Origin of the sequence: Microcoleus harperi Pol14_C6 (assembly GCF_036701295.1) — a bacterium.
GTDB lineage: Bacteria > Cyanobacteriota > Cyanobacteriia > Cyanobacteriales > Microcoleaceae > Microcoleus.
Genome location: NZ_JAUBQN010000016.1, coordinates 57,672 through 115,342, shown reverse-complemented (window position 1 = coordinate 115,342; position 57,671 = coordinate 57,672). Strand labels below are relative to the sequence as shown.

Genomic DNA, 57,671 nt, shown 5'->3' with positions numbered 1-57,671 from the left:
ATCCCAGCAATAATTTGAACAATTAATAACATCCTCAGCGTCTTCGCGGTTGCTATAACTGTTAATAATTCACAAAATTTAACAGTTCATATTTCACATTTGAGAGTTCAAGGGCTAATGACTACTGATATCGTTTGCGGTTGCATCGGTATTGTTTAAATGTCTAAACAATCAGTTGTTCCGAAAGCATAATTTTAGTCAATAGTCAACAGTTAACAGTCAACAATATCTTGCTCGTGCAAACAGAATATATATGACTAATAACTACTTCCCCAGACCCTGATATTTGCTCAATAAAGCAGCAAAGCGCTTGTAATCCACAGGCTTCCTCACATACTCCGCCGCTCCCAATTCCAAACCCTGGTTTTGGTCGTCCAAAAAAGTTATCATAATCACTGGAATATCAACCAAATCTCGATCGGCTTTCAACGCCGACAGCACCGCCCAGCCGTCCATACTTGGCATCATCACGTCCAGAATAATCGCGTCCGGCAGCAAATTCTTAGCCAACATCAGCCCCCCTTGACCGCTAGCCGACGATCGCACCCGAAATCCCTGTTTAGACAAGCAGCGGGTCATCAAATCCCGCGCGTCCGGATCGTCGTCAATCACTAGGACAGTAGCAGCATTGGGCAGCTCCAGCGCTTGCGATCGCACTGCTTTTTGCTTCGCTTCAGTCGATTCTGCACTCGTTTCTAAATCGTCGTCGGAAGACTTAGGCTGCATTTCTGCGGTTTCTCGATCGTCCTGCGCTTCTTTCGGGCTTGTAACCGCAATCGGCAACCGGATCGTAAAACTAGAACCGCAGCCAAACTCGCTATCAACCGTAATGTCCCCGCCCATCATCTGGCAAAACTTCCGGCTAATTGTCAGCCCCAAACCGGTGCCGCCGTATTTGCGGGTAGTAGAATCGTCGGCTTGAGCGAAAGCTGCGAACAGCCTCGACACCTGATCCTCAGTCATGCCGATGCCGGTATCGGTTACTTGAAAGACGATCGCAGGCTGTTGACACCCAGAAAAAGCTGCCGAGATTTCTTCGGAATTGTCGAGTGGCAAAACCTCCCCTTCTTCTTTCCAAACATTAATCGTAATTTTGCCTCGATCGGTAAACTTAGCAGCATTGGTCACCAAATTCAACAGCGCTTGCCGCAGCTTTGACAAATCGGAGTATATAGTGCCAATATTGCGATCGCAATTGACCATCAAAGTATTGCCATTTTTCCCTAGCTGGGGTTGAACAGTAGTGACAACCTCCTCGATCAAATTCCACACCTCAAAAGTCTCTAAAAAAAGAGTCACCTTTCCTGCTTCAATTTTAGAAATATCCAGGATGTCACTAATAATGGTGAGCAACTGCTTGCCTGCCATATTAATGCTTGCCAAATCCATCACAAACTCTTCTTCGCCGAGTTCCAGAGCCTCTTCTTGCAGCAGCTCGCTGTACCCAATAATCGCATTCAAGGGCGTCCGCAACTCGTGAGTCATATTTGCCAAAAAAGTGCTTTTCGCCCGGTTAGCAGCTTCGGCAGCGTTCTTAGCAACTTCCAATTCGCGCGATCGTTCCTCTAGCTGCCGCTGCCGCACTTCCAAACCGTTGAGCAAACTGCTAATTTGCTGAGCCATCGTATTGAGAGTAGAAGATAGCACCCCGATCGCGTCATTAGAAACCACCGGCGATCGAGCCGCCAAATCACCGCTCGCCATCTGTTCGGCAGTTTCCCGCAGCAAGCCGAGATTCCGAATAATTGCCGACACCGACACAAAAGCCACTATCCCCGCGATCAAACTCAAACCCAAAGCTGCCAGCAGCCAGTGCTGAGTGCGGCTCGCCACAAAGAGAGTTTGCTGCACCAGCACCGCCATTGCGGCTTCAGGAACCCCCGCCGCCGGAGCTGATGCAGCGTCCATTGTCAGCAAATAGTTCTTCATCTCCACAGAACCCATCCACCCAACTCCCACCGCCATCCAAGTTATCAGCACCAAGATCACAAACAGCCCGCTCAAAGACGCCCGAGTTCCCAGAGCAATTCCCCTCGTAGCCAGTGCCGCCGCCCAAGGATAGCCTTTGAGAAAAGGATCTGGCCGAACCGGTGCGCCGGAATTCCAAACTTCCTCAATTTGACCGTCCAACCTCACCTTACCAATGCGTACTGTTTTCCAGGTATGCTGCGTTTGGGCATCTATTTTTACCTTGCCCGATGGCGCTGCAAACTCAATATTTTTAGCAGCAGCCCTGACTTTAACCACATCTGTCGAACCAGCTTTTTCTACTGCTTGCTTCCACAGGTAAACGCCCAAATAAGCCGCTTCGATCGGGTCATCGGTGACTCGATTTTCCCCGTATCGGGCTTTATAAGCATTGACAAATTTACGATTTTCCGGTGTATCGACCGTTTGAAAATAGTTCCACACCACCCAATGTCCGGCAATATTGGACGGCCCGATCGCCCGCACTTCTTCTTCTGCTACGCTGACCGACATCACTGGCAAATCATCGGGTTTCACGCCAGCTTCCCGCAACTTTTGGAAAAAAGCCACATTGCTGTCCCCGTTGAGAGTGTTGAGAATAGCATCTGGTTTCACTGCTAAGATATGTGCGATCGCCTCGCCCACTTCCCTCGATCCCAGCGGCAGATACACTTCCCCCGCTAACTCTCCCCCCTGTGCCGCCAGTTGAGCTTTCACAATCCGATTTGCCGTGCGGGGAAAGAGATAGTCCGAACCCAACAGAAAAATTTTCCGCTTCCCCTGTGCCAGCAAGTAATTCACCCCAGGCACAATCTGTTGGTTTGGGGCAGCACCAATGTAGAAAATATTCGCACACTGTTCTAGCCCTTCATACTGCACCGGATAGAACAGCAACCCTTTGCCCTGGTCGAAAACCGGCTGTACAGCTTTGCGGCTCGCCGAAGTCCAACAGCCAAATACCACCGCCACCTGAGCTTCAAAGAGCAATTGCTTAGCTTTTTGAGCAAAAGTTTGCAAATCGCTAGCTCCATCTTCTATAACCGCTTCCAAGGGGCGTCCGAGCACCCCTCCTGCCGCATTAATTTCCTCAACAGCCAACAGCGTCGCATCTTTAACAGAAATTTCGCTGATGGACATCGTGCCCGTCAGCGAATGCAACACGCCTATTTTGATCGGCTCACGAGTCGAGCCGGCTGCTTCGAGGGGGTTACTGCTCCTTGCTCCCATAGAGTTTTAGATAATTTTTACCGAAAAATGGGGTTTAAAGCCCCGCACTTAAGTGCGGCTTTTATCTAGGACTTTCCTGGATAAAAAGTGCTGAAGTTTGATATAATCATACCATAATAGTAAGAAAAGCAAAGCTAAAAAACGGAACGAGAGACCAATACTGTTCACTTGATGAAGCCATTCGAACAGGCGAGTTCCTTACAAAAAAAGCTGTCCGAGTTTGGATGGACAACGCAGATATTAGTAAGACTATGTTGTACGCACTCTGTAAAGATATTGCCTGCATAGTTCGCTTTCGCGAAAAAGCTCAAGTCAGCCGCCCGTAAACCCAGTGCGGAAGGCGCTTTGGCTTCTATATCTACCTTCTATAGACGCTGTAAAAAAGGTCAGAAAAGGAAGGGTTATCCCTAATTCAAAAACCACTGTCCCTCTGTAGAAGACATCTCCGAAAACAATCAAAGCTTATGTATAGTTAAGTTGTAGGACGTAAATGTAATCATCCTAAATTAGGTAGTGTGTAAAATAAAACCAGACTCTGAGATGTGTAGGGTTGATAATTGTACCAACATATTGAGTGAGCTGTGTTAATTTTTATCTAATGCTTTCACCGCTTTTTCTAATTGTAGTAGTAGCGATCCAATTCGCCACGTTACTCTTCCACAAAAATTTAAAATTACGGACTCATATTTTTGGCAATTTTATCTAAATTTTATTGGAAATATCGAAATCTCTTGACCGTTATAATTCCGATGTTAGACAAAAATCTTGCTACCACCAAACGCTTTGTTTTGTTCTTTATGTTCAGTTGTTAATTCTAATTTTCTGATTCTTTTAATGGGAGTTGTTATTGAATTTTATCCAACGTAAGCTTTATCTCTCTTAAATCTTTGTTGAGGGTCAAACTCGTGCGAGATCTTCCCAGAATAAGGTTATATCCCTTTTACGTTAAGACTTCCCTGCCACAACATCAACTATCTCTCTACCATCTGGCATGAAAATTATTTGACTTTTAAATGTAAGCTGTTGCGGCATTTAAATTGTCTATTAAAAAAAAATAAAACTCTTGTGGGGATTAGGGTTGGGCGTCCCGCGCGCCTCAAATATACAATTTAAATGCACGACAGCTTATGGTTAGTCTTCTTGCCTGAAAATTATTTTTCTTGTTCATCATGAGTTCCAGATATTTCTCTGACTTGTTCGTAGGTATCTACTATTAATTAATATTCTGTGAATATTTCCTTAGCTATTGCACGATCAGCAGCATTTTTTTTACTTGTTCCACCCAGCTAGATGGTAGCAATCGAAGCAGGCGTCCAAACCAATAGTTAAGTGTATCATTAGCTGTAGACTCACTAACTCCAAATGGGATGCCCCGAAGTTGAAGTGTTGTCCTAGTCCTAAGATAGAACAAAGTTAAAAATATTTGTTCGGGAATAGATAATTTGGGTTTTTGACCGACTCCACCAGCAATAATTGTAACTTTTTGGGATTCTAGTAAAGCTTGTTTTTCATGATGTAATGGTTCGGCATTTTGGAGAAATTGTTGTAACTGTTCCTAGGCCTAATCAATTAATCGCTGTGTTTTTTTTATGCTTCTTTTCAAGATAATTAAGGATGTCGCTCATGTTTCTGTGTAAAAAAATGTCTTTTATCTTTTTTTATGGCACAATGTTACTATTGGGGAAATATCTTATGTTCGTGATTGGTAAATCTCTAACTAAATGCGTTTTTTTGATAAAAACAGCGGTATTTTGGGCTACATAGTGGGCAAAATTCTGTTTTATTTTTGAGGGTAAATGATCAAATAATTGTTGTTTCTGTCTCTAAGCTATCCCTACAATTACATTAGATGGATGCAGTATTTTTGTCATTATTTTTTTTAGGTTTAACTTAAATGATCGCTGTCTCCATAAATTTTTAGCATACTAAGTAAGGCAGAACCATTAATTGCTTGAATTGCTGCTACAAACTAATAGCAATCAATATTTCTTTACAATGTTCGGAATCTGGACTTCACAAACGATCGTCAAAAATTGATGGGTTTTGAATCCTGAATGTAAACTTCTGCGTAGATATACCTGTATCGGGGAGAACATTAGCCTCCCCTGCTTCACAAAATCTTTATAATTTTTCCGTAATAATACGGTACTTTTATAAAGATTAGGTAAAGATTGCCCTGGAAGGTAGCCCAAATCACGATTCTGTAAGTTAAACTGAGAGCCAGCCCAAAGCACACTTACGTAATTACCACACAATCCTGAAAAAACGCAATTCTATATATCCTAAATGCGTTGAAGGAATGTCGTAACCAAGGGGTGTTAGTCGGACATATCGACAAACAGTTTTTAAGCCAACTAAATTGCAACTAAACCCATAAAAATTGCTCATAACCGGGTTAGTTGTAATTCAAAAAAATTGTTTCAATTTTTTGACAGGGTAAGTTATGAAAAAAAATTTAGGGGTTACAAATCACATTCTTAAAACCCGAGAAGCCTTGGAAAATTTCCCGGCTATTCAGAAAATTTTCGAGGGAGTCGGTGCAGGATCGACATTAGTGGCGAAATTAAATACAGCCAGTGAAATTTGCGATTTTCAGCTCGGAGATGAAATCACTCAATATCAAACATCAGATAGCAACAATTTGGTTGAAAAAGAACAGAGCGATCGCCATTTTTATTTAGTTTGCGAGGGAAGAGTCAGGCTGCTAGCGGTAGAAGCGTCTCACCAGCAGGAGATTTCGGCGGTTGTACTGGAAGTCGGAGCAATATTTGGGACAGATGACCGATTTATAGACAGCGGACTGCCTTACAGGGCAATTGCAGCCGACACTTGCCAAATCGCTCGAATTGCGGCCACCACAATGCAGCTTATTTTAGAAGAATTCCCGCAACTGCAACAGCATTTGCAGCAAGAATTTCAAGAGCGACAGCGGTTAATATTTTTCAAGACACAAACAGATTTGCGATCGCTCCCTCCCCACCAACAACAGCTTCTGTGGCCGCATTTACTTCCTTACATAGAAGAAAGCCGAATTCCTGCCGGAGTTTCCCTCGCTGAGCATTGCCAAAACTCCAACAATCTTTTTTGGCTTCGCAGCGGTCAAATTCAAGGTCAAGCACCGCCAATTATTGGCAGTAACTGGGAACATTCAGACGTAAAGAACGACTGGATAGCCGTAACAGACCTGCTAATTTACCAGCTTAGCAGCGAACAGTGGGAAATAGCCAAATCCACAATTAGTTCCGAAAGCAATTCCCGCCCTAAAATCCTCCGCAAACCTCCGATTTTAAGCTTAGTAACGGCGCCCCAAGATGCCCAATCAACCTCACAAACCGAGCCATCAAAATTAACCGCAGTTGCTCAGCAAAAACCCGCAGCCGGAATCATCAGCTTTCCCAAACCCAAGCAGCGGCGATGGTTGAGTAGCAAACACCCATTCATTCAACAACAGAGCGCCGCAGATTGTGGAGCTACTTGCTTAGCCATGATTAGCGAATATTGGGGTAAAAAATTTAGCCTAAATTACTTGCGCGAATTGGCAGAAATTGGTCGCAGCGGCGCCTCGCTCAAGAATCTGGCAAAAGCAGCGGAAAGGATGGGATTTCACACTCGTCCCGTGCGAGCTTCTTTAACTCCGCTGCGAAATCAAAATCCCTGGATTGCTCACTGGCAAGGCAATCACTACGTGGCAGTTTACCGCTTTAAAAATCAACAGGTTTTAGTGGCAGATCCGGCGGCTGGCAAGCGGTGGATGAGCATTAAAACTTTTACCGAAAATTGGACTGGGTATGCCCTAATTTTAGACCCGACAGCGGAACTATACCGCAATCACAGTGCCGAACATCAAGGCATTAAAATTAAAGATTTTATGGGCATAGTCTGGCCCTACCGCGCTGCGATCGCCCAAATTCTGCTCCTCTCCTTGTTGCTCCAAATATTTGGTCTAGTTACTCCCCTATTTACCCAAGTAATTCTCGACCAAGTGGTTGTTAGCAAAAGCATAGTAACTCTGCACGTTTTTGCGATCGGACTGCTGCTATTTAGTGTTTGGCGAACGCTGTTGGGTGCAACGAGACAGTATTTGCTGGATTATTTGTCGAACCGCATTGACCTGACTTTAATTAGCGGCTTTATCAGTCACACTCTCAGTTTGCCGATCAAGTTTTTTGAATCTCGTCAGGTGGGCGATATATTGACGCGGGTTCAGGAAAATCAAAAAATTCAGGCATTTTTGACTCGCCAAGCTATTACGGCTTGGTTGGATGCTTTGATGGCTGTAGTTTACATCGGACTGATGGTTTACTATAACTGGCGTCTGGCTTTGTTGGTGCTGGCTTTGATTCCGCCGATCGTGATTTTGACTTTAGTAGCAACTCCGTTTTTGCGAAAAGTGTCGCGGGAGATTTTTACCGAAAGTGCGAAGCAAAATTCATCTTTGGTGGAAATGATTACTGGGGTGGCGACGGTTAAGGCAACTGCTGCTGAGCGAGAAATGCGCTGGCGCTGGGAAGACCAATTAACCTGCATGATTAATGCCAAATTTCGCGGGCAGAAGTTGGCTAATTCTTTGCAGGTGATCGGGGGTGGGATTAATACTTTGGGAAGTACGGCTTTGCTGTGGTACGGGGCAATGCTGGTGATTCAAGACGAGTTGACGATCGGTCAATTTGTGGCTTTTAATATGATGATTGGGAGCGTGATTTCTCCTGTTTTGTCTGTAGTGGGACTTTGGGATGAGTTTCAAGAAGTGCTGGTTTCGATCGAGCGTTTGGATGATGTATTCTCTGCCCAACCGGAAGAAAGCCCTTACAAGCCAATGCTGGTGCTGCCTCGCATTCAGGGAAACGTCAAGTTTGACAATGTTTCTTTTCGTTATGCTCAGGATGAGGAACGCAATACGCTGCAAAATCTTTCCTTTGAGGTGCAAGCTGGAGAAACTGTGGCAATTGTCGGCCGCAGCGGTTCCGGTAAGAGCACTTTGGTGAAGTTGCTGCAAGGTTTCTATTATCCAGAAAAGGGGCGGCTGACAATTGACGGCCACGATATTCGGCACATTTCTTTGCAGTCGCTGCGAGTTCAGTTGGGTGTTGTTCCTCAAGATTGTTTCTTGTTTTCGGGAACGATTTTGGAAAATATTACGCTGTATAAAAACGGAAACGATGCGGCTTCTGCAAGCTTGGAACAGGCGATAGAAGTGGCGAAGCTAGCAGAAGCTCACGCTTTTATTCAAGATATGCCGCTGGGTTATCAAACTCCTGTGGGGGAAAGGGGAACAAGTTTGTCGGGGGGCCAGCGACAGCGAATTGCGATCGCCCGCGCTCTTTTGGGAGATCCCCGGATTTTGGTTTTGGATGAAGCAACTTCTTCGCTGGATACGGAGTCTGAGCGCAGGTTTCAGCAAAATCTCGCCCGCATTAGTCGCGATCGCACTGCGTTTATTATCGCTCATCGGTTGTCTACGGTGCGTAATGCCGATCGAATTTTGGTTCTAGACAAAGGCATTTTAGTCGAACAAGGCAACCACGACGAATTAATGGCTGAACACGGACTTTACTATCACCTCGCTCAGCAACAACTCGATATTTAAGTCATTAGTCATTAGTCATTAGTCATTAGTCATTAGCAACCAACACAAGGCTAAAGAGAATTTTCAGTTACTCCTGACTCCTAACTCCTAACTTCTGACTCCTGACTGACAACTCCTAACAACTGCTAACTGCCAACAGTCATACAGATTAACTTGGAGGAAATACAATGTTTTCACAAGATGAGAAAGAATTAGGCCATCCTCCTAACGAAATAGGTGAAGTCTATGGGGGCGTAGCTTCAAGGCAAGAAAACGAAGCCCGAAAAAAAGACCGCTCTTTAGAATTAGTCGAATCTCAAAATCGCTCTTCTCAAACTAATGACGGTATCAATATTGCCAAGTTACGGCAGGCTGATGCTAAGAATTGGTCTACTTCTTTGCACTCGGTACTCGACCAGCCTCCAGTATCTTTTCCCCAGCGGTTGATATTAGGAGGAATGGTTTTTTCCGTAGCTTTTGGAGCGTGGGCAACTTTGGGAAAAATTGACCAAGTTGGTCATGCTCAGGGCAAATTAGTCCCCAAAGGCGCTGTTTACAAAATTCACCCGACGGAGACGGGAAAAATTATTAACCTCCCTATCAAAGAAGGTCAAAAAATCAAAGCTGGACAATTATTGGCCGAATTAGACCCGTCGAATGCCCAGAGCGAGGTGGAGCGTCTTGAGAAAATTCTGGACGCTGATCGAATTCAATTGGTGCAGCAGATTAGTTCGATCGAGAGAACTCGACTTGAAGCAGAAGCGAGCCAAGCTATTGCTGCTGCAGACCAGCGGGGGGCGGAAGCTGCGATCGCCCGTGCTCGCGCTTCAGCCGCCACCACGCAGTCTCAAATCGAGCAATTGCAAGCAGATTTAGTGTCTCAGCAAGCGCGCCAGCAACAACTCAAACCTCTGGAAAAGAATGTGCAAGACTTGCTCTCGCAACTGAAAACAGATATTAACTCGCAGCAAGGGCGGCGCGATCAGGTGAAACCCTTGCAACGCAAAACTCAAGAATTGCTGGTGCAATTGCAAGCAAAAGTAACTGCTCACAAAGAGCGGATCGCGCGTCTCAAACCTTTGGTAGATGAAGGAGCGCTGTCAAAAGACGTATTGTTTCAAGCAGAGGAAGCTCTGCGAGAAAGTGAAAATGCCGTTATTAGAAGCCAGTTGGGGGAGACAACTCAGGCTGACGATCGCGCCTTTGAAGTCGAGCAAACCGTTCGCGACAGGCAAAGTGCTGCGATCAGGAGTCAACTGTCTGATGCAACTGGGGTTAAGGAAAGGCTGTTTGAAGTCGAGCAAAATTTGCGCGATCGAACAAGCGCCATTTCTAAAGCCCAAGGTGAATTAGCCCAACAACTGGCAGAGGTCGATCGACTGCAAGCCGAAGCCGCCAGCAAACAAGCCGCAGCGCGCCAAACGCAGTTAGAAAAAGAGCAAAAAATTCAGCAGTTGGAAATGGAATTAAATCAAGTCAAATCCAAAATTGCCGAAACCCAAACCCTGCTCGCTCAAGCAAAAAATCAGCTCAAACAAAGATTTCTCTACGCACCCGTCAGCGGAGTCATTTCCGCACTCAACATTCACAACACTGGCGAAGTAGTTCAACCGGGTCAAACTATTGCAGAAATGACTCCGAATCAGGCTCCTCTGGTGCTGGAAGTCAGTTTACCGAACCGAGAAGCGGGATTTGTCAAAACCGGAATGCCGGTGCAAGTCAAATTCGATGCTTTTCCTTATCAAAATTACGGCGTGATTCCGGGAAAAGTTTTATCTATTTCGCCGGATGCCAAAACAGACGAGCGATTGGGTGTTTTTTACCTGGTGGAAGTGAGTATCGATCGAGACTCAGTGAAAGCCAAAAACCAAACCTGGAAACTCAAAGCTGGCCAAACAGCTACTGCGGAAATTGTCATCCGCCAGCGCAGCATAGCCGACATTTTGCTTGACCCTCTCAAGCAGCTACAAAAGGGCGGCATGAGTTTGTAGAACTTAGTTAAGTGGTTGTTGTCCTTTGTCACTCTCTATACACAAAACAGGATAAAATAATGACTTCCCAATTTCACCATTCTGGCAATCATTCTCAAGTTGGAATCAAACCAGAACAATTGGATGAGATAATTTCAGCCATCCTGGCAGGAAAGTATTCTTGGGCTTGTTTTTTACTTTTGCGGTGCACGGGTTACAACCCTCTCGACTATATTCCTTACCGTACTTCCAACCGCTTGCTTAAGGAAAACAGTCAAATCAGCAAGTCGAGTAAATCGGAAACTAAGCCTGCATTGGGCAAAATTGCTGATTTAGATTATGTGGAAGTGGTGAGGGAAAAACGAGCCGGAGTTCGAGGGGGTTATGTAACTGAGGCTTTTAGCGAGTTGCACTCAGATACCAGAGGTTTTGGACTGGAAGTCAAGGAAGGGCAATATCTCTCGATGCCGACGGTTGATGTTCCGCATCAGGGCTTTTTTGGGGCATTAAAGACACGTTGGTTGAATTTCGCGGGCGAGTAAATTAGTTGCTCGAAACAAAACCCGATTGCGGGCGTTGGGTGTACCTGTTTTTTGGTTGACTCACCGCGGGCGATCGGGTTTTTCAGTAGGCACACCACAGTTTTCGCTCCCGCTCTTAACAAAATTTCCTCAAGTTATCTTTACATTCTGATTTTCGATAAATCTGCCAAAATGGCAACACGGCAGGAAAAGTCCTGATTATATTAGGGATATCAAAGGAAACAAGGTTGTTCAGCCGAGACAGAAAAAGCTTCTGCCAAAATGGCAACACAATCATTGTTAACCTTGATAAATTGATTACAGACAAAACAAAGTTGTTACCGAAAAAACTTCCTGCCAAAATGGCAACACAGATACCAAAGGGCAAGCTAAATTAGGTAACAGTAAAACAAAAAAAACTCACTCTTAAAAGGACAAAACAAATGATTATTTCTGACCTGAATTACTTGGAATCTGCTGAAGCAAATGTTGAAGGTGGCTACTATTTTGGCGAAAGCTCAACCACCTATGTTAACGCAAACATCAGTGAATATCTGACCATCAATAAGGTATTCAACTCTAAGACGAACATTAAAGGAAATTTTGCTGGTGCTGAAGCTTCAGCAGGTGCTCTGGGAGCGAACTCAGCTACTCAGGCTATCAGCAGCACCAACACTGTTCAAGGTGTAGGTTCTCAGTCTAATGCTACTTCTCTCTCTGGTAGCAACGGATATTTCTTCCCAGGGTGGTAGTAGTAAAGAAAAGATCGCCTGTATAGTCTTCAACCTATTCTGATAACTAAAATCTGTCAGAATAGGTTGATTTTAGTAAAGTTTTTTTTATTAACATTATGACTCAGAATAAAGTTGTTATCAAACGCCTAGTTTCACCCGATTGCAAAGTTATTGCCGAAGCTAAAAGCGTAGTTTCAAAATCTACTGATGGAGCGACTCAAATTAGTCAAAGTGTTGCTGTAAATATTTCATCTAATCATACTTCCAGCAGTTACACAAAATCTCGTTCTAGTTCGTCTTCAACATCGAGTTGTTTTAGTCGTTATTAAAATGACTAAATCGAGTGGAATTAAAACATCCAAATTTTTGCAGGAAGCGGCGACGATATTATCACAAGTAACAGAGGTGACGATGCGATCGATGGAGGCGATGGAAACGACACTGTGCGGGGAGGAAAAGGTCAGGATTTACTGATTGGCGGCAACGGCGACGATTTTCTTTGCGGCGACTTCGGCACCGATACATTGATTGGAGGTAGCGGCGCTGATACCTTTGCCTTTAGACCCGAAACAGCGAGTGCAGCAGCTAATCCATTGTTAGCAGATCGAGTCGTTGATTTCAATCCCGCTGAAGGCGATCGAATTGGGCTGACTGGGGGACTTTCGGTAACAGACTTGACACTCGTCGCGTTTGATACGGATGGTGACGGTACGGCAGACGGGACTCTGGTCAAGTTTAGTTCAAATAATGGCGATCGAATTTTAGCTGTTGTTTTGGGAACAGTTAACGCAGCAGGTGCAACAACTTTGAGCAATTCTAATTTTATTAGTTTGCCTAATGACATTGTGTAGCCAAGCGTTAACCGTTAACACAAACTACCCCGCAGGAATCGTCGGGGGATGAAGTTAATAAAGTTATATAGGTTGAGAGAGAAACATGAAGGACTTTTACGGACCATTGATTGAACCAAGTGAAATCATCGAACTACTCAGACAAGAGCAGCAAATAAAGACATTTAGTCAAAAGGTTTTGCAGAAAAAAGTTATTGAGAAAGCAGCCCGGGAACGGGGGTTAACTGTGACTCCCGACGAAATTCAAGCTGTGGGCGACCAACTCCGCCGCGAGAAGCGTTTGGAGAAAGCGGCCGATACGATTGCTTGGCTGGTCGATCAGATGATTTCTGTAGAAGATTTAGAGGCAGGGATTCGCGATCGGCTCCTCAGCCAAAAACTAGCCCAACACTTGTTCAGCAAAGAAGTAGAAAAGATTTTTTTTCAAAACAAATTGCAATTCGACAAAATAATTCTTTATCAAATGGTTGTTGCCAACCGCCAGCTTGCTCAGGAACTATTTTATCAAATTCAAGAAGGAGAAATTAGCTTTTTTGATGCTGCTCACCTTTACGATATTGACGAAAATCGTCGGCATATATGCGGTTGCGAAGGCAAGGTTTATCGGTGGGGTTTAAAACCAGACATAGCCGTCGCCGTATTTAGCGCTAAACCCGGAGAAGTGATTCGTCCAATAGAAACAGAGCTAGGATATCACTTGTTCCTGGTGGAAAAGTTTCTCCCGGCGGAATTAACCCCTGAACGGTATCAAGAAATATTGCACAATCTGTTTAACGAATGGTTGGCTAACGAAGTCAACTATTTATTGTACAATTCTAAAGTGTAGAAACTTAATTTCTCGCCTTCAAAAACCCATATATATAATTTTGCCGCAACCACATACAATGCTAAAATTTAGGGTACTTATGGGTGTACCGAGAGACTTAATATCGTTTCCGGCTGCACAAACATTATTCAATCCTTGGGGGGGCGTGGGTGTAAATAGTCTCATGCGTGTGGATTTAAATATTACTCGCTCTCACGCACTCTAATACTTAGGTAAAAAGTGGTTTTACGAGGTACTTATAGCTCAATAAGGTTCATTTAAAAAGGTAATTTATCCCCCTAACCACTCACTAAAATTGAGAACTGAAGAAAGTCTAGGCAATTGCTTCCGGGTTTATTAGTACCCTGGCACCTGGGCGAAGCATAGCCAACAATGAGACGCTGAGCTAACCCAACCTTACTCAATTATAGCGCTCTTAAAATTACTTTTGAAATTTGAGTTTTGCCAACTCCATAGAGGCCAGCTAGCAAAGCAAAATGGAAAAAATATATCGGTTAAAAACGCCTCTCTAATATATTATCCCCACAAGCTATTTTTTTTATTCTCATTTTTACTTCCTCCCATCAATTATCTGCGTCCATCATCGTTCATCTGCATATATCTGCGGTTAAAAACCGACATAATTTTGCCGCCACCAAGCGCGCACAAACTTAATCTCCTCAAACGTATAACGTTCTTCCAAAAAATCATAAATAGCTCTCAGTTTCTCATCACCCATAACTTCAATTGCGTACACTATCGCCTGCTGGCGTTCCGGTTCCACCAACAAATTTATATCAACTTCCCTGCCCATTTCCATCAATTCTATTAGATGCCCAGAAATAGTATTAGGACTCATCCCCCGCGCATTGGCTATTCCTTGAACTGTCAAACCTTGTCGGTATAATTCCCAGGTTTGCATCTGCGAATAAGACGCAACGTTAGCAAGATTGGGAAGATTAGCGGCCTCAGAAGATGCAGCACCACTTGGCAATCCTTGTTCTTGGCAAAAAGTGCGAATTGCTTCCAAGAAAACTTTGCCGTACTTATCTCGCTTGTTGCTGCCAACGCCGTAAACCTCCTCGAATTCTCTGAGATTTTGCGGGCGTTTTTCTGCCATATCTCGCAAGCTTTTATCGGCAAAAACTACGTAAGGTGGCACAAATTGTTCGTCTGCAATTTGTTTGCGTAGCGTCCGCAGTATGGTAAATAAAGCTTCTACTTCTACTGCCAAAGAACGAACTTTCCCCTGTACTTCCCGCTGGGGTTCAATGGCGATTTCAACTGTGCGCTGACGTTTCATAATTTCCCAACTTTTTTCATTGAGCTTCAAAATGGGAAACCCGTCTGTTTTTTCGTCTAAAAAACCTTGATTTAACAGCGAACGACTCAATTTTTTCCATTCCTCAGCACTTCTATCTTTGCCAATTCCGTAAGTAGAAAGTTGGTGGTGCTGGTATTGCAATATTTTTTGATTTTTTGAACCGCGCAGCACGTCGATGATGTGATTCATGCCGAATTTTTCTTGGCATCGGGCGACGCAAGAAAGAAATTTCATTGCCTCAATTGTCCAATCTTCTACTGGTTTTTGGTTGCAACAGTTATCGCACTGGCCGCAGTTGCCGGGGAATGAATCGCCAAAATAACTTAACTGGATTGTGCGACGGCAATCGGTGGATTCTGCATAGTTGATTACTCGCCGCAACTGTTGGCGGGCAATTCGTTGTTCTTGCGGGTCAGGTTTTTGCTCGATGATGTAGTCGATGGTTTTGACATCGCCGTACCCGAAAAATAAGCTGCAATGGGCGGGTTCGTTGTCTCGGCCTGCGCGGCCGGATTCTTGATAGTATCCTTCGAGATTCTTGGGTAAGTCGTAGTGAATTACAAACCGCACGTCTGGTTTGTTGATGCCCATACCGAAGGCTATTGTTGCTACCATTACTTGCACGTCGTCGCGAATGAAGCGGGTTTGATTGGTGGCGCGATCGACATCGCTCATGCCGGCGTGGTAGGGTAAGGCTTGGATGCCGCTTTGTTGCAATTTATAGGCAACTTCGTCAACTTTTTTGCGGCTGAGACAGTAGATAATTCCGGAACCGCCTTTTTTTTGGATGATTTGCAAAACTTCGGCAAAACTGTGTTTGGTTTTGGGGCGAACTTCGTAGTATAAATTGGGGCGGTTGAAGCTGGCGACGTGGATGTAGGGATTTCGCAGAGTTAGCTGCTGGATAATGTCTTGGCGGACGCGCTCGGTAGCGGTGGCGGTTAGTCCCATAATGGGAATATCGGGATATCGATCGCGCACTCGTTGCATTTGCCTGTATTCTGGTCGAAAGTCGTGCCCCCATTCCGAAACGCAGTGGGCTTCGTCGATCGCAAATGCCGAAATTCCTAACTTATTTGCTACTATATCTAAAAATGGTAAAAATCTCTCACCCAGCAAGCGTTCGGGTGCAACATAAAGCAATTTAATCTTACCTTCGAGAATCGCAGTTTCGCGCGATCGGGTTTCCTGAGAGCTCAAAGTGCTGTTGAGAAAAGTCGCCCCAATTCCATTATCCTGCAAAGCTTCCACCTGGTCTTGCATCAGAGCAATTAACGGCGAAACAACCACCGTCAATCCCGGTTTCAACAGTGCCGGTAATTGAAAACACAAAGACTTGCCACCGCCCGTCGGCATGACAATCATCATATCCCGTTTTTGTAAAGCAGCTTCGACAATTTCCTGCTGCCCCGGGCGGAAAGAGTCATAGCCAAAAAAATGTTTGAGTGCTTGTTCCAGGGACAGCGGCACAGAAGATATTGGCGGATTCGACGCTGGCATTTGCAGTAGTTGGTTGTGGGCTTCTCAACTATTCTATGCCTTTTGAGCACAAATACAGTTACAATAATTGAGAATCTCAATTTAAGCAGAAAAACTGATGCCGAAAGCAATTTGGAATGGTGCCGTTTTGGCCGAGAGCGACAAGTGCGAAATTGTAGACAACAACTATTATTTCCCCGCCGATGCCATCAACCGCGAGTATTTCAAGGACAGCAGCACTCACACTACTTGCGGTTGGAAAGGTGTTGCTAGTTACTACAATGTCGAAGTCGGCGGACAAGTTAACAAAGATGCTGCGTGGTACTATCCTACTCCAAAAGATGCTGCTAAAAATATTGCCGGATATATTGCTTTTTGGAAAGGAGTTAAGGTAGAGGCTTAAAGCATTTTATAACTCAAAAAATGGCGCGGCTTGTGGGCGAATTTAGCGCTAAATCCGCCCCTTAAAATTTTAATCTTCCCAAACGGCGACAGCTTCCGAACCCAAACCACGGCGAACAACAATCGGTTCGCTTTCGGTCAAATCGAGAATGGTGGAAACTTGATATCCCGGATCGGAACCATCATCGACTATCACATCTACTAACTTTGAAAAACAGTCAAAAAGTTCAGCTTTGCCAAAGCTTTCTGCTTTAGATGCAGGGACTGGTGCTGCACCTTCATCATCGGTGGTAATGTGAGCGGATGTTGAAATAATTGGATTTCCCAAGGCTTCCACCAGTGTAAAACAAAGTCGCTGATCGGGAACGCGAATTCCCGTGGTTTTGCGTTTCGGGTTCATTACCAACCGTGGCACTAACTTGGTAGCTGGCAGCAGAAATGTATAAGGCCCCGGTATTAACCGCTTTATAATTCTGTATGCTTCATCGCTGACAGCAGCATAGTCGGTGATATTTGACAGAGAGGAACACAAGAACGTTAAAGGCTTATCATTGGAGAGTTGCTTGATCTTCCTGACTCGTTCTACCGCAGACTTGGAGTTGAGATCGCAGCCGATCGCGTAAACTGTATCTGTCGGATAAAGCATCACGGCCCCATCTTTTAGAGCTTTTGTAATCTTCTCGATCCGGTCTCTTTGGGGTGCAACTGGATGCACTTCGTAAATAGTTGCCATGTTAAGATATTGCAGGCTAAGTGGGCGATCAAAATATCGAGTGAAACAATCAATATTGAAAATTAATTGTTAACAATGAATAAAATAGCTTATTTTGACTGTCCAACCGGCATTGCTGGCGATATGTGCATCGGCGCTCTTGTCCACGCTGGCGTTCCTTTAGAATACCTAATCGAAAAACTAAATTTGCTCGGCATTTCGACAGAGTACCAGTTGCGGACGGAATTAGTCCACCGGAATACTCAACAAGCAACTAAATTTTATGTCGATTTAGCTGCGGATTTGTGGTTAAAACCCAAAAATTCCGCTACCGAACTCGATCCCTCGGAAACGGAATCCCCGACTTTCGACGCCCGCCACCACCATCATCACGGGGAAGAACATTCTCACAGTCATGGCAAACCAGATGCTGAAATTACCCACACTCATCACCGCAATTTGCCACAAATTGAGCAAATCATCGTCTCTGCAAAATTGCCTCCGCGCGTGGAAGCTTGGAGTTTGGCCGTATTTGGCAAATTAGCAGAGGCAGAAGGTGCCGTACACGGTATCCCCGCAAGCGAGGTTCACTTTCACGAGGTGGGGGCGACGGATGCAATTATTGATATTGTCGGTACTTGTTTGGGTTTGGATTGGTTGGATATTCAGGAGTTTTACTTTTCGGCGATGCCGACTGGTGCAGGTACGGTGAAGGCGGCCCACGGTAAGTTAGCGGTGCCGACGCCGGCGGTGATGCGGTTGTGGGAAACGCACCGAGTGCCGGTTTACAGCAATGGGATCGATCGCGAATTGTGCACTCCTACGGGAACTGCGATCGCCTGTACTCTAGCCTCTGCTTTCGGCCCGCCACCGCCGATGCAAATTCAGGCGATCGGTTTGGGTGCAGGTTCTCGAATGCTGGCAATTCCTAATATTTTGCGCCTCTGGATTGGGGAGAAGGAAGAAGGAAGAAGGAAGAAGGAAGAAGGAAGAGGGAAGAAGGAAGAGGGAAGAGGGAAGAGGGAAGAAGGAAGAGGGAAGAAGGAAGAGGGAAGAGGGAAGAGGGAAGAAGGAATAGGGGAGAAAGAAATATTTAACCAATTCCCAATGCCCAATTCCATAGAAACTATTACGGTATTGGAAACGCAAATTGATGATTTGAGTCCGCAGGCGATCGGCTATGTTTTTGATGCTTTGTTTGCCGCCGGAGCTCTGGATGTTTTCACTGCCCCAATTGTGATGAAAAAGTCGCGGCTGGGGGTTTTGTTAACGGCGATTTGTCATCCCGAATTTCAGGATGCTTGTGAAGCAGTTATCTTTCGCGAAACTACTACTCTGGGAATTAGGCGATCGACTCAACAGAGGACTATTTTACACCGAGAAATCCAGACAGTTCAAACAGAATACGGCGAAGTCAAGATAAAAGTTGCGAAGTCTGGAGAAACTATTGTTAATGTACACCCAGAATACGAAGATTGCGCGGAAATTGCCCGACTTAAAAATATTAGCTGGCGGGAAGTTCACCGCTTGGCGCTGCAAAGTTGGTACGATCGCACTTAATCAATTACAGTGACTTACAAGAGGAATTTAGTCCCTGACGGGCTGACAAGCCGTCAGACCCCAGAGGCTTGAGGAATATCTAAATCAGAGGAATCAAAACCTCTGATATCATGTCCGGTCGATTACCCTAATACGGTAGGGGCTGGTTCACGAAAAAGATCTGCCAATAATTGACAATCTCAAAAACCAGCCCTTTTAATCGCTTTTTTTTCAAGCTATTCTAGAAACATACTTCATTCCCGATCGCATTATGGTTGCCTTACCAGATCGCCCATCGATGAGTGCAGAAGAATACAGCACTTCCGGATGTTATGAGGTACAATAGAATCGACTAAAAATAATATACCAATGAAAGCATACTCAGTAGATTTGCGCTCCTTTCATAGTAGCAGCCCATATCGAGCAGAAGCTGTCGATCAGAAAAACAGCAGCGATATTTTCCGTCAGTAAAAGCTCTGTTCAAAAACTGGTCAAGCAACAAAAAATCGAGGGAAATTTACAGCCGAAACCCAGGGGAAAACGAGATACAGTCATTTGAATAATTCCACAGCTTCTTTGAGAGAAATAGTGGCAGCACATCCCGATGCAACCTTACTAGAATTGTGTGAGTTATTTGGCCAGAAGACGGGAAATTGGGTGGGTAGAACAGCCATATGTAACGCCTTACAAAAGTTGGGATTAAATCGTAAAAAAAAACAGTGAGAAGTAGCTTTCGCCGGAACAGAAAAAGTCATGAAGTTAAGGTTAGAGTATTGGGAAAAAGTCAAGCATATCGACCAAAAAGATCTAGTTTTTTTAGATGAGACTGGAGTATTACGCTTGTTTAACCAGAACTCATGCACGTTCTCAACGAGGAACGAGAGCCTATGCGGTTAAACCTTTTTACGCCCGGTAAAAAAGTCACAGTAATTGGTGCAATTAGTTTGAAGCGAGTAGTGGCACTCATGACAATGGATAACTCAATGGATGGCAAAGCATTTGAGGTATTTATTGAGCAATGTTTAGTGCCACAATTGTGGTCGCCAGCAGTAGACGTGAATTGATAATTTACCCGCGCATAAAGTAGATTCAATTACATCGATGATTGAATCTGTGCGTGCTTCTATTTTATGTTTGTCCCCATACTCACGCCTATTTTAATCCGATTGAATTATGGTGGTCGCAACTTAAATCTTTATTGCGACAGTTTTCGCCAACCACCACTAAAAGGGTTGATACGATAATTGCTCTGGCTCTTGATTTAATTAACCCGAAACATCTCAAGAACTGGTTTACTAATTGCTGCTACTGTACCTCATAACATCCGGAAGTGCTGTAACACTCGCTTGGGACACATCACCAGCGACGCGGCCGGCTTAATCTTGCGACAGGCTTTTAAGCGAGTAGGCATCGAGGGAGCAAGTTCTCACAGCTTCCGCAGGACTGCCCTTACCCAGATGTCGAATGCTGGCATCCCCTTAAGAATCGTGCAGGAAGTGAGCGGACACAGGAATTTAGAGCAGTTGCAAAGGTATCTGGAAGTCAAGCCGGAACAGGTCAGAGGAGCTGTGGCCAGTCTCTCTATGTTGAGTCATGGCAAAATCGAAATATCTCTATTTCCCGATCTAAAGCCAGAGTCGGAAACTTTGGGGGAATTTTTTTCGGTAGCAACGATAGAGTGGGGTACGAGTGGAGGTGATTGAGCGGACATCAAAGGAATTTGAGATTTTGCCTAAGCGGTGGATTGTCGAGCGTACTTTTGGCTGGCTCAATCAGTTTCGACACTTGAGTAAGGACTATGAACTATACACCCAGACCAGTGAAGCGATGATTTTCGGGTCGCTCATCCGTTTGATGACCCGCAGGCTGTCTGCTTAATCTTTTGTTTACAAATTAGCTCTAATATAATAAGAACGTGAAAATCAGGTACTTACCCTATCTAGCAGCCTTTTTAACAGCGACGCTCGTTTTAGCGATCGCCGAGCTATTCATTCGTTTAGAAAACGAACATTTCCAGCAGGAAAACCGCGTTGCTGTACTAGACCAACTTAGCACGGTGAGAGCTAAGCTTGAAGGTTCTTTAAACCAGCGATTATTTGTAATGCAAGGTTTGGTAGCTTATATTTCAGTAAACAATCCAAATATTAGCCAAGCAGAGTTTGAAAATTTGACTAGAGTTATCGTAGCCAAGCAACCCGGTATTCCTAGCGCTGCATTGTTCAAAAATTCCATTGCAACCCATCTTTATCCTTTAGCAGGTCAAGAAGGTGCTTTAGGATTTGCACCACTGAAAATACCAGAAGAAAAAAAGCCATTTCAAAGAGCAATTGATACTAGAAAGACTGTAGTTTCGGGACCAATTAAATTAATCGAACAGGGTAATATGGCTTTGATTACTCGTACCCCAATTTTTCTGACTCCTGTCGGCAAACCTCCTGAAAGCGGTCGCTATTGGGGAATGGTAAGCATTGGTATTGATTGGAATATTTTATTAAAAGAAGCGGGACTATTAGACTCATCTGCCAAGCTTAAATATGCGATTCGGGGGAAAGATGGATTAGGCGCTGCGGGAGAAGTATTTTTTGGAAGTGCTAAGGTTTTCCAGCGATCGCCTGTTACTTTAGAAGTAACTTTACCTAATGGCTCCTGGCAGTTAGCAGCTATTCCCAAAGATGGCTGGCTTGAGAATTCACCTATTTTTAAATGGTTGTGGATAGCTGCTAGTTTCAGTGCTCTATTAGCTGGAGGTGCAATATTTGTTTTGGTAAGTACGCCAGCAAAACTAAGAGAAAGAGCTTTACAGTTAGAATCTCTTTTGGAAGAACTACGACGTACCCAAACAATGATAATTCAAGCTGAAAAAATGTCGAGTTTGGGTCAGATGGTAGCAGGTGTCGCGCATGAAATTAATAATCCAGTAAACTTTATCCACGGTAATATTAGTTATTCCAGCGAGTATGTAGCTGATTTAATTCGTTTGTTAGATTTGTATCAAAAATACTATCCCAAACCAGCCAAAGAAATTCAACGAGAAGCTGATAATATAGACTTAGAATTTTTAGTTAAAGACTTACCAAAAACTATCAATTCGATGAAAGTTGGAACCGAACGCATCCAGCAGATCGTCCTGTCATTACGTAATTTTTCGCGTTTAGATGAGTCAGATAGCAAAAAAGTAAATCTCCATGAAGGCATTGATAGTACGCTATTAATTTTGCAACATCGCTTAAAAGCTAACTCGCATCACTCGGAAATTAGAATTGTGAAAGAATATGGAGATTTACCAGCTATCGAGTGTTATGCAGGACAATTAAACCAGGCTTTGATGAATTTAATTAACAACGCGATCGATACTTTGGAAGAGAAGCTGTCGTTGCCGAATTCTAAGGATCTATATTTCATTCCGACGATTCAGATTGCTACTAAAATTGAGGGCAAAATGGCCAAAATTCGGATTTCAGACAATGGATCTGGAATGAAAGAAGAAGTCCGACGGAAAATATTCGATCCATTTTATACGACTAAACCAGTAGGCAAAGGTACGGGAATCGGCTTATCAATAACTTACCAAATTATAGTAGAGAGACACGGCGGAAAAATCGAATGCGTCTCCGAACCAGGAAAGGGAACGGAATTCGCGATCGCTATTCCTTTAACTAACAAAAATTAGTTGCAAAAATTAGGGTTGGCAATACTTACAATCTTAAATAAAACCGTTTTTAGACGTAGCGGAATCCTACTTAAAATCTGTGAAGCTCAGACAAGACTTATAATAGAATAATGTTCCGAATACCACAGATCGATGTTGCTGAATTCAGGTATGAATCAGGTGGGAACAGGGACATCCAAGAACTTGAGATAATGAATTACAGCACTTCCGGATGTTTCGGCGCGATAGACAAGGGCAATGGGTTCTCTCCCACTATGGTTTGGGCGATTCCTTGCAACTTGAATCGGTGAATCTAGAAATTGCGATCGCCGACTTATATCGCCAATTACAATTTTCTTAAAAATTTCGCGCTCAAGGGATTTGATATTAATTTTCCTAGGGCTTTTTTAAATTATTTGAACGAACGGCGAAGACGAGAAGAGCGCGAATCAAGAACAGTATCTTCTTCTTTCTCTTTCTTCGCGTCCGCGTGCCTCGCGGTTCATTCAATCTTACTCCAGATTCGTAAAAACCAGGTTTCTGGGCCCGGATGCGTAAGGCCTATTTAAACTTAGATGTTGCACCATTCTAAATAAGCTTTTTAGGAACCGGCTTTCCGGCCTGTTCCACAAGAAAATTTACTCTTTGTGGAACAGGCATCTTGCCTGTTCTTGAGTATGGTGCAAGATGTGAGATTTAAACAAACTGACCCGTTGGAGTCGATCGCACGCGACGAATTCCAATCACCGACGGCATCGGCGAACGACGCCTGTCATTCTCAATATTACTCGGCCACAAACTGCCGCGAGACACACTCCGAGTCTGGTTAAAAACCGCACCGTTCAAATCCAACATTTCAATTTGCCGACTCAGTACAGTACCATCATCGATCGGGCAATCTTCCCCCGGATGCTGCACCGAAAGCAACAGCGTATCTCCCACAAAAGTCGGCCCCGTCATTTCGCATCGATTCGGGCCGTAAGCAAACGGAATTACTGTTCCTGCATTCGGCCCAGAAGTCGGAATATAAAACAGCCAATTGTTGCCGAAAACTCCAGTAAAATCTGACACATTTCCAGTCTTGTTGTGGTCGATCGCTGTTGGCTTTCCAGCCGCACCGACATCAAAACCGTTATGCGTGCTAGTAGACATATCAGTGACGGCCCAAATATTGCCTTGAGTGTCAAAAGCCAAATTGTCTGCACTAGCAAATCCCGCCCCAGCTACCGAACCCGCTTCTCCACCTTGAGCCAAACGCTGCCAGCGGAACGTCAAACCTGCCCCATCGGGACTGTCTTCAATTATTTTGTAAAGTCCTCCCGACTGCTGAGTGCTATTGAGTCCGGCAGTGTATTTAGCAACAGTAAAAATGCGAGAATCCGGATAACCGTCGCTTCCCGGTGCGCCGTCAGTATAAGCAATAAAAACTTCCTTAGTAGTAGGATTGATTTCCAAATCTTCCGGCCGCGCCGTTGGAGTGCCACCAATCAAATTAGCAGCTAAGAAAGCATCAACTAAAACCGCACCTTGGCTGCTGTAAAAATTAGCAAGAGTTTTATTGCTATAGCCAGGAAGTGCTGTTGCTTCATTGGTTGTATCTACTACAAAAGAACCGCCGTCTTCGGTTTGACCGGCAATTCCGGCGCGTTTTGGCAAGCGAGTATTTGCATCTCTTTGAGCTTTGCCAAAACTTGCTACTTCCGCTTCGCCAACTTTAGAAGGACGCACCGGATTCGTCGGGGCATTAAATGTCAGTGGCAGCCATCTTCCAGTACCGTTGCGGTTGTATTGGGCAACGTATAAAGTGCCGTCTTCAAACAAGTGGCTGTTGTTTTTATCTGCGGGGTTGGTGACACTACCGCTGCTGACAAATTTCCAGGTATGTCCGCCGCGCCGATCGTCCCCCATGTAAACTACTAACTTGCGTCCCGCTGCGGCGCGAATCGCGACGTTTTCGTGGCGGAAACGGCCTAAAGCGGTGTGTTTGCGGGGGCGGAAACTCGGATCTTGAGGATCGACTTCTACCATCCAGCCGTATTTTTCGCCGACTAAGCCGAATTCCTCGCCCGTAGTACCCTTGGGGTAGCCGGTTTGGCCGCCGTTGGGTTTGACGTTTTCCTGAACTCCCACGAAGAATAGTTCGCTACCTTGGAAGTTTTCTTCGGCGGAGAGGATTGTGCCCCAAGGGGTTGTGCCGCCGGAACAGTTGTACGCTGTACCGATGATGCGGTTTCCGAGTCCGTCGGTGTTGACTTGCGCGAAGACTTGGGTGGCTGCAGGGCCCGTGCCCGTGAGGTACTCGTTATCGCCTTGTCTGGTTCCCCAGGAGGTCACATCTTTGTATTTGTCGGCACGCTGGCTGTTGATTCCGAGGCCCGAAAGTCCGTGAATGCGTCGGTTGAGGGGGTCGCGGGCGATCGCCCCAAAGCGTCCGTTGGCTTGTTTGGTGATGCGGACGATCGAACCGCCGAGATTGTACAGAAATTCGCCGAAGCTATCGCGATTTTTTACGGATAAGTCTTTACCGAGTACGGCGCGATCCGTTGCTGGAAATGATGCCACATCTGCAGGCGCTTCCGGTGCCACTTTCGACATCGGGAAGGATACGTACTCGTGGTTAACCCAGAGATAGCCGTCGTCATTGCTGCCGCGAAGGGGTAGGAAGGCGGTGTAGTCGCAGTTGTAGCCGAAATAGTCCGTTGGATTGGGAAAAACTCCATCCCCCCAGCGGAGAATCACGTACCGTTCGTATTCCGGCGGTACAACCACATCGTCAACAACGCTGTAGCTGGTTAATTTAGTATTCTGCGAGGCCGCCATCACGGTTCCTTGTCCGTTTAAGCCCGTCGGCATAAAGCTGGACAATTCTTGATAAATCGGCAGCGGGTGGGGAAGCCTTAACGGAGTGAAAGATAGCGGCCCTATAACAGATTCCGCCGAGGTGGAATTGATGCCGAAGAGTGTTTGAGTTAGTTGAGGGGCAAGTACAGTGGTAGCTGCACTGCTGCCGAAGAAAATTAACAGTTGTCGGCGAGTTATTTTAGACATAAATTCCTGTTCAGCCCAACTTCCCTAATCAGATGATTCCGTATGAAACTTTATCACTCTTAAATTAAGGGTAGTTAACCTGAAGGTTAATTAAAGTGGAATTATATTTGGGTTAATAATTGGTTATTGGTTGTTTGTTGTTTGCTACCAATTCCCAATGCCCGATGCCCGATGCCCGATTTCAATCATCTCGAAAACCCGGATCGTTTTGTCTGGATGCCTGCCGGCTGGGTGTGGGTGCGTTAATAATTTGCGATCGTCCAGCATTGGCGGGCAAAATATTGCCGTCTCTGAATCCCAGCAGCAATTGAGCATCAGCAAAATATCTAGTCCACTGTTCAATTCTCGCATCTTTGTGCCAGTCGTGGCGGGATACTCTCGATCGCAAAACTGGAACTCTTTGTCGGCTGCGATCGGCTGTAATGATGACTGTAACTTCTGTTAATGCCGGATTTGCTTCAAACTCGCGGGCGATCGACTCTTTCGCTAAATCTTCCGCCTGCTGCACTAAACTCGCAAAAGATTGACTGCCGTCCGAATCTAGAGTAAGATAGCTTTCCTTACTTTCTGCTAAAGATACTGATATATTTACGGTAAAAATGACCGTTGCCAAAATCCAGGCTGAAAATAAGCGTCGGTGGAAACTCATTATTTTTAAAACTCAATGCTGACACTTGTCAATCATAATCAATAAAAATTAACACCTTATTAAGTTGTGATTAAAATAATATTTTGTATAATCAGATTTTGCCGACAATAGGGCTTGTAGGCTAGATAACTAAATCCTTCTTTATTCTTGCTTTTTCCCTCTCCCTTCTTCCTTCTTCCTTCTTCCTTCTTCCTTCTTCCTTCTTCCTTCTTCCCTCTTCCTTCTTCCTTCAATGAAATTAACAAAATGTGCGATCGCGCTTGGTAGCAACTTAGGCGACTCCCTCGCCACACTCAAAAGCGCGATCGCAACCCTGAACAACACCCCAGGAATAGCCGTAAAATCTCATTCAAGCTGGTATCAAACCGCCCCCGTAGGGCCGCCACAACCAGATTATATCAACGCCTGTGCCATCCTCGAAGTTGTATTAGAACCCGAACAATTGCTAGCAAAATTATTAGAAATTGAAATAAAATTTAATCGAATTCGCCGAGAAAAATGGGGACCGAGAACCCTAGATTTAGATTTGCTGCTGTACGACAATTTAATCCTAGAAACTCCGACACTGACTTTGCCTCATCCCCGGATGACCGAAAGAGCTTTTGTATTAGTACCTTTAGCAGAAATTGCCCCGGATTGGGTGCATCCGGTGACGAAAAGTGCGATCGTCCAACTCCTGCAAACCGCAGACTGTTCCGGAGTGCAAAAATTACCCTTGTAAAAATTGAGCAAAATTCACGGATCGTAGCAATAAAAAAAATGCAACCGCAGGTAAGCTGCAAACAGTGATAGTTATCAGTCATTCCCAACCTTAGATCTAAAATCTAAAACCTAAAATCCTATGAGATCGCCTATGATGTCTTAAATCGTTGCCATCAAACATTATTCGCTTGTCGCTTATGTCGATCGGTCAAGAACTACCCCAACTCCTCAAACAACGCCTATTTTACCAAGGGCGCAAATTTAACTTTGACGTAGCCACCCTCCGTCTTCCCAACGGTTCCGAAGGCGAGTGGGAATGTATTCGCCACCCGGGCGGAGCACTGGCAGTTCCCGTCACACCCGAAGGTAAACTCGTCTTGGTACGCCAATACCGCTTTGCCACAAAAGGGCGAATTTTAGAATTTCCCGCAGGTACGGTAGAAATCAATGAAAGTCCCGCCGAAACTATCAAACGCGAAATCGAAGAAGAAACCGGATATCGCGCCGGAAAATGGCAGAACTTAGGGCAATTTTTTCTCGCCCCCGGTTATTCCGACGAAATCATTTATGCTTTTTTAGCCCAAGATTTGGAAAAACTGGAAAAGCCGCCAGCACAAGACGATGATGAAGACCTTGAAACAGTTTTATTCACCCCTGAAGAATTAGAGAAAGCTATCTTAGCTGGGGAACCCATTGACGCGAAATCAATTTCTAGCTTTTTCTTGGCACGTCCCTTTTTGATGTAAATCCGATATGTGGGTGACAGATCAAAGCTCGTTGAAATAGCGGTAAGGTGCGCCCTTCGCACCCTACTTAATATATCGTAGTAAGGTGCGTATGGGCGCACCATACGGGGAAATGTAGGAAGTTAAAATTTAATTAAAAAAATGTCTGATATATCCAATCTAATTTTATTTTGGCACCGCCGCGACTTGCGTATTTCTGACAACATTGGACTGGCAGCAGCGCGCCAGCAAAGCCCGAAAGTAGTCGGGATTTTTTGTCTCGATCGCAATATCCTAAATCGGGATGACGTAGCGCCAGCAAGAGTCACATACATGATCGGCTGCTTGCAAAAACTCTCCGCGCGTTACAGGGAAGCAGGCAGCCAATTGCTGATCGTTCAAGATGACCCGATTATAGGAATACCGAAATTAGCAACAGCGATAAATGCTCAAGCAGTATTTTGGAACTGGGATGTAGAACCCTACGCAAAACAGCGCGATCGGTCTGTATCAAATGCCCTCCAACAAGCAGGAATTCAAGTTCAAAATTTCTGGGATCAAGTCCTGCACGCCCCAGACGAAATTCGCAGCGGTACAGGACAACCCTACACAGTTTATACACCATTTTGGAAAAAATGGAACAGTAAACCCAAGGCCCAACCCGTAGAGACACTGCCGATAACTTATCTGGAATTAATGACCGGATTAACCGCCGAAGAACAAGCAATTGCAAACGAAGCAGGTGCAATTGAAACAGTGCCAACAGCCTCTAGTTTGGGATTTATTTGGGAAAACCAATTAGTAATAGAACCCGGAGAAGATGCAGCGCAACAAAAATTAGAAGAATTTTGCGATCGGGCAATTTACCAATATCAAGAACAGCGCAATTTCCCCGCCATTAACGGCACATCCCAACTCAGTGCCGCCCTCAAATTTGGTGCAATTGGCATCCGCACGGTTTGGCAAGCTACCCAGATAGTAATGGAAACTTGCCGCAGCGAAGAAGCATCTACAAGCATCCAAACTTGGCAACAGGAAATAGCGTGGCGGGAATTTTACCAACACGCCATGTATAACTTCCCAGAATTAGCAGACGGCCCCTACCGTCCAGCCTTCAAAGACTTTCCTTGGGACAACGATGAAAAACTTTTTCAAGCTTGGTGTAAAGGCAAAACTGGCTATCCTATTATTGACGCGGCAATGCGCCAGTTAAATCAGACAGGTTGGATGCACAATCGCTGCCGAATGATAGTCGCCAGTTTCCTCACCAAAGATTTAATTATTAACTGGCAGTGGGGCGAAAAATACTTCATGCAAAAATTGATAGATGGCGACCTTTCTGCTAACAACGGCGGTTGGCAGTGGAGTGCATCGAGCGGCATGGACCCGAAACCTTTGCGAATATTCAATCCGGCGAGTCAAGCTCAAAAATTTGACCCGGAGGGCGAATATATTCGGCACTGGGTTCCAGAATTGCGCCGCGTTGATACTAAACTTTTGCTAACAGGAAATATTTCACCTTTAGAACGCAGACTTCTTCATTATCCGTCTGCAATTGTAGATCACAACGAACAGCAGCGCAAGTTTAAAGAACTTTACAACCCGCAAAAAAACGCAGATTAGAATGCTCGATTTTGGGCGATATTTACCAGTAAATTAAGTGGAGGGGCGCAGTGTACCCTCAACTTAAAAGAGGGTATAAGTTATAATAAAATTAAATAAATCGGAGGTTGAAATGGTGGTAACGCTGCAATTAAGACAAATCAGTGTACCCCCAGGACATAGAGTGCTGTTCCATAATGTCGAATGGCAGGAATTTGAAGCAATTATAGAAGAGTTGGGAGAACACCGTGGCTCTAGAATAGCTTACAGTGAAGGAACTTTGGAGATTAGGATCCCACTACCAGAACATGAGAAAGCTAAAATCATTATTGGCTATCTAGTGAAAATTCTGTTTGAGGAACTATAAATTGACTTTGAACCCTTTGGATCGACGACTGTCAAGCGAAAAACTATGTTACAAGGAATTGAACCGGATGAATGTTTTTACATTCAGAATTACGCTCTAATGATTGGCAAAAAGCGGATTGACTTAACTGTCGATCCGCCGCCTGACTTAGCAATTGAAGTGGAGCTCACTTCCCAAACTCAACTGGACGCTTACGAGGCGCTGGGAGTACCTGAAATCTGCCGCTATGAAAATAACAAGCTTCTGATTAATGTGCTTCAAGATGGGAAATATGTTGAAGCAGAAATTAGTCCGACTTTTCCCAATCTCCCAATTAGTGAAGTTATTTCTCAATATTGCGAACAAAGCCAAACAGTGGGCACGAGTCAAACTCTCAGATTGTTTCGGAAGTGGGTTAAAGAGCAAATACAAAATTGATATGAAATCGCTATTCCACGCACTTGCTGTCAGAACTCCGGCTTATTTACGATCGCCACAAAGCCATTTTATGACAGCAAGCGTCCTAATCCCGTTGTATTGTTAATTTCGCTTTTGGGAAATAGAGAGAGAGTAAGGGTGTTGACCTTGAGATCGATCGCCCACAAAAATAACATAAGTCCCCTTGTCCCCATAACCGGAAAATTCTACATTCCCCGCAGCAGCATTCGCCGGCAGCACGCAGAAACGCCCCCTCGGCCCCTGAATCATTAAACTTGGAGCTCCAGCGGTTTGTACTGCAATCCGCCAGTAAGGCAAATCCTGCGTTACTTCGATGACGTGGTTCGGTCCTTGGGAGACAAAACCGCAGTCCCCGCTATTGTTCGGGCCGCCGGAAACTCCAGAAACTCCAAGCGGTTCGGGAAATCCCGGAGCAATTTGTAGCGGTTGGCTCCGAAGGGCACCGGCATCCGCTAAAATCATTGCCAAGGCTAGGGTCACGATCGGGCTAAACCACAGTTTGCCGCGATCGCCCGGATAATGGATCTTCATGTTTCCTCACACAATGGCATTTGGTTCTAGTTCTTTGACGGTAGAGGATAATGGCGGTTCCAAACACATTAATCTAAACTAACTTCCGAATTTTTTTATGAATCCTCAAAATAACTTCAATTGGCAGCAAGCGTTGGGAGAACTAAAAGCTAAAGTAGAACGATCGCCACTCATCACACAAAATTCAGACAGCTATCAAGCCGTCGGAACCTTCTACAATCAATTACTGGACAAGTTTCAAAGACTCCCCAAACCGGGGCAGGTGGCAGCCTTTGCCGTCGGAGCGATAATTGTCCTGACAGTCTTCAATAGCGTCGTACAGCTAATTTCAGCGCTGATGACTCTTGCCGTTCTCGGAGTGCTAATCTACATAGCGTATAAATTGGCAATTTCCCCCCAGTCCTCAAATACTAACGACAAATAATAGGAATTTCTAAATATGGCTAACCCCACCGCGCCCAGCGGCATCAATCAACCCGATCCGTCTTGGCAAACACAATCCAAGCAAATGCCACTGCTGGTTCGCAGGTGCGGCGCTTGGGCAGTGGAAATTTCGTTAATTGCGGCCAGTGCCCTCGTTCCCTTCAGTATCGGGGCATTGGTCAACCAGGAATCTCAAACCGTGCCGCTCAATTCCTCAGTAGCAGCAGCATCCGAAACCGTCGCCCGTACCTTGGGCATACCCGTGCGCGATCGCAGCCCCAGAGTCGCACCCCTAACTAATCTATTCTGGTCAGGGGCGCTGCTGGCACCGGCAGTTTTAGCGGGGTGGCAACTGTTTTTGCTTGCCAGAACCGGTCAAACTTTCCCCAAACGCTGGTTTGGCGTCAAGGTGGTCACAGCGTCGGGTACTCCTCCGGGTTTTGGGCCAGTGCTAATTCGCGAAAGTTTAGGGCGCTGGGGAGTGCCTCTGGGCGTCGCTTACGGTATTTGGCGCTTGAGCGGTGCGTTTCCTGATTTGCTGATTTTAGGGGGGCTCAGTGGCTTGGCAGTGCTAGCAGACGGCGCTTTGGCATTGCGCTACAAACGCCAATCTGGACACGATCGCCTCGCGAATACTTTGGTCGTCAATGCTCGATCGAATCAAGTGTCTGCCGATCCTGTCAAGACTCAAGATTGGACTGAGGAAGACGCGCAGATTGCGGCTTTGGTTGTGACTCCACAAAGCGGCCTGAAAGCAAATGCCAGTTTGTGGAATTGGATGCGCCAACACCCAGGCACAACTTTGGTGATAGTTACCGTCGGCAGCGCGGGATTGATTTTAACTTTGTTTGTCGGCACTCTCATCTACACTCAAAGTCAAGCAAATATGCGGGATTCCCGGCAGCGGAACGACGAATTATTTGTCGCTTTAGTCAGCAAATTGTCTCCCACATCGGCTAGCGGGGCATCCGGCCGGCGATCGGCCATTTTGGCTTTGGGGGCGGTGGAAGACTCCCGCGCCGTACCCCTGCTAGCGGATTTGCTAGCTCAAGAAGACAACCGCGCCATGCTGGACGCGATCCAGCAAGCTTTAGTCAGTAGCGGGCCGAAAGCTTTGCCTGAGTTGCAGCGGTTGAATCAAGCCCTCAGCAACGACCTCGATTCCCTGCGCTTTGGCGGCAAGGCCCCGGAACGCGAGTTAGCGGCCGCCCGCCAGCGAACAGTACAAAGGGCGATCGGCAAAATTCTCACAGTGTATAGCAGCCAGCTCAACGGCGCGGATCTCAGCCGCACGGATTTAGCTCAAAGTCCTGCCGGCCCCTCTCAGTTTACTTTAGTTTTAAACAAAGTTGACTTGTCGGGAATTAAGTTGAGAAATGCCAATTTAACCAATGCCAGCTTGCAGGGAACTCGCTTTTACGGCACCGGCGAAGACAGGCGTCCGGCTACCTTTGACGATTGGATTTCTGACTTGAGCGGCGCTAATTTGGAAGGAGTAAATTTGGTCGGGGCGTCTTTGAACAGTGCTGTAATGAACCGGACTACTTTTGTGCGCGCTGTCATGAACAAAGCTAATTTGTCCAGCGGCAATTTAAACTCAGCTAATTTCAGCAGTGCTATTTTAATTGGAGCAAATTTGCAAGAAGCACTGTTAAAAAATGCAAGTTTTACCGGGGCAGATATAGGAAGCGCGAATTTGTCGGGAGCAGATTTGTCGGGGGCACGTTTGGGCAAAGTGAAGGCTCAAGGCGCTCAGTTGTCTTTGACAAATTTGTCTAAATCGGAATGGCAAGGTGCTGATTTGTCCGGTGCTGATTTGAGCGGCGCTAACTTACAAAATGCCGACTTGACTTCGACTAAACTCGCCAACGTGAATTTTAAAGATGCTCGGTTGCAAGATGCGAATTTTCGGAATGCGGAGGTGAGTTCGGTTGATTTTAGGGGCGCGAATTTAGCGGGAGCGAATTTTAAAGGCGCTGTGTTTCAGGGGAAAACAGCTTCGGATCAATTTATTCAAAATCCGACTGGTAGTAAATCCGGTAGATTCCTAGGAGTTGATTTTTCAGAGGCTAAGAATTTAGATAAAAGTCAAATTGCTTACATTTGTTTGCAGGGGGGGATTCATCCGAAGTGCCCGCAGAAGAAGTAAGGATTGTTTGTTAGCGAGTAGGCTAAGCTGTCGCGCATTTAAATTGTATATTCAGGGCGGGACACCCCACAAAAATTGGATGTTTTTTTCACAGACAATTTAAATGCCGCAACAGTTTAGTGCCGCGCAGCACAATAATTCGGTGCAGGCGATCGAGCTATTGTATAATTTCTAGTAAAATCACCGTTATAGGTTTGTAGTGACGACGGAAGTGATCACAATTTTAGGACGATTAAAGTCGTTACTACAAACCAACATAATGGTTGTCATTCGAGAGACCATAATACTAATAGCAATTTCACTCATTTTTTGCTAAAAACTTTTGGCTTGATTTTCGTTCCACCTGCCCAATTTACTACTGCATTGTTTATTGAAATTACTATTATATCGTTTCCAGTTGTATCGGTATTTTTCAGAGGTTCAAACAATCCGTTGTCCCGAAATCATAATTTTAGTCAACAATCCACAATCAACAGTCAACAATTCCGCAGGACTGCAACCGGAATTTATATTACGCAATAGCATCCGAACTGGCAAGAGTCTCGAATTGCGCCAATAACATTGCCTCACCATTATTTGGAGTTCCAAAAATTTTAGGTAACTGACCTGTTTGGGCGAGAACTTGCCTCACTTCTCGGTTAGATACATCGGCTAGATTTTTGTTATTTAGAATGGCATTAACCGCAGCGATACCCACACCTTGACCAACTGCGGCGTTGAATTCCACAATTCGGCCGACAGAACAGGCAAACCCTTCAAATCCAGAACACGGACTGACCACTGCCAAGTTAGGAACGTTTTTAATTAATGCGTGGCGGATGCCAATATTAAAGATAGGGTGTTTAAAGCTCAGACTTTTAAACCATCCTAGACTGTTTGCTTTCTCGCCAATACCCGGGATGCCTCCGCGTACATCAAAATGATAGCTAAATGTTGCCAGGGCTTCATTAGCAGGTACGCCACCTAACAGCATTTTTGCGCCGGTTAAAGGTTCTACAACTCCCGTCACATTGCCAGCGTGTCTGATATAAACTTCTGACGAATAAGTAACAGAAGTAGCCCCCAAACTCTTCAGCCAAGTTGTAACAAATAACATCTCTCTTTGCATATTAGCCGTGGGTTTGCTGCCGCTTCTCGCTAAGGCTTCCGCTTCGCTGCTGGTGACGCCAAATAAAAGCGCATTCCACGAAAGTCTGTCATTTGGAAGCATGGCTATATTTCCCTCATCTAAAATTATGCCAGTTTCAGGAAAAGATAGTTTTATTCCTCTAAAGGAGTGGTAGGCTACAGACAGAGCCGGCGAGCGAACATCGATGTAATCGTTACCCGCCCACAGAGTTTTGAGATTTCCTTGGGTGTCGAGCATTTCCCGCCGCAGTTCTTGTGCTAGTTTGACATCCTTGTCGGCAGCGTAGAGCAAAAATTTTTGACTTTCTGAATCGGCCAGGTTTGTGAAGCGTTTTAGATAAATATAATCGAATTCTTTCAGTGCTCTTGCACTGAGTCCTTGGGTTTCAAAAACGAGGGTGACTGGAAGTTCTGAGTTAGGCAGACCAAATGTTTCAAATCCCTTCAGCTTTCTTACACCGGCAGCTTGAGCTAATTCGGCATTGACAGTGGCATCAATAAATTGCTTGCCGGCATAAACTACGCCTTTAGAGGTGGTTATACTGGCAATTTTTTGACCTTCTTTACTGACTGATTGAATTTCTACTTTGCTGAGGAGATCTGCGCCAGCTTGTACGAGCATTTCTTTCAGCACTGCACTGGCTTTGCGGGGGTCAAGTGCAATTGCCTTAACGCCGGATTTTTGTAAAAATTCTTTATAGATTGTCGCCGGTGAACCAAAGATATCTAACTTTAAAGATTGTTGAAGTTCTTCACTAATCTGACTTCTATCTAAATAAGCAAGGCCACCTCTTACCAAATGCCCGCCAATTCCTTCTTGCAAGCTTCCTTTAGACATCAGCAGAATTCGCGGATAACGCTTTGTGCGGCGAAGATATTCTCTGGAGGCCGAGATAACAGCTAGAACTCCTGGAACTTCATCACCAAAACAGATGATATCGTAAGAACGCAGATCCATGACCATTATTTAATAACCTCTCCTGATTTTCATCTTTTCGAGCGGGATCTCAATGTTTGCCGTCAAACTCTCTGTTTTTCCCAACTCTAGCTCGCTCTTTCCTGATTTTTGCGATAAATATTCACATATTCCTGGATGCAGAAACCGGGTTTTTTCCTGAAAATCTTTCGTTGAGGACGATCGATCTCGGTTGAAAAACCCGGTTTCTGAGCGTCTAGAGTCGGTCAGTCTGGTACTCTTGATTGCCATCAGGTCATATTATCAGGATCTATCCCCAACTCCCGCAATCGCTGAGCTAGTCGATCGGAACGTTCAGCTAATCGATCGGCGCGCTGGGATTCCTGTTGGGCGCGCTGCGCTGATTCTTTCACCTGTTCTTCAGGAGTCAGATAACGTTTTCCCTCGGCATCATACCAATACAACCACTCCCTTGTCACCCCAGAATAACTTCCCCTTTCACAACCAATTCCTAAACCAATTTCAGGCATCCAAACTGGATTTCCTGGCTGTAATTCATACTTTCCATTGACTAACTTGTGTACTTCTAAACGGGGTTTACGACGGCGGCGGGAAGAATAAATGACGTAATAAAGTACGCCTAAAGCTTGATATTCCTCCAATTTTGTGCTGTATTCCTTGCGATAAGTTGGGGAAACAACTTCTAGCACAAAAGTCGGCAGAACATTTTCATCCCACAACACGTAACTGGGACGCAATTCTTCATCATAAAACCTTTCTACACCTAAACTCAAGAAAGCATCGGGCACAATGGCAGGTTTATCCGGGTGATAATAGATACCCATATCTATGCCAAAAAACCAGTCCATGCGTTCTGACCAAAGTATGAGCAATATGGCTTTTAACAACCCTGGTATTAGCTCTTGCAGTTCGTTATCCACAGGCGTTTCATCCGAGTCGGGTAGTTCATCGGCGGAGGGCAAGTTCCTCGGCAAGTTGTACTGTAACATTGCGGCTTTCCTCAAAACTCACTAATATTATACCGTTGATTTGTTGAGGGATAGTATTTATTGAACGAACCGCCAAGACGCGAAGGAAAAGAAGAGAATATGATAGGTAATTTTGACTTAGGTAATCTGAATAAATTTTTGTAAAATATTTGCTGAGACTTACGCGATCGACTAAACTATGTCTAACGAGTCGGTTCTAATGGGGAGCAGCCGTTAGAGGAAACGGGGAAAGTTCGGTGCAAGTCCGGCGCTGTCCCGCAACTGTAATGAGAGTCATGTCGCTTTCTGAGTCAGGATGCCCGCCGATGTGTTAATTTACATAGTCTCATCTGCGAGGTTCAGCGTGAAGACCAGAAATCGGAAATTGGTCAGCTTGGGATTGATGGCTGGCTTGAGTTGTTATATTGTCCTGGCATCGGCAACGCCCGCCGCAGCTATGCACATTTCGGAAGGTTTTTTGCCGGTGCAATGGGCTGCGTTTTGGTGGATGGTGGCGTTGCCTTTTTTTGCCTTTGGGTTGCGTTCAATTACTCGCATTACAAAAGAACACCCGGAACTTAAACTATTGCTTGCGTTGGCGGGTGCGTTTACTTTTGTGCTTTCTGCTTTAAAAATTCCCTCGGTAACGGGCAGTTGTTCTCACCCGACGGGTACCGGTTTGGGGGCAATTTTGTTCGGCCCTTCGGTGATGGCTGTACTGGGGGCTTTAGTTTTGTTGTTTCAAACGTTACTGTTAGCGCATGGTGGCTTGACAACGCTGGGAGCGAATATGTTTTCGATGGCGATTGTCGGCCCTTTCGCTGCGTATTTTATCTATCGATTGCTGTTGCGAACTGGTAGCCAGCGGGCGGCAATTTTTTGTGCTGCGGCTTTGGCCGATTTGCTGACTTATGTGACGACTTCGATTCAATTAGCGTTAGCTTTTCCGGCAGCCAGCGGCGGTTTTATGGCTTCGTTTCTCAAGTTTGCGGGCATCTTTGCTATCACTCAAGTACCCCTAGCTATCAGTGAGGGATTGCTGACTCTATTGGTCTGGAATTGGCTGCATTCTTACGGGAAGCCGGAGTTAGAAACTTTGAAATTATTAAGACAGGAGTCATAAGCCGTGAGTCAAAAAACTACAAACAATCACCAATCTACTTCGCGGCAAAATTGGCTTTTGGCTGGCGCTGTGATTGTTCTGGCAGCGTTTCCTCTCGTTTTTGTGCGGGGTGAATATGGCGGTGCCGATGACCAAGCTAAGAAAGCAATTACCGAAATTAAACCGGGTTATAAACCTTGGTTCAATCACTTGTTTGAGCCGGCTAGCGGAGAAATTTCAAGTCTATTGTTTGCGTCTCAAGCGGCGATGGGGGCTGGCGTAGTTGGGTACGTCATTGGGTTGTATAAAGGCCGATCGCAATCTCGGCAGCAGTCTGATAATAAATCGTCGGAATGAACCATCAGATTGATAGTCTGGCTTATACAAATCGCTTGCGGGGGTTGCCGCCATCTCACAAGTTATCCTTTGCGATCGCCCTGTTAATTCTGTCTCTAGTTTCTGGGGCGATCGTCCAATTGTCGATCGCCCTTTGGTTGGGCGTCTGGATCGTCGTCTATGCGGGTATTCCGGGAAAACTGTATTTGCGGTTGCTGTCGCTACCGTTGATGTTTTTGCTGACAAGTTTGCCTGCTTTGGCGCTAGGTGCGGTTGCGGGCGATCGTATCCCTGCAATTGGGTGGGATATTTGGCAAGGTTGGGGCATTAGCATCAGCACTTTTTATCTGTATGTGAGCCGCACCGGCATATACCAAGTGAGCTTGCTATTTGCCCGCGCCTTCGCATCGACAAGCTGTATGTATTTCATCCTCTTGACGGTTCCATTTACCGAAATCTTGCAAATTCTCAGACAATTACGCTGTCCAGAGTTGGTCACAGAACTGCTATTACTAATGTATCGGTTTATTTTTAGCTTATTGGCGATCGCCGATGAACTTTGGATAGCACAAAACTCGCGCTGCGGCTACCGCACTTGGAAACTGGGAATGCACAGTTTAGGAATTTTAATCGGGCAATTGCTTCAGCGAACTTTGGAAAACTACCGTCAAGTGTCGCTGAGTTTAGCGTCTCGCGGCTTTAATGGAGAACTGCGCGTTTGGAATTCTTACCCTTACAAACCTTCGCGAAGATATACATTTGAAGCCGTGTTTGGTTGCACCGTTTTAACCCTGTTAAGTATTGTATTTCAACCTAATTAAACCTTGGGGCGGGCTAGAAGCCCACCCCACAATAGTTGCAATAAACAGGATTGTAAAAATTAAACTTTGGGTCGCTGCTCCAATACCACCCCACAATAGTTTCAAAAGACAGGATTATAAAAATCCGATTAACACCACCTTAGCAATCAAAAAAAATGTGGGATGGGCTTCTAGCCCGTCCCAAAAAAGCCCACTATCCCAAGCTTCATCTTATAAATATGACTTTTATGAACTAAATCAATGAATTATATGAATTGACCTCACCAAAAACCTATTGAATAATAGTCATCAATAGCTGTTCAATAGGCATCATATTATGAATCAACGGCCTTTCAAAAAAATCCTTTATTTCTTCACCACCTTATTGACCGTATTTCTGGTCACAGTCACTCATGTAGCGGCCCAAAAATTACCCTTCTACTGGGAGAATATTGATGTCATCATCGACGTTCAGACCAACGGAGATATGTTAGTCACCGAAACACAAAAATATGTATTCACAGCCGACTATAATACTGAACGATATCGCTATATTCCTTTAGATAAAGTCGATGAAATCAAAGATGTCACCGTTGCCGAAAATAATCAAACGATTGCCAGTACAACTGGGATTGATGAAAACAATCAACTGTGGATTCGCTGGCAACATCAATTAAAAGCGCCAGAATCACATACTTTTGTTATCAAATATCGCGTAGTAGGTGGATTGCAGTTAGATGGTGAGAATACTCAAGTTTATTGGAAAGCGATTTCATCAGGTCGCAAAGCCCCGATTAATGCTGCAAAGGTTAGGGTGCAATTACCCGAATCTTTGTCAGGTCAAGTTCTCTCGTTTACGAATTTTGGTACGCCAGCCATTCCTCGCAAAGTAGATGGTAAAACATTTGAGTTTGTTGCAAGTCAGCCTGTTCTACCCCAACAAGAATTAGAAGTGCAGGTGGCATTTCCTCAGCCAATTCTCAATGTACCTCAACCTCACTGGCAACAAACTGGCAACCAATCTCAATCTTCTTCGGTAGAAAACGACTTTTTAAAAAATTATTGGGTGGCCAGCGCTCTAGCGATTATCATATACATTGCGGTAATAATTATCAAACCCATTGCAAAGCGACGCTGCCCTGAATGCAAAACGTTCAAACTAGAACGGACTTATAACGTTTTATTGAGTCCTACATATACCAGTGAAGGCAAGCAAGAAGTTACCTGCAAATGTCGAAACTGCTCTTATCATCACAAGTATAAAGAGGTAATTCCAGCCATGAGCTATGGCGATGGTGGCGGTGGCGGCGGTGGTGGCGGTGGCGGTGGTGGTGGCGGTGGTGGTGGTGGCGGTGGTGGCGGTGGTGGTGGTTAATATCAACTGGACTTACGCATCACAATTAAAGAAACCGGGTTTTTACTTAATCTGTGGGTTGTAACGCGTCTTCTCAGCAAAAAACCTGGTTTCTGAGCACCCGCGCGTCCAGGACTATTGTTGATAATTCTCGTATTCTCGTTAGTTTAGGGGGCCGGATTTGAATAAGGGCGATCGTACTTCCTGCAACAGGTATTACAAATATGAATTTTATGAACGTAATTAATGAATTATATGAATTGACGTGAACAGTAGTTGAATGAATAATTATGTTATCAAAAAATCGATCACAAATTATGTATCAAAATACTAACCAAAAAAACAGCCGCCCGTCCATTTTTTTTATTATTGCCCTCGGCTTAATTGGGTTGGGTGCATACAAGTTCCTGCCAGGTTTATTGAATAGCCAAACTTCAAATACACCTACATCTACATCTACACCGGCAACGAGCGCATCGGGAGCGATCGCAACTCGCATGAGTTTAGGAAATCAGATATTGCTGACATCGCAAACAACAGCCGAAAAGCAAGCAGGCGTTACAGCTTTTGCCAAAGGAGATTACAAAGAAGCTGTTCAAAAATTTCAGGGTTCGCTGCAACAAAATCGCAACGATCCGGAAACGGTAATCTATTTGAATAACGCGAGAGTAAGCGATCGCACTTCTCTTAAAATTGCCGTCAGCGTGCCGAGCGGCAGCAACCCCAACATCGCCCAAGAAATCCTCCGGGGTGTCGCCCAAGCTCAAGATGAAATCAACACTAGGGGAGGAATTAACGGTGCCGGTTTGCAAGTTGAAATTGTCAATGACAATAACCGTCCAGAAGTGGCGCAAGAAGTTGCAGCAGCATTAGCAAATGACCCGAAAATTCTAGCGGTAATCGGACATAATGACAGCAATGCCTCTTTAGCAGCCGCTCCAATTTATCAGGAAAAGAAACTGGTGATGATCACACCTACCAGCAGTACGAATAATTTGTCAGGTTTTGGCAGCTATATTTTTCGGACAGTCCCCAATACTCGATCGATGACTGCTCCTTTAGCAGAGTATATCGTCAAACAAGTCGGCAAAAGCAATATTGCCTTCTGCTACGACTCTCAAGCTGCTGGCAAAGCTTCGTTTAAGGATGAATTTATTGCCTCTCTTTCAGCATCAGGTGGCAGATTAGTTCCTATTGTCTGCGACTTGTCAGCGCCGACATTTAATCCTAACACTGCGATCGCGGATGCTGTTAGCCAAGGTGCACAAGGATTGATGGTAGCATCCCACGTAGATCGCATCGATCGCGCGATCGATCTAGCCCGTGCAAATCAAGGCAAATTAGCGCTTTACAGCAGTTCAACTCTTTACACCTTTCAAACGCTAAAAGACGGGCAAAAGGACGTGGACGGGCTTGTTTTGCCCGTTCCCTGGCATCCTGAAGCTAATCCCAACAATCCATTTCCTAAAAATGCCAGTCAGCGCTGGGGAGGAGTAGTAAATTGGCGAACCGCAACGAGTTTTGACGCGACTCAAGCTGTCATCGCTGGCTTGTGGCAAAGCAATACGCGGGAAGGGTTGCAACAAGCACTCAGAAATCCGAATTTCTCGGCTGCAGGATCGAGCGAGGATGTGAAGTTTTTGCCCACGGGCGATCGGGCTGGTAAGACGATTTTAGTGCAAGTTAAACAAGGAGGAAGCACTGGCTATAACTTTGTCCCGCTGCGGTAAGTTCGTTAAGTGCGATCGGGCAGGATGCCAACTTCACAATCAAATTAACTTTTTGTGGCACAGGCATCTTGCCTGTTTCTTAGCATGATTAAAAGAGAATTTTATGTTTAATTAACATGATTCTTAAAATAAAAGAAAATGGGAAAATTAAAGGAGAGCGTTGTATATGAGCGCGCCCGTTGAAACCACAACCTACACGGCTGAAAAATATCTATAAGCTGAAGTAAATTCTCAGGATCGGCATGAATTTCTCAATGGAAAAATTGTTCTGATGACTGGCGACACACCGAATCACAATATAGACTTGAAAAGGAAGTCTTGGACCGGCAGGATGCCTAACCCCTACTCCCCACAAGAATTATTGCAGATGTCCGATCGCTTTTTTGTCAAATATCCCAAATAGTGGTAACATCCCCGTATATTGATCGGCTCTGATGGAGAACAGCCATCAGACGCAAGGGGGAAAGTTCGGTGCGAATCCGGCGCTGTCCCGCAACTGTAATGAGAGCGTTGGATCTCTGAGTCAGGATGCCCGCCGATTTGTTTACCTGTTGTTTTTCATCTGCGAGGTATGGATGATGGTGAGTTTATTATTTTTTTAATTATTGGATTGGGCTTTTTTAACCGCAGATATCAGCAGATAAACACAGATGAACGCTGATGTAATTCGCTCTGCGTTCTGAAGCGTATATTATTTTAATGGAAAAGAAATGCGAATCGAAGATAGTGTTTGGCAGGGTAGTTTTGGCTACTGGCAAAACTTGTTTATTCATCAGAATATTTTGTCGATAGGACATACTGCTTGGAATGGCTTTTTGAATCGAGGACGGGGCTTGGTTGCTTGCAAAATCAATACTCCCATTAACGGCTATGTGAATTGGAGCGTAGATACTATCAAGTACGATCTGCAATTTATTTCCGACTTGGAGGCAACCCTTTATTTGCAACAACTAGAAATAGAGGAAAACACTGTTTCAAATTTGCTCCAAATCATTGCTGGCTACGAACCCAAGGAAGCAATTATATTTTTGTCGATCGCCAACGGTCAGATTGATATCAATTTGTTGCAAAACTTGGCAATTTCTCCTGTTGAGTGCTATGAACAAGTATGCAAGCGCTGGGAAGAATTTCAACTCTGCCCGAAATCCTAAAACTTACTAAATTTTCCGAATGTCGCAGCCAAAATCCATCGAAATTTCCAAAGTAACTCGCTACCAAAATGCAGCGCTTAATTACTATTTGGGCCTGACAGATTCGCCCTACCTTCACTACGGCTATTGGGAAACCCTACCTGTGCCCGCTGACGAACTAACGATCGCACGATTGCGCCTGGCTCAGCAAGCTTATACTGTAAAACTGTTGGATGCGATCCCCAAAGGCACTCATACCATACTCGATGTGGGCTGCGGGATTGGCGGAAATGCGGCTTATTTGCTCGATCGAGGTTTTGCAGTGGAAGGGCTCGCACCCGATCCGTTTCAACAGCAGCGCTTTCTTAAGTGTACGGGCGATCGGGCAATCTTCCACCTCACGAGGTTTGAAGACTTCAAAGCAACCCATTTCTACGATCTTATTCTGTTTAGCGAAAGTAGCCAATATATGTCGGCTGTTGATATTGCTAACGGTGCCGCCAAAATCCTCAATCAGGGTGGCTACGTGCTGCTGGCCGATATGCTGCGATCTGATGCTAATTATAAAGAGGGAATGTTCTCTAATTGTCATGTGGTTACAGAACTTCATGCAGCATTAAAGCAGGCTGGATTCACTTTAGTAAAAAGTGAGGATATTTCCGCTCATATTTTGCCTACTATCGATTTGTATGTCGATACTTTCCGCAGGTATGGACTGAATACGATGATGTATGTTGCAGATTTAATTGCGATAACAGTTCCGCCCGTCCACAAATTCCTGCGCTGGATATTTCGCCGCTGGTTCAAGAAGTTGGTGGTTGAAGGGTTGGAAGCAGGCCAACTTTTTGAGCAGCATCTCTGTTATGAAATGCAACTTTGGCAGTTGTCAAAATCAGATCGAGGCTGACACAAATAGCAATCCTAAATCATTTGTGAATTTCTTACTCCCTCCCCTTGATAAGGGGAGGGTTGGGGTGGGGTAAAAAGTTGACGACTCCTGCAAGGATTGCTATACAATGGAAATCGGTAATCGGTAATCGGTAATCATTCATTGGTAAGCAGTAATTGGAGGCAGAGCCTCCGGGTATTTATTCCCAGGCTCTGCCTGGGAACAAGGCTATAAGCTGTTGTGCATTTAAATTGTTTGAGGGCGGGCAAGATGCCCACCCCACAAGAAGGAAAATTTATTTTACCATGCAATTTAAATGCGTATTAGCTTAAAAAATAACAAATAACAAATAACAAATATGTCTCAATGGATTCTCGAATTCGATCGCACTTCCTACTCCTACCCCTGCGGTTCTCGATCGGCAATTCATGATTTAAACCTCAAAGTCCCCGCCGGGAAACGATGCGGGCTGATCGGTCAAAATGGCTGTGGCAAAACTACCTTTTTTCTGTTAGCAAATGGCTTGTATCAACCGCAACAGGGAATCATTAGCTGGCAAGGTGAACCCTTTCGCTACGATCGCAAATCTTTGATCCAACTGCGCCAACAAATCGGACTCGTATTTCAAAATCCTGAACATCAATTAGTAGCTTCGACGGTAGAAGAAGATATTTCCTATGGATTGTACAATTTAGGCTTGACAGAATCCGAAATTGCTCAAAAGGTACAGCAGGCGATCGAGCAATTCGATCTAAGCGAACTCGCCCGCGAACCAATTCACAATCTCAGTTTGGGCCAGAAAAAGCGGGTTTCCATCGCCGATATCATGGTTCTCAAGCCCAAACTGCTGCTGCTAGATGAACCTACCGCCTATCTCGATCCGCGTCACACCCGACAACTGATCGGTTTACTTCAACAAATTCACAGCGCCGGAACCACTATCCTTTTAGCAAGTCACGACCTCGATTTCATCTACCGCTGGGCTGATTGGGTGTTTGTAATGGATCGGGGAAAATTGATTTTAGAAGGAACACCGGAAACCGTTTTTGCTCAGCGGGATGTCTTGGAACAATTGCAGCTTGGCGTACCGCTGGCGATCGAGCTGATGGAGCAAATAAGGGCGATGTTTCCAACAGACGATCGCTCAAAAATCCCCGCTTTCGAGCAATGGCAACAACAAATTTTACAAGCACGTCGGCTGCTTTAAGGAGACTTAGACAATTGATAATTGGCGTTGCTGATTCACGGTATGAATTACCTTTTCGCTGGAATTTACAAAACTCACCCTCAAACGGGCTTATAGCAATTGCGAAATCTTGAATTCATACCTGTATCCAGCAACGCCGCCCCTGGGGGTAAGTTCAGATTACACATTACCAATTATCAAAAATTGATTTAGGAAAAAGGCGATCGCCCCACTGCCGATCGGCACAGTCAGATTGTCAATTCCCAGCTTAGAAACCGACTCCAGAATAGCAGCAGCTAAAGCTACAACAGCCGACACAGCCCAAGTTTGCCAAACTGCGCCTTGAACCGCCAGCAAAATCAAACTGCTAACAGCAAAACTCACCAAATACATAGTTGCAGAACCTTCCCAACTCTTCTGAATTCCCCCAACTCGATAAATATGTTTCCCGTATTTCTGGCCGATGACAGCAGCCAATCCGTCGCCCCAAGTCATGACTAAAATGCCCAAAGCAGCGTACTCCTGATGCTGTAGCGGCCAAAACCAAGCTACGAGAACGCTGATACTAACAGCATAGAAAAAAGTCCCCAAACTCTTCCGGTTGATACTGTTAAGACTGGGCAAAATCGGAACTTGGTAAGAAACTAGGGCGATCGCACCTGCTAAAACCCCCGCCGAAATCCCCACCCAACCGGGTATTTCCAGCCACCACGCCAGCAAAATCACATTTCCAGTACCGATGTGCACCACCTTCCGCGATACCTCAGCATCGACAGAAGTAAAGCGATTTAAGCCCTCAGCTACCAGTAAAATCACACCCAGCCAGACTCCCACGAGGGAAATTTGCAACCACACAGTCGGAACTTCAGAAAATATAGACACGATATTTAGGAAAAACTTATTTACATCAGGCACTGTTTACTACTTTAGTGGAAAGCGCGATCGCTCTGTTCGGTGTTGGGAGGATTTTCAACCGTCGCTACGCTATAATTTACTCCTCTCATGTGGTCGGCTTTGGCGACAAAGTGAGTTAGTCTAATAAAATTAGTCGTTTGAAGTTTTGAGAGGCTCAGAGAATCTGATTACTATGCAATATGTATTAATTATTCATGAAGTAGAAAATTATGAAGCTTGGAAACAGGTATTCGATCGTGCTGAAAGCATCCGAAAAGAAGCTGGCGAGCGCTCCTATCAGGTCTTGAAGTATGACAATGAACCCAACAAAATTGTTCATTTCTCCGCGTGGACATCAATCGCAGATGCTAGGGCGTTTTTTGAGTCGCCTAGACTGGTTAAAATTAGAGAAGAAGCCGGAGTTAAAGCTCCTGAGTTTATTTATCTAGACCAATTAGAGTCAGGAGTATTGTGAAAGACGTATTTGTATAATGTAAGTTGTTCAAACTATGTGATTGTGTTTTGAGTATGTACGACGGTAGCTACTACCAGCTAATGGCTGAGTACAATTGCTGGATGAATCAAAATCTATATTCGGTCTGCTCGGCAATTCCTGATGAACAGCGCAAACAGGATATGGGTGCCTTTTTCAAGTCGATTCATGGCACTTTGAATCACTTACTGTATGGTGACAAAGCATGGATGGGTCGTTTCACTCTTCACCCATTTTCTGCTACCGTTATCGGTCAAGAACTGTATGCTGACTTTGAGGTTTTGAGAGCAGAACGGGAGACAACGGATCGGCAAATTATAGAATGGTCTAGACACCTTAATTCTGACTGGTTGAGTCAACCGTTTGAGTACACCAGCAATGTAGACGGTAAATGCCGCGTGCTACCGACTTGGGTTCTGGTGACACATATGTTCAATCATCAAACTCACCATAGAGGGCAAATTACCACACTACTCAAACAACTTGGCTACGACCCAGGCGTTACAGATATTCCGTGGCTACCCGCTATATCAATCGGATAATTTCTGGTTGTAAACCGACACGCCAGAAGACTCGGCGGTTAAAACCTCGCCTACACTTGCCCCTCGTCCCAGCAGAGGGGGACTCAAGAAAATCAAGAATTTAATAAACCTGTTTCGGTGGGTTTTGTCTGTATAAACGTAATTTTAACCCCCGACTTTTCAACCCTTGCCTTGTGAGTTTTGTGTGTATAGACGCGGTTTCAACCGCCGCGTATTCTGTAGAAATCCTACGCCTTCACAACTCCCGTTTTAACAACTCCCGTACAGCCGCAAACGCCATTCGACGCAACTCAACGGGCAGCAGCGACAATCCCAAACCAGCCCACATTTTCGCCTCAGAAACAGACTTTCCAGCTCGCACCATCAGGCGCCCTTTTGCAGTTTCACCCACCTCAATCAGTCGCAAACCTAGCGCTAATTGAGTTTCGGCAATCCTTTGGAGCCTGACTGTTTCCAACTTCTCGGAATCAAACTCGTAGCCGATCAAATAGCGCAATTTATCGCTTAAATACGGAATTGCCCGATCGACTCCTTGCTGTCCTGCATGAACTCGATACTCCATCAACAGCTCCGGCAAGTAATAGCACTTTTTGCCAGCAATCGCAAGTCTCACAAACAAATCGTTATCTTCGCAATTTTGCAAATTCGGCCGCAGAAATCCGACTTCTTCCAGCGCGTGGTGGCGAAACAAAGTTGCCCCTATTTGCAAACTCTGTCTCAGAAAAACTGTGGAAAGCAAATCTTCAATAATTCCCGGCGATAACTCGGTGCGCCCCCAGCGCTGCGAATTGAGTTTCGTCTGACTTTCGTCAATATAATTGTTAATGTCGATCACCCAGTGATCTGTACTGACAAAATCGATACTGGGGTCTTTATCTAAAATAGCAGATGTCCGCTCTAGAAATTGTGCGCTCAGGCGATCGTCATCGTCAAACTTAATAAAATACTCACCCCTTGCTGCCGCAAAGCCCGATCGCATATTATTACTCTTGCCAATATTCTGCGGGTGGCGAATGTAGCGAATCCCGCGATCGACAAATTCCGACATCAACAGTGGAGTGCTGTCAGTAGAACCGTCATCACAGATAATTAATTCAAAATCTGTATAAGTTTGATCTAGCACGCTGGCGATCGCAAAAGCCAGTAGATGCACTCGATTGCAAGTAGGAATGCAAACGCTAATTTTCGGCACTAACTTAGACAATTTGAGATTTGAGATTTAAGATTGCAAAAAAATCCTGAAACCATTGATTTTCTTCCTTCTTCCTTCTTCCTAAATTTTCTTCCTTCTTCCTTCTTCCTGATATCCGTTACATCCGTTACATCTGTTGCCGAACTTCCTTCACTCCACAATTGATTTTAACTCAAACGAGCCGTACATTCGAGAATTAACTTTTGATTCACCAAAGCAAACGGTTGAATTTCCAAAGCGCGACGAAAAGCTTGAATAGCATTTATGTATTCTCCCAACGCAGCGTAGCACAAACCAAGACCGTGCAGCGCCCCAAAATGCACCGGGTTCAGTTTGAGGACGATTTGGCAGTCGTCGATCGACTTTTTATAATTTCCTTGGGTATAGTGAAGTACGGCGCGTCGGTTCCAAGCTTCAGCAAAATCCGGCGCTTCCGCAATCAGTTTCGTCAGCAAATCCAAAGCGTGGTGAACATCGCCTGCATCCAGCGAAACTTGCGATCGCCTGAGAATTTGCATCCCATAGTCACCTTTCTGGTTAAACCAAGTGCGCCAGAGTTCTGTAGTTGCCCGATCCCGCACGATTTCGTCGGACTTTTTCAAGTCTTCGAGCAGCGCCTTAACAGATAATTCGTCCATAGGTGCGAAGATTGTTAAAAAGATTTAATCAATCAATTTTATCGCGCAAGCGGCAACTTTAATTTATTCCACATCCCATGAAGATTTTGATGCTTTCCTCGACTTTTCCCTATCCGCCAAGCCGCGGAGGAACTCAGGTGAGGACGTTTAATTTATTACAATACTTGAGCCAGCGGCATGAGGTAATTCTCGGCACTGTGCGATCGCCCGATGTCACCGATGCACAAATCGACACATTGCGGCAGCAAGTTGCAGAATTGGCAGTTTTTCCCCATCCGCAGACACCCCCCCAACCCCCCCTTGCTAAGGGGGGGCTAAGACTCCACCAGGAGACTGAGGAAGGATTTTTACCTCCCCCCCTTAATAAGGGGGGGACTGAGGGGGGGTTCTCTAAAATAATAGGAAAATTCCACAGATTTGGTCGATTTTTGCAGTCGGGTACACCTCCCAACGTACTCTCAAGCTACTCCCAAGCAATGCAGAATTGGGCAGACGAATTGGTAACATCAGGCAAATGCGATGCAGTCACCTGCGAACACAGCGTTAATGAGATTTACGTGCGTCCAGAATGGCGGCAAAAACTGCTGACAGTGGCAAACATTCACAGTTCCGTTTGGGGAACTTGCAGGGAAATGTTAGCAACCGGCACCTCGGAAAAACCCCTGCGCGATCGACTAAATTTACCGCTACTCGCCCGCTACGAAAAACGCTACTGTTCCAAATTCTCCCGCATTGTTGCGACCACATCCACAGACAGAGAGCAACTCCTAGAATTACTGTTGCCTCCGGTTCAGGTGCGAGGAAAACAAGATTTTTTTGTACCTTCCATAGATGTAATTCCTAACGGCGTAGATTTAACCCAATTCCCGTACCGGTCGATCGATCCGGGAGGACATACTTTAATTTTTGCAGGCGCAATGAACAATTTGCCCAATATTGACGCGGCGCGGTTTCTCAGTTTGCAAATACTGCCGCCTTTGCAGCAGCGCTATCCCGATGCTACCCTCACCCTAGTCGGGGCTTCGCCAGTCCCCGAAGTGCTCGCCTTGGGGAAACTCCCCGGAATTCAAGTAGTAGGTCGGGTGCAAAGGGTGGCAGAATATTTGCATCAAGCTGCTGTTTGTGTGGTGCCGATGCGGATAGGTTTTGGGATTAAAAATAAAACTTTGGAGGCGATGGCTGCGGGAACCCCCGTCGTTGCCAGCGATCGAGGTTTGGAGGGTTTAGCCGTCAATGGCGGCCCACAACCGAGAAGGGCCTTGCGGGCGAACAAAGTTCAGGAGTATGTTGAGGCGATTACCAATTTGTTTGAAAATCAGCAGCTAAGACAGGAGCTCTCTGTCAACGCTCGATCGCTCGTGGAAAGCCAATACACTTGGGATATCATAGGTCGGCAGTACGATCGGCTATTGCAATTTTAAACTCTAAATTCTAAAATCTAAATTCTAAAATGGGATGATGGAACACAAAATTAACCCCTCAAAAAATCGAGCCTTACCCCCAGAAAATCGAAAAGTTGCTCCTCCTCCGACAAGACGCCGTCGCCAAACCCGACGCCCCAAAAATCTTCAAGAGTCCCAGCTTCCAATACCTACTCCCCGAACTCGCGCCCGATATCCCTGGAAAAGACTGGTAGCTAATTTGACAGCCCTCAGCGTCTTGGCTGGCTGTGCAGCTTTGATGGGAGGCGGCGCTTGGCTGAGTTATCAGCTAATTGTCGATCCCAATGGCAACAGGTTGATCTCTCAGTTTGTGCCGGAATGGTCGCGCCTGCCTACAGGTAGCAGAGATTCGATCCAAACTCTCGATCAAATCAAAGGCAGCATCCGCAAATTGGGATTCGTAACCGGAGAAGCCCTGCCGCTTCCCGTCGATCAATCTCGCGATAATTCTATTTCTGATTTGCTCTTGCCGGTGATGGTAGAAAGAACTGTTAAGGCTTCTACTGTTTGCAAAAATCCTTGCCGTCAAATTGTCGAACTTCGGGTGTACAAGCGGGTGCAGTTGCCCGATCGCAGTTCCGATAAAGAGCAGTATTTTCAGTTAGCAAGTTCTGTGAACGTAGAAGGCCCGGCGGAATCTTTTGTCATTACTTCTTTAGCTGACTCTACATCTGACAATCAAGCCTCGAATCAGTCCCTACCCCTAACAGAACTGCGCCGCTTTGACGGAAAGCCCCCCGCATCTGGCATTTGGTTTAATGTCAGCGGTCAACTAAAGCGGGGCGACAGGAAAATTCCCTACGGACAAGTCGTTCGCTACAACCCCAGCCAAAATCATTTAATGCCGCTGTTGGAGTGGGCGAGTGCGGCCGGACAACCGCCGAATTGGCAGCAAATTGTTAAGGGGGAAAACCCACAATTGGCGATCGACCAAACAGTTGGTTTAGAGCCGCAATTTACCCTTTATCAAATTGGGCCGCGCAAATTTTTGCCGAACCCCGTTCAGTTAACGGCGATTTCTTTAGAAGAAATTGCTTTCAATGACGAGACTTACAAAAATGGGCTGCGACTTGCCAAAAGCGGGCTGTGGTCTCCAGCATTAAATGTTATGCGTGTGGCGAAGGGGAAAGCTGGCAAAAATTGGCCCGCAGTCGCGCAAGCTCAGCTAGAAACGATCGAATTTCACGCTAAAATTACTCGGGCTCAGGCGATCGCATCTTGGGCCAGTCCCGGTCAACAAGTTCTCGCAGAATTGATCGACGGCCGCTGGGCCGAAGCTTTGCAAGTATTTGAAGCCGATCCGAGCAACAGTAACGAAATAGCCACAACCCTCAAAAATGACAGCGGGCGGATCTGGAACCGCATAGACGCCGCCTTGAGAGTGAATGCCGCTGACGCCGATGTCAAGGCTTGGGGCGCCCTGATTGTAGCTTCTCAAGACGGAGCTCGCGAGGCGATGAATTGGCTCGACCAGCAATCAGATACTGACAGCGAAACAAGAAGTCGAATTCGGAATTTGGTCAACAAACTTCAGGAAGCAGTTTCTCAGGCTGAAAGTTTAGAAGCCCACAAAAGTCAAATTATGGGTTCTGCTACTTTAATTAACAGTGTCAATCCCGCTGAGTGGCTGGAACCCGAACCGAACAACGAGTTAAAATTGGCTGCAGAACAAGTTTGGTATCAGGTGCAAGTAGCGAGTTTTTACGACGGTAGCCGCTGGGTTAATTCGCCTTTTTCAGATGTAGAAGTGCGCTCTTTTCCTGCTACTCAAGTTAAGTGGCTCTGGGGGCGGCTGGGATTACTGGCTGACCCCAAGATTAAGATTGAGGTAGCGATGGCTAACGGTCAACAAAGAGTTGCTGTGGGAACGGTGAAAGCAGTGCAGGTTCAAGACGGAAGCCTGCGCTTGCTGGCGGCGGTTGACAAGCGATCGTAATCTGGCAGAAAGCATTCGGCAGATAGAACAGTCCCGGAGGGACTCTTGACACAAAGAAACCGGGGTTTTTTACCGTTTCTGCCGATTGCAACAGAAGTATTTTCGTAAAAAAACCCGGTTTCCTTCCACCCGTGCGTCCAAAACTAGGAATAAGGAAAAAGCTTTCTTCTCCCCCTCCCGCAACTCCGAAAGAGGCGCAATCTCAAAACTCTTCCCCTCCCCACTTATCGCTCTTGGACAACAATGCAGACAAAAATTTTGTTAATTTAATTAACACAAGTTGCACGCGAAAAACCCATATCTCTCAAATCGCGCCCTTTTTAGAGAGTGCTGCAATCATCTGGCGTTTCACTGCTTTAGCCCAAAGCTCAAACTCCAAACTGTTGATATTCTGAATTTTCACTTCCTCAACAGGCTGAGTTGCGGCTTCTTTCTGTGCTGTAGTCTCCATTGTTTTTTCCCTCGTCAAAAAATGTTAGTAGTCGATCGCAAACGGTTAGCATCATACATCTATTTTATGAACTAATTCTTGCGATTAATTACACTAAAGGCAGAGATTTTACCCATAAGATGCAGTAAATACATTGAGATAATGCAATTTACGAATTAAACCTAAGAAAATCCTACAACCCTTGCTATATATAGGCTTTCCCTGACATTAAAATCTTACAATTTACATTGTCTGCCACTATCAAACCACTACTTATGTTATAAAACTTACTGTTAAATGAATGTATTGGCATATACAGCAGAAAATAATTTTATTGAATTCACATAGTGCCGTAAAGCCGATCGCCCGCATCTCCGAGTCCGGGTACAATATACCCGTGCTCGTCCAAACACTCGTCAACAGCAGCCGTATAAATCTGCACGTCAGGGTGTTGTTCGTGAAAGTGCTTAAGTCCCTCCGGTGCCGCCAGCAAGCACAAAAATTTAATAGACTTTGGATTAACTTCTTTCAGCCTATCCACTGCCGCCACTGCTGAATTACCAGTAGCCAGCATCGGATCGACAATTAAAACATCTCGCTGTTCGATATCCTGGGGAACTTTGAAATAATATTCGATCGCCATCCGAGTTGTCGGATCGCGGTACAAACCAATATGTCCTACCCTCGCAGACGGAATCAGTTCTAAAATACTATCTAACAGTCCCTGACCGGCACGCATAATCGAAATAATAACAATTTTCTTTTCTGCAGCCAGCACCGGTGCATTCATTTTGGCGATCGGCGTTTCTATTTGTTCGTATTTTAGCGGCAAATCTCGCGTCACTTCATAGGCTAGCAGCATCCCAATCTCTTTCAGCAGTTGGCGAAATTTCGCCGTGCTCGTTTGAGTTTGCCGCATGAGAGTTAACTTGTGCTGTATCAAAGGATGGTCGATGACAGTAACTTTAGCACTCATTTTTTTGAATAATTAATTTGCTTTATTCTAACTTATCAGCCATTGAGGCATTCTTGACGCAAAAAAAACCGGTTTCTGCAGTCCCTGCGTCCTGGAATACTTATATCAAACCCCTATTGAAAACACGAATACCGCGCGAATAAAATTCGCCCCTACAATTGCCTTTCGTCCGCCCAGGGCGACACTAAGTAGGCGAGTTTGGAAAATAGACAAATATGTCATTATCTCGTTTCTCTCCTTCCTGCACTCTTCCTAAGAACGCAGATCCGCGCCCAAAACCCTCCCCACTGGTTTCGCTGTCTCGTGCTCCATCCAAGCCGATTCACACAGATCCGGAGTTTCGCCCCGAAATCTTCCGGAACTTTTACCAACAGATATGAATCTTAAGAAGTATCAGCAGAAAATATTTTTTTCGATTAATTCACTAATCGAAAAAACCTGAATAGGAACTGCACATGAGGTCATAAGCTTGGCTTGACTTGCTTTTCATCTTTCCACATGAAGGTGGCTCTATCCAAGTATAAAAAACATTACCTAAATTCAGTTCCAATTTTTTAGGGTGCTCCTAACACACAAATGAACTATTAAGGAGAACATCCATGAAGTTTGTAAAACTATTGCTAGCTACGGCATTAATGACTGCTTCTATCAGCCCCGCTTTGGCTAATCCTACCGTTCAAATTTTAGGTGCAAGCTACGGCGGTAGCGGTTGCCCAGATCGCTCCGCCAGCGTCAGCGTCAGCCCCGACGGTCAAGAACTCACCATCCTATTTGATAAGTTTGCAGCCCTGGGAAATGTCTCCACAGAAAGCCGGAAAAGCTGCAATCTGAGCATTCCCATCAAAGTACCCCAAGGCTACCAAATTTCTATCTACGATGCTGATTACCGCGGCTACGTGGCTCCTAAAACCACAGGCAACCTGCGAGCAGAATACTTTTTCGCTGGAGCCCGCGGCCCAGTTTTTAATCGGAATCTCAGCGGCGAAACTAACTACAATGTTCGAGATAGCTTAGCCACTGTAGCTAATGTTTGGTCTCGCTGCGGCGACAGTGTAAATATGAGAGTAAATGCTGCAATGACAGCCCGCGGTGCCGGCATGGCCACCGTTGACTCCTTCGATTTGGCTCATCGCGGTTTAGTTTATCACGTCAAATATCGCACTTGCCGCTAAGCAGCTTGTTGGGAGTGTAGTGTGAGGTATAGTTCTCAGGTTTGAATTTTGAATTTTAAGTCGGAAGAGGGGATAAATTTCCCTCTTCCTTCTTGCTTCTTCCCTCTTCCCTTTTCCTTCTTCCTGGCATCCGTGACATCCGTTATAGAATCCGTTGCCGAACTTCCCTCTTCCTTCTTCCTTCTTCCCTCTAAAACACAGTGCCGTCACTTTCAATCAGAATTGGCGGCACTCCACCAGCCCTCAATTCGCCCGCAATTTTCCGCCCCGCCGCCCAAGTTCCTCCTTGCAAAATCTTCACCAGCGGCAATTCTGTCGCACTCAAATGCAGCTTTTCTCGAATAGCTGCTGCAATTTTATCTAAAAGATTCACAGTCAGCGATCGCCATTCTACTATAACTTCCGAACCCGGCAAGTAACTCTGCTCAAAAATAGCCGAATCTTTTGCCCGCAGCAGCCCGATATCCAAACACAAACCGCCGTTGCGGTACTCCGGCAATCCCGTTAACTCATCCAATCCGGCGACTTCTAAACCGAGTTCTTGCAGCGGTTCCAACAGCGAATAAGTCAACCACTGCGACAGTTTGTGAAACGGCACGAATTCATCTGCCAGATTTTCTCCTGTTAAAGCCGGATGCCGCCAAACATCGCCTAAATTAACGCCACCAATTGCATATCTTCCCGGCCAAATTTCCCCAAAACCTGTCAAAACAGCGCTCAATACTTCAGCAGCCTTTACAGTGTTGACTCCAGAAACCCGACTGTCGAGCAAGTATTTTGCCAAATTGCCGGGACGCGGGTTGGCGCTACCAAATAATAATGGATGTTGGCAAATCGCCTTTCCCAAACGCTGCAATAATTCTAATCTGCCTGTTAAACCCACTAGCGGATTGTCTCGACTTACCTGAAATCCCGCAGCTAAGGTTTCGAGTTTTAATTGAGAAAGTCCGCGATAATCCGCTTGCCAACGAAAATCGGGATTGCTGGAAAAAACACCTTGACAAAACATCCGCAAGCTGGCTATTGCTAACCCTTCAGAACGGCGGTAAACCTGTCCGGTTCCAGGTTCACAATACTGCCAATCTGCACCAGCACCGGCATCGAGCAAAACGCTGATAATTGCTAAATCAAATTTGATCTTAGCTTGCTCTATGAGTGCAAATTCCGCTAAAGCTGCATCCAATTCGGCGAGTCGCGACAAGTTGCCGGCCTCAAAATGTCGCCAGCGACTGTGAAAGGGAATGTTAAAATCGGGATACTGTTGGCGCGTTGTATCAATTACATAATTTGCTGCGTTGTCGAGTTGGGATAAATCGACGCGGAAGTAGCGGAGTTTGTCTAGGCGGGCTAAATCAAAAAGCCGATCGCACTTTTGGCGAATAGCAGCCGGCGTTCTCAGATATTCTACAGTCTCAAGTTCAATATTGTGCAACTTCATACAACTAAACAGCGGTAAACATCGTTTTCTTGAAAAAAGTCAAACTGACTGTAATCTAAAAGATTATCTAAAATCGCATTTTTATCGATTTTGATCAGCTTATATTCCCACTTCGACCCGCTGACTTCGCGTTTTATGTGATCGGAAACTATCACCGAGTTTTTTTCTTTTCCCGGAGATACTATTTTACTTAAATCTTCCAGCCTGTCGGCTATGTGAATATCTTTTCCGTAAGTACAAGACCTAAATATATATAGATTTCCCTTAGCAACTCCCACCGACAAGCCACAAGGTATTTGATTGGCATTAATAAAAAGTTTCCAATTCTCGCACAGACTTTCCATTGCCGCTAAGGCTGAGTGAGCTTCCGGAAAAGTCAACAAATGCGAATCCCCAACAATACTCCGAATTGTGCCGCCGTATTCTTCGCAAATTGTTTTTTCAAAAGTATCAAAGTTGGTGAGCAAATATTCAACATCTTTGATAGAATTAGATTCTTGATAAGCAATAAAACCTCTCAAATCAGCTTTAATTATTGCTTGATTCTTGATAATTCGCGTTTTATAACTTTGGTCAACTTTGTAGACTTTTTCAGGTTCGCTCATCCCTTTCAAAGAAAACTCGTTGACAAAAGATGTTTGCACTTCTGCTTTGTTGAGCGCCAACCATGCTGCTTGGGACAAATATATTTCATCCGGCGGAGTTACTGATTCTATGCGCGCTGTTAAATTTACCGTATCGCCAAAGATATCTTTATCTTGATGCAAGACATCTCCTAATGTAATCGACACGCGAATAGCCAATCGTTCGTCGTTCGCCTTGCTAGATTGTTGCGCTCTCAATTCTTGCTGCATTTCTATGGCTGCTACTGCCGCTGCTGTGACGCTGGGGAAAATTATCCAAAATGAATCACCTTCCCCTTTAATTACGCTGCCTTCATTTCTGGCGCTAATATCTGAAACAAAATTTTTATGCTCGTTTAACAAACTACTCAAGTCCGACTGAGATAATTTTTTGACTCTTGCGGTATATCCGCAAATATCTGTTTTTACGATCACACTAGAACGCAAATTAGCCATAACCTACCCTGACTGATCAAAAACCAGCAATAAATTTTATTTAGCAAAGACGCGATTGTTCGCATCCCATCGGTCGCGTCTTTGCCCTCTTAATCTCCTAAATCGCGTCCGATCGCTTCTGCAAGAATTGTAGCATCTGGCACCGGGTCTGGCGTGTAGTAGCCGGCGGCTTTTTTGGCGACGATTTCGACTTGTGCGTCTGCGGGAATCCAATCTTCTGGAATGGGGATGCGATCGATTACCTGAATGCCAGAATTGATAATCGCATTGTATTTCATATCGCTCATAGAAACTAAACTGTCAATTCGAGAGATCCCCAACCAGTGCAGCACGTCTGGCATTAGTTCTTGAAACCGCATATCTTGAACTCCCGCAACACATTCAGTGCGCGTAAAATAGGCATCAGCGCGATCGCCGCCTTCCTGCCGTTTTCTGGCATTGTACACCAAAAACTTAGTCACTTCCCCCAAAGCTCTCCCTTCCTTGCGGAAGTAAACT

At 45.2% G+C, this 57,671-nt stretch carries 50 protein-coding genes, 2 pseudogenes and 2 riboswitches (1 of these 54 only partly in view); of the genes and pseudogenes, 35 read left to right on the top strand and 17 right to left on the bottom strand.

Features of this window, described 5'->3' with window-relative positions:
• Window positions 1-264: 264 nt before the first annotated feature.
• Both urtA and QUA27_RS27415 read right to left on the bottom strand, forming a co-directional pair.
• Window positions 265-3,195 (bottom strand): urea ABC transporter substrate-binding protein, encoded by a 2,931-nt coding sequence (gene urtA, locus QUA27_RS13580; RefSeq protein ID WP_333068526.1) that lies wholly within the window; start codon window positions 3,193-3,195, stop codon window positions 265-267.
• A 1,243-nt stretch (window positions 3,196-4,438) separates the two neighbouring features.
• Window positions 4,439-4,630, bottom strand: coding sequence for a helix-turn-helix domain-containing protein (locus QUA27_RS27415; protein ID WP_445251504.1), 192 nt, complete (start codon window positions 4,628-4,630; stop codon window positions 4,439-4,441).
• A 1,008-nt stretch (window positions 4,631-5,638) separates the two neighbouring features.
• On the opposite strand from QUA27_RS27415, the gene QUA27_RS13575 reads away from it, so the two are divergent.
• The 7 genes and pseudogenes from QUA27_RS13575 to QUA27_RS13545 all read left to right on the top strand — a co-directional run bounded on the left by QUA27_RS13575 (window position 5,639) and on the right by QUA27_RS13545 (window position 13,663).
• Window positions 5,639-8,782 (top strand): ABC transporter transmembrane domain-containing protein, encoded by a 3,144-nt coding sequence (locus QUA27_RS13575; RefSeq protein ID WP_333068525.1) that lies wholly within the window; start codon window positions 5,639-5,641, stop codon window positions 8,780-8,782.
• Between the two features lie 167 nt (window positions 8,783-8,949).
• Window positions 8,950-10,752, top strand: coding sequence for a beta-barrel domain-containing protein (locus QUA27_RS13570; protein WP_333068524.1), 1,803 nt, complete (start codon window positions 8,950-8,952; stop codon window positions 10,750-10,752).
• Window positions 10,753-10,811: 59 nt separating this feature from the next.
• Window positions 10,812-11,273, top strand: a complete 462-nt coding sequence (locus QUA27_RS13565) for a HetP family heterocyst commitment protein (RefSeq protein ID WP_333068523.1) — start codon at window positions 10,812-10,814, stop codon at window positions 11,271-11,273.
• Between the two features lie 422 nt (window positions 11,274-11,695).
• Complete coding sequence (locus QUA27_RS13560) at window positions 11,696-12,004, top strand: hypothetical protein (protein ID WP_333068522.1); 309 nt, start codon at window positions 11,696-11,698, stop codon at window positions 12,002-12,004.
• A 338-nt stretch (window positions 12,005-12,342) separates the two neighbouring features.
• Window positions 12,343-12,393 (top strand): annotated as a pseudogene (locus QUA27_RS27635) (hypothetical protein); the annotation flags it as partial.
• Window positions 12,394-12,429: 36 nt separating this feature from the next.
• Window positions 12,430-12,837: a hypothetical protein gene (locus tag QUA27_RS13550; protein ID WP_333068520.1), complete on the top strand. Its 408-nt coding sequence runs from the start codon at window positions 12,430-12,432 to the stop codon at window positions 12,835-12,837.
• An 85-nt stretch (window positions 12,838-12,922) separates the two neighbouring features.
• Window positions 12,923-13,663, top strand: coding sequence for a peptidylprolyl isomerase (locus QUA27_RS13545; RefSeq protein WP_333068519.1), 741 nt, complete (start codon window positions 12,923-12,925; stop codon window positions 13,661-13,663).
• Window positions 13,664-14,270: 607 nt separating this feature from the next.
• Here the strand turns inward: QUA27_RS13545 and recQ are convergent.
• Entirely contained in the window at window positions 14,271-16,466 is a 2,196-nt protein-coding gene (gene recQ, locus QUA27_RS13540; protein WP_333068518.1) for a DNA helicase RecQ, read from the bottom strand.
• A 97-nt stretch (window positions 16,467-16,563) separates the two neighbouring features.
• Here recQ and QUA27_RS13535 point away from each other — a divergent pair, with 97 nt between their 5' ends.
• On the top strand, window positions 16,564-16,848 hold the full coding sequence (locus QUA27_RS13535) for a DUF427 domain-containing protein (RefSeq protein ID WP_333037862.1): 285 nt from the start codon (window positions 16,564-16,566) through the stop codon (window positions 16,846-16,848).
• A 69-nt stretch (window positions 16,849-16,917) separates the two neighbouring features.
• Here the strand turns inward: QUA27_RS13535 and QUA27_RS13530 are convergent, their stop codons facing one another.
• On the bottom strand, window positions 16,918-17,580 hold the full coding sequence (locus QUA27_RS13530; protein WP_333068517.1) for an L-threonylcarbamoyladenylate synthase: 663 nt from the start codon (window positions 17,578-17,580) through the stop codon (window positions 16,918-16,920).
• A gap of 75 nt (window positions 17,581-17,655) precedes the next feature.
• Here QUA27_RS13530 and larC point away from each other — a divergent pair, with 75 nt between their 5' ends.
• The 7 genes and pseudogenes from larC to QUA27_RS13500 all read left to right on the top strand — a co-directional run bounded on the left by larC (window position 17,656) and on the right by QUA27_RS13500 (window position 23,108).
• Complete coding sequence (gene larC / locus QUA27_RS13525; RefSeq protein ID WP_333068516.1) at window positions 17,656-19,119, top strand: nickel pincer cofactor biosynthesis protein LarC; 1,464 nt, start codon at window positions 17,656-17,658, stop codon at window positions 19,117-19,119.
• Window positions 19,120-19,486: 367 nt separating this feature from the next.
• Window positions 19,487-19,657, top strand: a complete 171-nt coding sequence (locus QUA27_RS27410) for a helix-turn-helix domain-containing protein (RefSeq protein WP_445251502.1) — start codon at window positions 19,487-19,489, stop codon at window positions 19,655-19,657.
• Window positions 19,658-19,985: 328 nt separating this feature from the next.
• Window positions 19,986-20,162, top strand: coding sequence for a hypothetical protein (locus QUA27_RS13520; RefSeq protein WP_333068515.1), 177 nt, complete (start codon window positions 19,986-19,988; stop codon window positions 20,160-20,162).
• 282 nt (window positions 20,163-20,444) lie between these two features.
• Window positions 20,445-20,801, top strand: coding sequence for a tyrosine-type recombinase/integrase (locus tag QUA27_RS13515; protein ID WP_445251501.1), 357 nt, complete (start codon window positions 20,445-20,447; stop codon window positions 20,799-20,801).
• Window positions 20,788-20,976, top strand: a pseudogene (locus tag QUA27_RS13510) (transposase); the annotation flags it as partial. The gene QUA27_RS13515 and the pseudogene QUA27_RS13510, both read left to right, overlap by 14 nt.
• A gap of 37 nt (window positions 20,977-21,013) precedes the next feature.
• A complete protein-coding gene (locus tag QUA27_RS13505) occupies window positions 21,014-22,768 on the top strand; it encodes an ATP-binding protein (RefSeq protein WP_333068514.1) in 1,755 nt (584 codons plus the stop codon).
• 211 nt (window positions 22,769-22,979) lie between these two features.
• A complete protein-coding gene (locus tag QUA27_RS13500) occupies window positions 22,980-23,108 on the top strand; it encodes a hypothetical protein (protein WP_333068513.1) in 129 nt (42 codons plus the stop codon).
• Between the two features lie 335 nt (window positions 23,109-23,443).
• Here QUA27_RS13500 and QUA27_RS13495 read toward each other — a convergent pair whose 3' ends face one another.
• Both QUA27_RS13495 and QUA27_RS13490 read right to left on the bottom strand, forming a co-directional pair.
• Entirely contained in the window at window positions 23,444-25,795 is a 2,352-nt protein-coding gene (locus QUA27_RS13495) for a PhoX family protein (RefSeq protein WP_333068512.1), read from the bottom strand.
• A 181-nt stretch (window positions 25,796-25,976) separates the two neighbouring features.
• Window positions 25,977-26,444 (bottom strand): hypothetical protein, encoded by a 468-nt coding sequence (locus QUA27_RS13490; RefSeq protein WP_333068511.1) that lies wholly within the window; start codon window positions 26,442-26,444, stop codon window positions 25,977-25,979.
• Between the two features lie 232 nt (window positions 26,445-26,676).
• On the opposite strand from QUA27_RS13490, the gene folK reads away from it, so the two are divergent.
• The 5 genes from folK to QUA27_RS13465 all read left to right on the top strand — a co-directional run bounded on the left by folK (window position 26,677) and on the right by QUA27_RS13465 (window position 30,257).
• On the top strand, window positions 26,677-27,165 hold the full coding sequence (folK, locus tag QUA27_RS13485; protein WP_333068510.1) for a 2-amino-4-hydroxy-6-hydroxymethyldihydropteridine diphosphokinase: 489 nt from the start codon (window positions 26,677-26,679) through the stop codon (window positions 27,163-27,165).
• 178 nt (window positions 27,166-27,343) lie between these two features.
• Window positions 27,344-27,892, top strand: a complete 549-nt coding sequence (locus QUA27_RS13480; protein WP_333068540.1) for an NUDIX hydrolase — start codon at window positions 27,344-27,346, stop codon at window positions 27,890-27,892.
• 150 nt (window positions 27,893-28,042) lie between these two features.
• Entirely contained in the window at window positions 28,043-29,494 is a 1,452-nt protein-coding gene (locus QUA27_RS13475; RefSeq protein ID WP_333068539.1) for an FAD-binding domain-containing protein, read from the top strand.
• A gap of 112 nt (window positions 29,495-29,606) precedes the next feature.
• Window positions 29,607-29,840 (top strand): hypothetical protein, encoded by a 234-nt coding sequence (locus QUA27_RS13470; RefSeq protein ID WP_333068509.1) that lies wholly within the window; start codon window positions 29,607-29,609, stop codon window positions 29,838-29,840.
• Window positions 29,841-30,257, top strand: a complete 417-nt coding sequence (locus QUA27_RS13465) for a Uma2 family endonuclease (protein WP_333068538.1) — start codon at window positions 29,841-29,843, stop codon at window positions 30,255-30,257.
• A 102-nt stretch (window positions 30,258-30,359) separates the two neighbouring features.
• Here QUA27_RS13465 and QUA27_RS13460 read toward each other — a convergent pair whose 3' ends face one another.
• On the bottom strand, window positions 30,360-30,809 hold the full coding sequence (locus tag QUA27_RS13460; protein ID WP_333068508.1) for a hypothetical protein: 450 nt from the start codon (window positions 30,807-30,809) through the stop codon (window positions 30,360-30,362).
• Window positions 30,810-30,906: 97 nt separating this feature from the next.
• On the opposite strand from QUA27_RS13460, the gene QUA27_RS13455 reads away from it, so the two are divergent.
• Entirely contained in the window at window positions 30,907-31,233 is a 327-nt protein-coding gene (locus QUA27_RS13455; RefSeq protein ID WP_333068506.1) for a hypothetical protein, read from the top strand.
• A gap of 15 nt (window positions 31,234-31,248) precedes the next feature.
• Window positions 31,249-33,381 carry a pentapeptide repeat-containing protein gene (locus tag QUA27_RS13450; RefSeq protein ID WP_333068505.1) on the top strand — a complete coding sequence of 711 codons (2,133 nt, stop codon included), beginning with the start codon at window positions 31,249-31,251 and terminating at the stop codon, window positions 33,379-33,381.
• 511 nt (window positions 33,382-33,892) lie between these two features.
• Here the strand turns inward: QUA27_RS13450 and QUA27_RS13445 are convergent.
• Entirely contained in the window at window positions 33,893-35,473 is a 1,581-nt protein-coding gene (locus QUA27_RS13445) for an FAD-dependent oxidoreductase (protein ID WP_333068504.1), read from the bottom strand.
• Between the two features lie 242 nt (window positions 35,474-35,715).
• A complete protein-coding gene (locus QUA27_RS13440; RefSeq protein ID WP_333068503.1) occupies window positions 35,716-36,435 on the bottom strand; it encodes a Uma2 family endonuclease in 720 nt (239 codons plus the stop codon).
• A 174-nt stretch (window positions 36,436-36,609) separates the two neighbouring features.
• Window positions 36,610-36,756: riboswitch (cobalamin riboswitch) on the top strand.
• A gap of 61 nt (window positions 36,757-36,817) precedes the next feature.
• On the opposite strand from QUA27_RS13440, the gene QUA27_RS13435 reads away from it, so the two are divergent.
• The 8 genes from QUA27_RS13435 to QUA27_RS13400 all read left to right on the top strand — a co-directional run bounded on the left by QUA27_RS13435 (window position 36,818) and on the right by QUA27_RS13400 (window position 44,962).
• On the top strand, window positions 36,818-37,537 hold the full coding sequence (locus QUA27_RS13435; protein WP_333068537.1) for an energy-coupling factor ABC transporter permease: 720 nt from the start codon (window positions 36,818-36,820) through the stop codon (window positions 37,535-37,537).
• Window positions 37,538-37,540: 3 nt separating this feature from the next.
• A complete protein-coding gene (locus tag QUA27_RS13430) occupies window positions 37,541-37,873 on the top strand; it encodes an energy-coupling factor ABC transporter substrate-binding protein (RefSeq protein WP_333068502.1) in 333 nt (110 codons plus the stop codon).
• Window positions 37,870-38,673 carry a cobalt ECF transporter T component CbiQ gene (gene cbiQ / locus QUA27_RS13425; RefSeq protein ID WP_333068501.1) on the top strand — a complete coding sequence of 268 codons (804 nt, stop codon included), beginning with the start codon at window positions 37,870-37,872 and terminating at the stop codon, window positions 38,671-38,673. Before QUA27_RS13430 ends, cbiQ begins: the two co-directional genes overlap by 4 nt.
• Window positions 38,674-38,989: 316 nt before the next feature.
• Window positions 38,990-40,027: a DUF2207 domain-containing protein gene (locus QUA27_RS13420; RefSeq protein ID WP_333068500.1), complete on the top strand. Its 1,038-nt coding sequence runs from the start codon at window positions 38,990-38,992 to the stop codon at window positions 40,025-40,027.
• Between the two features lie 296 nt (window positions 40,028-40,323).
• The gene (locus QUA27_RS13415; RefSeq protein WP_333068499.1) at window positions 40,324-41,736 is read left to right on the top strand and encodes an ABC transporter substrate-binding protein; all 1,413 of its coding nucleotides are present in this window, start codon (window positions 40,324-40,326) and stop codon (window positions 41,734-41,736) included.
• Window positions 41,737-42,145: 409 nt separating this feature from the next.
• Window positions 42,146-42,290: riboswitch (cobalamin riboswitch) on the top strand.
• A 156-nt stretch (window positions 42,291-42,446) separates the two neighbouring features.
• Complete coding sequence (locus tag QUA27_RS13410) at window positions 42,447-42,887, top strand: hypothetical protein (protein WP_333068497.1); 441 nt, start codon at window positions 42,447-42,449, stop codon at window positions 42,885-42,887.
• Window positions 42,888-42,906: 19 nt separating this feature from the next.
• The gene (locus tag QUA27_RS13405; RefSeq protein WP_333068496.1) at window positions 42,907-43,773 is read left to right on the top strand and encodes an SAM-dependent methyltransferase; all 867 of its coding nucleotides are present in this window, start codon (window positions 42,907-42,909) and stop codon (window positions 43,771-43,773) included.
• 340 nt (window positions 43,774-44,113) lie between these two features.
• Window positions 44,114-44,962 (top strand): energy-coupling factor ABC transporter ATP-binding protein, encoded by an 849-nt coding sequence (locus QUA27_RS13400; RefSeq protein WP_333068495.1) that lies wholly within the window; start codon window positions 44,114-44,116, stop codon window positions 44,960-44,962.
• A 159-nt stretch (window positions 44,963-45,121) separates the two neighbouring features.
• Here QUA27_RS13400 and QUA27_RS13395 read toward each other — a convergent pair whose 3' ends face one another.
• Window positions 45,122-45,823 (bottom strand): diacylglycerol/polyprenol kinase family protein, encoded by a 702-nt coding sequence (locus QUA27_RS13395; RefSeq protein WP_333068494.1) that lies wholly within the window; start codon window positions 45,821-45,823, stop codon window positions 45,122-45,124.
• Between the two features lie 205 nt (window positions 45,824-46,028).
• Between QUA27_RS13395 and QUA27_RS13390 the strand changes: the two genes are divergently transcribed.
• Entirely contained in the window at window positions 46,029-46,310 is a 282-nt protein-coding gene (locus tag QUA27_RS13390; RefSeq protein ID WP_190733824.1) for a putative quinol monooxygenase, read from the top strand.
• A gap of 80 nt (window positions 46,311-46,390) precedes the next feature.
• Window positions 46,391-46,870, top strand: a complete 480-nt coding sequence (locus QUA27_RS13385) for a DinB family protein (protein ID WP_333068492.1) — start codon at window positions 46,391-46,393, stop codon at window positions 46,868-46,870.
• A 235-nt stretch (window positions 46,871-47,105) separates the two neighbouring features.
• Here QUA27_RS13385 and QUA27_RS13380 read toward each other — a convergent pair whose 3' ends face one another.
• Window positions 47,106-48,062 (bottom strand): glycosyltransferase family 2 protein, encoded by a 957-nt coding sequence (locus QUA27_RS13380; RefSeq protein WP_333068536.1) that lies wholly within the window; start codon window positions 48,060-48,062, stop codon window positions 47,106-47,108.
• A gap of 167 nt (window positions 48,063-48,229) precedes the next feature.
• Window positions 48,230-48,700, bottom strand: a complete 471-nt coding sequence (locus QUA27_RS13375; protein WP_333068491.1) for a tetratricopeptide repeat protein — start codon at window positions 48,698-48,700, stop codon at window positions 48,230-48,232.
• Between the two features lie 77 nt (window positions 48,701-48,777).
• On the opposite strand from QUA27_RS13375, the gene QUA27_RS13370 reads away from it, so the two are divergent.
• Both QUA27_RS13370 and QUA27_RS13365 read left to right on the top strand, forming a co-directional pair.
• On the top strand, window positions 48,778-50,121 hold the full coding sequence (locus tag QUA27_RS13370) for a glycosyltransferase family 4 protein (RefSeq protein WP_333068490.1): 1,344 nt from the start codon (window positions 48,778-48,780) through the stop codon (window positions 50,119-50,121).
• Window positions 50,122-50,155: 34 nt separating this feature from the next.
• Entirely contained in the window at window positions 50,156-52,078 is a 1,923-nt protein-coding gene (locus QUA27_RS13365) for a hypothetical protein (protein ID WP_333068489.1), read from the top strand.
• A 304-nt stretch (window positions 52,079-52,382) separates the two neighbouring features.
• Here QUA27_RS13365 and QUA27_RS13360 read toward each other — a convergent pair whose 3' ends face one another.
• Window positions 52,383-52,529 (bottom strand): hypothetical protein, encoded by a 147-nt coding sequence (locus tag QUA27_RS13360; protein WP_333041181.1) that lies wholly within the window; start codon window positions 52,527-52,529, stop codon window positions 52,383-52,385.
• Between the two features lie 319 nt (window positions 52,530-52,848).
• Complete coding sequence (upp, locus tag QUA27_RS13355; protein ID WP_333041182.1) at window positions 52,849-53,484, bottom strand: uracil phosphoribosyltransferase; 636 nt, start codon at window positions 53,482-53,484, stop codon at window positions 52,849-52,851.
• A 599-nt stretch (window positions 53,485-54,083) separates the two neighbouring features.
• On the opposite strand from upp, the gene QUA27_RS13350 reads away from it, so the two are divergent.
• Window positions 54,084-54,656 (top strand): DUF4360 domain-containing protein, encoded by a 573-nt coding sequence (locus QUA27_RS13350; protein WP_333068488.1) that lies wholly within the window; start codon window positions 54,084-54,086, stop codon window positions 54,654-54,656.
• A gap of 190 nt (window positions 54,657-54,846) precedes the next feature.
• Here QUA27_RS13350 and QUA27_RS13345 read toward each other — a convergent pair whose 3' ends face one another.
• From QUA27_RS13345 to QUA27_RS13335, 3 genes are all read right to left on the bottom strand, one after another.
• On the bottom strand, window positions 54,847-56,094 hold the full coding sequence (locus QUA27_RS13345) for a URC4/urg3 family protein (protein ID WP_333068487.1): 1,248 nt from the start codon (window positions 56,092-56,094) through the stop codon (window positions 54,847-54,849).
• Window positions 56,091-57,173, bottom strand: a complete 1,083-nt coding sequence (locus QUA27_RS13340) for an adenylate/guanylate cyclase domain-containing protein (protein WP_333068486.1) — start codon at window positions 57,171-57,173, stop codon at window positions 56,091-56,093. The genes QUA27_RS13345 and QUA27_RS13340 overlap by 4 nt, the downstream gene beginning before the upstream one ends.
• Before the next feature lie 89 nt (window positions 57,174-57,262).
• Window positions 57,263-57,671 carry the final stretch of a GTP cyclohydrolase II gene (locus tag QUA27_RS13335; protein WP_333068485.1) on the bottom strand. Its footprint extends 839 nt past the window's final position, so the window shows 409 of its 1,248 coding nt (coding positions 840-1,248); the start codon falls outside the window, past its right edge — the gene reads right to left on this strand; its stop codon occupies window positions 57,263-57,265.

Excerpts from the sequence above, each read along its gene's own strand:
- urtA (WP_333068526.1), bottom strand. The coding sequence starts at position 3,195 with ATGGGAGCAAGGAGCAGTAACCCCCTCGAAGCAGCCGGCTCGACTCGT.
- QUA27_RS13575 (WP_333068525.1), top strand. The coding sequence starts at position 5,639 with ATGAAAAAAAATTTAGGGGTTACAAATCACATTCTTAAAACCCGAGAA.
- QUA27_RS13570 (WP_333068524.1), top strand. The coding sequence starts at position 8,950 with ATGTTTTCACAAGATGAGAAAGAATTAGGCCATCCTCCTAACGAAATA.
- QUA27_RS13565 (WP_333068523.1), top strand. The coding sequence starts at position 10,812 with ATGACTTCCCAATTTCACCATTCTGGCAATCATTCTCAAGTTGGAATC.
- QUA27_RS13560 (WP_333068522.1), top strand. The coding sequence starts at position 11,696 with ATGATTATTTCTGACCTGAATTACTTGGAATCTGCTGAAGCAAATGTT.
- QUA27_RS13545 (WP_333068519.1), top strand. The coding sequence starts at position 12,923 with ATGAAGGACTTTTACGGACCATTGATTGAACCAAGTGAAATCATCGAA.
- recQ (WP_333068518.1), bottom strand. The coding sequence starts at position 16,466 with ATGCCAGCGTCGAATCCGCCAATATCTTCTGTGCCGCTGTCCCTGGAA.
- QUA27_RS13535 (WP_333037862.1), top strand. The coding sequence starts at position 16,564 with ATGCCGAAAGCAATTTGGAATGGTGCCGTTTTGGCCGAGAGCGACAAG.
- QUA27_RS13530 (WP_333068517.1), bottom strand. The coding sequence starts at position 17,580 with ATGGCAACTATTTACGAAGTGCATCCAGTTGCACCCCAAAGAGACCGG.
- larC (WP_333068516.1), top strand. The coding sequence starts at position 17,656 with ATGAATAAAATAGCTTATTTTGACTGTCCAACCGGCATTGCTGGCGAT.
- QUA27_RS13520 (WP_333068515.1), top strand. The coding sequence starts at position 19,986 with ATGCGGTTAAACCTTTTTACGCCCGGTAAAAAAGTCACAGTAATTGGT.
- QUA27_RS13500 (WP_333068513.1), top strand. The coding sequence starts at position 22,980 with ATGTTTCGGCGCGATAGACAAGGGCAATGGGTTCTCTCCCACTATGGT.
- QUA27_RS13495 (WP_333068512.1), bottom strand. The coding sequence starts at position 25,795 with ATGTCTAAAATAACTCGCCGACAACTGTTAATTTTCTTCGGCAGCAGT.
- QUA27_RS13490 (WP_333068511.1), bottom strand. The coding sequence starts at position 26,444 with ATGAGTTTCCACCGACGCTTATTTTCAGCCTGGATTTTGGCAACGGTC.
- folK (WP_333068510.1), top strand. The coding sequence starts at position 26,677 with ATGAAATTAACAAAATGTGCGATCGCGCTTGGTAGCAACTTAGGCGAC.
- QUA27_RS13480 (WP_333068540.1), top strand. The coding sequence starts at position 27,344 with ATGTCGATCGGTCAAGAACTACCCCAACTCCTCAAACAACGCCTATTT.
- QUA27_RS13470 (WP_333068509.1), top strand. The coding sequence starts at position 29,607 with ATGGTGGTAACGCTGCAATTAAGACAAATCAGTGTACCCCCAGGACAT.
- QUA27_RS13460 (WP_333068508.1), bottom strand. The coding sequence starts at position 30,809 with ATGAAGATCCATTATCCGGGCGATCGCGGCAAACTGTGGTTTAGCCCG.
- QUA27_RS13455 (WP_333068506.1), top strand. The coding sequence starts at position 30,907 with ATGAATCCTCAAAATAACTTCAATTGGCAGCAAGCGTTGGGAGAACTA.
- QUA27_RS13450 (WP_333068505.1), top strand. The coding sequence starts at position 31,249 with ATGGCTAACCCCACCGCGCCCAGCGGCATCAATCAACCCGATCCGTCT.
- QUA27_RS13445 (WP_333068504.1), bottom strand. The coding sequence starts at position 35,473 with ATGGTCATGGATCTGCGTTCTTACGATATCATCTGTTTTGGTGATGAA.
- QUA27_RS13440 (WP_333068503.1), bottom strand. The coding sequence starts at position 36,435 with ATGTTACAGTACAACTTGCCGAGGAACTTGCCCTCCGCCGATGAACTA.
- QUA27_RS13435 (WP_333068537.1), top strand. The coding sequence starts at position 36,818 with ATGGCTGGCTTGAGTTGTTATATTGTCCTGGCATCGGCAACGCCCGCC.
- cbiQ (WP_333068501.1), top strand. The coding sequence starts at position 37,870 with ATGAACCATCAGATTGATAGTCTGGCTTATACAAATCGCTTGCGGGGG.
- QUA27_RS13420 (WP_333068500.1), top strand. The coding sequence starts at position 38,990 with ATGAATCAACGGCCTTTCAAAAAAATCCTTTATTTCTTCACCACCTTA.
- QUA27_RS13415 (WP_333068499.1), top strand. The coding sequence starts at position 40,324 with ATGTATCAAAATACTAACCAAAAAAACAGCCGCCCGTCCATTTTTTTT.
- QUA27_RS13410 (WP_333068497.1), top strand. The coding sequence starts at position 42,447 with ATGCGAATCGAAGATAGTGTTTGGCAGGGTAGTTTTGGCTACTGGCAA.
- QUA27_RS13405 (WP_333068496.1), top strand. The coding sequence starts at position 42,907 with ATGTCGCAGCCAAAATCCATCGAAATTTCCAAAGTAACTCGCTACCAA.
- QUA27_RS13400 (WP_333068495.1), top strand. The coding sequence starts at position 44,114 with ATGTCTCAATGGATTCTCGAATTCGATCGCACTTCCTACTCCTACCCC.
- QUA27_RS13390 (WP_190733824.1), top strand. The coding sequence starts at position 46,029 with ATGCAATATGTATTAATTATTCATGAAGTAGAAAATTATGAAGCTTGG.
- QUA27_RS13385 (WP_333068492.1), top strand. The coding sequence starts at position 46,391 with ATGGCTGAGTACAATTGCTGGATGAATCAAAATCTATATTCGGTCTGC.
- QUA27_RS13375 (WP_333068491.1), bottom strand. The coding sequence starts at position 48,700 with ATGGACGAATTATCTGTTAAGGCGCTGCTCGAAGACTTGAAAAAGTCC.
- QUA27_RS13370 (WP_333068490.1), top strand. The coding sequence starts at position 48,778 with ATGAAGATTTTGATGCTTTCCTCGACTTTTCCCTATCCGCCAAGCCGC.
- QUA27_RS13365 (WP_333068489.1), top strand. The coding sequence starts at position 50,156 with ATGATGGAACACAAAATTAACCCCTCAAAAAATCGAGCCTTACCCCCA.
- QUA27_RS13360 (WP_333041181.1), bottom strand. The coding sequence starts at position 52,529 with ATGGAGACTACAGCACAGAAAGAAGCCGCAACTCAGCCTGTTGAGGAA.
- upp (WP_333041182.1), bottom strand. The coding sequence starts at position 53,484 with ATGAGTGCTAAAGTTACTGTCATCGACCATCCTTTGATACAGCACAAG.
- QUA27_RS13350 (WP_333068488.1), top strand. The coding sequence starts at position 54,084 with ATGAAGTTTGTAAAACTATTGCTAGCTACGGCATTAATGACTGCTTCT.
- QUA27_RS13345 (WP_333068487.1), bottom strand. The coding sequence starts at position 56,094 with ATGAAGTTGCACAATATTGAACTTGAGACTGTAGAATATCTGAGAACG.
- QUA27_RS13340 (WP_333068486.1), bottom strand. The coding sequence starts at position 57,173 with ATGGCTAATTTGCGTTCTAGTGTGATCGTAAAAACAGATATTTGCGGA.